This is a genomic window from Aeromonas sp. S15(2024) (genome assembly GCF_041402265.1).
Classification (GTDB): Bacteria; Pseudomonadota; Gammaproteobacteria; order Enterobacterales; family Aeromonadaceae; genus Aeromonas; species Aeromonas dhakensis.
Window position 1 is genome coordinate 223,038 of sequence record NZ_JBGLQY010000004.1, and the last position, 54,722, is coordinate 277,759.

Here is a 54,722-nt window from a genome sequence, read left to right on the forward strand (position 1 = left end):
GCCCACGCCTGCGTGGAACTGCTGGACAACCCCAATGCCGGCCTGGATGCGCTGATGGCCCATGTGCAGGGGCCGGACTACCCGACCAATGCCGAGATCATCACGCCGCGCGACGACATCCGCAAAATCTACGAGACCGGCAAGGGCTCCATCAAGCAGCGGGCGGTGTGGAGCGAAGAGGATGGCGACATCGTCATCACGGCGCTGCCCCATCAGGCCTCAGGCGCCAAGATCATGGAGCAGATTGCCGCTCAGATGGTGGCCAAGAAGCTGCCCATGGTCACCGATCTGCGCGATGAATCTGACCACGAGAACCCGACCCGTCTGGTGATAGTGCCGCGCTCCAACCGGGTGGACGTGGAGGGGCTGATGGCCCACCTGTTCGCCACCACGGATCTGGAGAAGAACTACCGGGTCAACCTCAACATCCTAGGTCTGGACAACCGTCCCCAGGTGAAAGATCTCAAGACCATCCTCACCGAGTGGCTGAGTTTCCGCCGCGAGACGGTGCGCCGCCGCCTGCAGTATCGCCTCGACAAGGTGCTGGCCCGCCTGCACATCCTCGAAGGTTTGCTCATTGCCTATCTCAACATCGACGAGGTGATCGAGATCATCCGCACCGAGGAAGAGCCGGGCCGGGTGATGATGGAGCGTTTCAACATCACCGAGACCCAGGCGGAGGCGATCCTCGAGCTCAAACTGCGCCACCTGGCCAAGCTCGAAGAGTTCAAGCTGCGCGCCGAACAGAACGAACTGGCGGAAGAGCGCGACAAGCTGGAACTGATCCTGGGTTCCGAGCGCCGTCTCAGCACCCTTCTGAAAAAAGAGATCCTGGCGGATGCCGAGAAGTACGGCGACGATCGCCGCACCCCGCTGGTGGAGCGCGCCACCGCCGTGGCCCTGACCGAGAAGGAGCTCACCCCGAGCGAGCCGGTCACCGTGATCCTCTCTGACAAGGGCTGGGTGCGCGCCGCCAAGGGCCACGACGTGGATGTGGAAGGCCTCTCCTACAAGGCGGGGGACAACTATCTCGCCCACGCCCATGGCCGCAGCAACCAGCAGGCGGTGTTCCTCTCCACCCTGGGGAGAACCTACTCGCTGGAGGCCCATACCCTGCCGTCGGCCCGCAGTCAGGGCGAGCCGCTCACCGGCCGCTTCGCGCTGGGCGCTGGCGAAGAGGTGCGTCATCTGGTGATGGGCAACGAGGGCGAACCGTATCTGATCTGTTCCGACGCCGGTTACGGCTTCGTCTGCAAATACGACGACCTCATTGGCAAGAACAAGAACGGCAAGGCGCTGCTCACCGTGCCGGAAGGGGGCATCGTCATGGCGCCCCAGAGGATAGGCGCGCCGGAGACCGATCTCTGCATGGCCATCTCCAACGAAGGGCGCATGTTGCTGTTCCCGCTGAGCACATTGCCGGTGCTCGGCAAGGGCAAGGGCAACAAGCTGATAAGTATTCCCTCGGCGCGTGTGAAGGCGCGGGAGGAGTTTGTGGTGATGGCCGCCGTTATCCCGCAGGGCCAGTCGGTGACCCTGTTTGCCGGCAAGCGCAAGCTGACCCTCAAGCCCTCTGATCTTGACTACTACCGCGGCGAGCGCGGTCGCCGCGGCGCCAAGCTGCCCCGCGGCTTGCAGCGAGTCGATCGCATCGAGATTGAAACTGTCGCCGGCGCCGAACCGGCTGCCGGGGAAAATCAGGAAGGGTAGTCAACGGATCTATACAAGATGGGAGCGAATTATTCGCTCCCATTTTTTTGTGAAAAATGACTCCTCATGGGGATAGTGGTAGCGTGTCGTCCCTGTGTCGATTGGATCAGAAAGGATATCTGATGAGGCTTCTTTTTCGTTATTTTTTACTTTGTGCAATATGTACGTGTAGTGCCTTGCCATCCTTCGTCGCATCGGCTGAATATACAGGGTTTAAGCGTCTTATAGTGACTGATCCTGTAGGTAGAAAGCCTATGGATGCCGTATATTTCTATCCCGGTGTGGCCGCAGAAAAGACACCAAGTACGATAGGCCCTTATCAAATAGCGGCACAAAAGGCGCTGAATATAATACCAGGGCGCTATCCAGTCATAGTGATCTCACATGGTAACGCCGGTAGTTTATGGAGTCATCATGACCTTGCCACGACTCTGGCTCGGCAGGGAAATATTGTTATCACCCTCACACACCCTGGTGACAACTACAAGGATCAGACTGGGGCTGGGGCCATTAGCTCCTGGTATGGTCGTCCATTACAAATATCTGCCGTCATTACTGCTGCGACCAATGATGTTGAACTAGCCAAATATATTGATAAAGATAAAATAGCGTTTATTGGTTTCTCTGCCGGTGGAGCAACAGGATTGTTGTTGAGAGGAGGGGATATTGATGCAGGGCGCTATGAGAGTTATTGTCGTAAATATGACACGAACGCCATATGTTCAAGCAAAGGGGTGATAATAAATGATCATCCTGGTCTAGTTGTGCACCCCGATTCTAGGATAAAGGCATGGGTTTTCATGGCTCCGGTGAGTATGGCATTCGCTCCCGGCTCACTCAGAAGAGTGATTGCCCCTACCCTTATTTTTACTGGTGATCAGGATGAAGAGCTTTCTTGGAAAGAAAATGCCAGGGAGCTAGCCACCACGTTGGCTGCAGAAAAAGAATTTCAGGTAATACACAATGCCGGTCATTTTGTTTTTCTCTCTCCATGCTCTGCTCAATTAAATAAACTGGCACAAGCTATTTGTAATGATGCACCAGGAGTAAACAGAGACGATATACACACGGTAATTAACGGTAGAATTTCTGAATTTCTCAGCAGAGCGTGGCTTAAAGTGAAAGAGCCGCGGGTCTGATGGCGAAGAGTCATCAGACGAACGCGAAAACAGGTTGCCGCTATTCAGTTGGTTCTCCAGCCGGTCTCTTCTCTATGTCCATAGCTACTGAGATTGCGGTGCGGACGATTACGCTTCGCTAATCGACCCTACGCGCTCCTGCTTGATTTAACGCTCTACTAGTTGTCGATGGCTTGCTCCCCCTCATCCCCGACCCTTCTCCCGCAAGGGGAGAAGGGAGCCCAGACCGCAGCATTTTTGGAATGCGTGACATCTATGGCTACAGGTTGGCAGGCGCTGGTTCCCTCTCCCTTTGGGAGAGGGTCAGGGTGAGGGGCGCAGGTTGGATTAGTGAAGCATGCTTGAGTGATAGAATCTGGTTGGTTCACCATTTTGGTGTCTCGAAAAGTCAGCCTGGTGAGACGTTACCGATTTTAGCTACTGATAACTCATGATGTTTTGCCGTATAAAATCAATAAATACGCGCGTCTTAGCCGGTAGATATTGGCGGTTTGCATAAACAGCAAACAACTGCAATGGGGCGGCGGGTAACTCAAGTTCAATTTCGACCAAGCTGCCATCATCAATAAATGCTTGGCAAGAGACCTTGGCCAGAATGGCAAACCCGACCCCGGCTATTGCTGCCTTTAGCGCCAGTTCACCACTATTGACCCGATAGTGTTCATTGACCTGAACGGTGGAAAATTCAGCGTCGGGACGAGCGAACTGCCAAGGCATGCCTTTCAGGGCGCTCACCGTGGTGATGCAGGGGAGATCCTTTAGCTGGGCCGTGTGGTTGGGAAGCCCGCATCGCTGAATAAGAGCAGGGGAACCAACCACGGTACAGGGAATGGTGGTCAGATGGCTGGCGATATAATCGCTGTCATCCAGCTTTCCTCTGTGAATGATGACGGCTATATCCAGATCTTCCCTTAATGTCTCAAATCCTGACAGGTTGGTAATACAGCTGATCTTTATTTCTGGATGCTGGCAGGCAAAGTCCGCTATCGCAGTACCAAGCAGTCTGGGGCCGGCTTCATTGGGAATGCACAGGCGCAGTGGCCCTTTCAGCTGGATCTGCTGTGATGTCAATTCAGCCTCGGTTTGCTCCAGTGATTCCAGCAAGGGTTTTACTCGGGAATAGAGCAGCTGGCCCGCCTGGGTGAGTTTCATATGCCGAGTACTGCGTTCAATAAGCTGGAGTGACAGTCTCTCTTCTAGCTGAGCAATACTCCTGCTGATGTTTGAGGTAGGTATTTCAAGGGTCTTGGATGCGCCGACAAAACTGCCCTGTTCAACCACGGCAATAAATATCCTTGATGAGGTAAAGTCCAGGCCGGTGCGCATTTATTGTCCCTGATATGATAACAGTCTGTGCCATTCTAAAGGATAAAAATAGAGGATGGTAGGGGGTATGCTGTCTGCCTCCAAATATTGAGCGCGAACACTATGACATCAGAAAAAAACAAATCAGGTAATAAACCTCATTCTAACGGTGCAGTTATGGATATGGGGTGTGTCTGGCTGGCCGCCTTTATCCAATTGGTGAGTGCTTTGGACTTTATGATGATTATGCCACTTGGGCCTGATTTATCTTGTGCGCTAGATATCAGCCCAACCTATATAGGATATTTGGGGGGAGGGTATGCACTGGCCGCCGCATTATCATCCTTATTATGTGCCAGATATATTGATCGATTTGATAGAAAACAGGTGGCATTGCTCTCATTGCTGGGGGTCACCCTGTCCACCTGGGCATGCGCGCTGGCGTGGAATATGGAAAGCCTGTTCTTTACCCGTTTGCTGGCCGGCATATTTGCCGGTCCGGCAACGTCGATAGCGATGGCGATCGTCGTGGATGCGACGCCAGTACCACAACGTGGTCGAGCGATGGCGATAGTGATGGGGGCTTTCTCGTTGTCTGCCATTGCCGGTGTCCCCCTGGGGCTGGAGCTGGCCATGTTGAAAGGGTGGAGCGCCCCTTTTTATGCCGTTGGCGGATTGGGCTTGTGCGCCAGCGTGCTGGTATTTATGCGGCTGCCGAATATGACTGCTCACCTGGGGCGAGAGCAGAAGGTCTTTTCAATCACGGGGATGTTGAAACGCGCCGTGGTGTGGCATGCATTCATGGCAATCGGGTTGGCCATTTTCAGTACCTTCCTGATTGCCCCGAACATGGCCACCTATTTCCAGTTCAACCTCGGTGTGCCTCGCGGCGACATGAGTCAGTACTATGTCATGGGCGGCGTGGTCAGCGTACTTGCGATGCAGTTGGGGGGCTATTGGATGGACCGGGTTGGCCCAATGCACGTCACCATGTGGCTGGGAGGATTGATTATCGCCATTGTCTGGGATGGTTTCCTGGGTTCCCCCTTGTTGCCGACCATTGTTGTTTTTACCTTGTTCATGGTGGTGACGTCGACACGGACGATTACCGCTGCGGCGGTGACTAGCCAGGTTGCAGAGCCCGGGGAACGAGCAGGGTTCATGTCATTGCAGAATGTCTTCCAGCATATATTCAGCGGTTCGGCCGCCGTCGTCTCTTCGATGCTGTTGACCGATGTCGATGGTCACCTGGGCAATATGGCTACCCTGGCCTGGCTGGTGATAGCGCTGACGCTGGTGCAGCCCATATTTCTCCATCGGCTGCTGAAACGGGTATGTGTGGTGACCGATTAGCGTCATGTTTTATTCATGACGAGGCAGTAGGCCGCCGGTTTGATTGGCGAGGTATGAAGATTTCCAGTGAGTGCAATGCGTCGCGCTTGCTGCCCCTTTCGGTAATATAAGACGGCCATAAAAGGTGGCGGACTGTCCGCCACCTTTGAGGGTTGTTAGCGCAGGCTCAGCAGCTCGTAGATGACGGGATTATCGGCGCACTGTCCTGCGCCGCACTCCAGTACGGTAGAGATCAGGTTTGCCGCAATCAGCAAGACAAACAGCAGGGAGGCCATACGCCCCCAGCGCGCCAGATCCAGCTTGGGCAGTGCAATAGCGAGCCCGTCCCGCACCATCAATATCAGGGCGACGGCCAATATGATCAGCAGAGCGCTGATCAGCGACCAGCTATAAAAGTGCAGCCCGAGAAAGGTGGAACCATAGCCGGGATCGCCGGGCAGAATATGCAGCAGCACCTGCCGGGCGCCGATCATGGCGGTGGTCAGCGCGCCGACAATCACTATGCCGTAGTGGGCCCCTTTTGCGCCAAATTGCAGGTTGAACATAAAGCCGAAACCGGCGACCACAAGGCCGACCCGCTGCAATAAACACAAGGGGCAGGGCAGTTCGGCCAGATAGAGCTGGTAATAGAAGGCCACGATCAGGGTCAGGCAGATGCCGGCCAGCCCCAACGTATCGAGCAGTTGTGGCAGGTCACTCTTCGCGGCTGTTGAGGAGGTCGAAAGGCTCATGGCGGGCTCCTAGAACGAGAGGGTGAGCGGGTCGGTCACATGGTGCATAAAGGAGAGCAAGGTCACTACCAGCAACAGGGCCCAGAGCAGATAGGAGGCACCGCGCTTGTTCATCAAGATGCTGATCCCCGTTATCAGTGCCAGCAAAAAGGGCAAAAACATATACATCTCATATCTCCTTATCGTGGTGAGCCGGGCTCACAAAGCCTTGAGTATATAGTGAGCTGACAGTTTCCAGATAGCGCCCACCTCCCTGTTCGCTAGACTTGAAGGGAGCAGCACAATGCCGGGAGGCCAATCATGGAAACAGAGAAAGCCATCGGGCTGATCGAGGCCCACGGAGTCTTTCACGGGGATCACTACAGCTTCAACAGCGGCGAGTTCGTGCAGTGGTGCCAGGAAGATGCCCACCAGACCCTCAGCCTGGAGCAGGCCAATCACGAGTTGGCGCCCTTCTGCATCCGGGTCGGTTTCGCCGAGCCGGTCCGGTCGTGGCGTTACTATCTCACCTGAACTACCTCACCTGAGATGTGACGCAGAGGGAGGGACGAGCCGCGCGATGCGGGGAGTCAGTGAAAAAGGAGCCGGTAAGGCTCCTTTCTTGTGATGGGCTGGGCGCCGGGCGAAGGCGGAGAGTAGCCCTAGTTGTCGAAGTTCCAGGCAATGGGCAGCTCAAGATCGAAGATCAGCTGATCCCCGTCGAGGGTAAAAGCCACGCTGGTCTGGTGCTGGTCATATTCATCGATAAGGCGGCAGCTCTCGGCGAAGTTGGACTCGTAGTTGAGGCGCGCACTGCCGCCGGTGTTAGCCCCGTCGAGTTCCACCCCCAGTACCCGCAGCGGGTCCTTCTGACTGAGCTTGACCCGGCTGTCCCCCACATCCACCAGCCGCTCCAGCAGGGGGAAGAAGTCCTGCTTGTTCGCCTCGATGGCCCGGGTGATGGCCTGCTCCAGCTCGGCGCGGCTGGCAAGGGGGCCATTTAGCGTATAGCGGGTCTGTATCCTCTCCTGGGTCATGCTCTGTACCTCTCAGATGTTGCCAGCGGGGGTCTTAGTCCTAGCTGCGATGGGGCGCTCAGGCGGGGATGCGGCCATTGCGCACCAGGGCCCGGCGGATGTTCTTGCACAGCTTGCCGAAGCTGTAGAGCTCGTCGAAGGTGGGCGGGATGCCGCGATCGATCTGATATTGCCAGTAGCAGAGGTCCGTATCCACCAGCTCCATCAGCTTCTTGGGGCAGCCGATGCAGGTATTGTCCGGCCCGCACTTGAAGGTATCCGGTTGATAAAGCGGAAATTCCGCCTTCACGGCATCGATGATCTGCTGCATCGCGGTGATCCTGTCGGGCTTTCTGCTCACGGCCTTGTTCCCCTGCGGCTTGTATGGGGGAGTCATTATATCCCTGTCAAAAATGGGGCCAATGACGCTTACGGGGTAGTTTCGCGTGGACGCTATAAGGAAGGCGGTCTTGCTTGTTTTCAGTCTGCGGTTTTGTAAGGCCAGTATTTGTTGGCTAGGCGAGAGGTTTATTGAGTTGTTTTACAGGGCATCATTGGTGTCAAAATGAACCAACTTCCCGTTGGAAGCAGGCAAAATCATAAGGAGACATGATGATGAGATATACCCCGTTCTTACTTTGTTGGTGGGCTTTGTGTGCTCAGGCTGAGATACCCAAGCCAGTGCAAGAAGGCACACTCGCCAACCCGCAGCTTATTCAGGATGCCATGGCGGGCGTGGCGTCCTGGGTGGCTACCAAGGGTTGTGAGGCACCGGAGCGTTTTGTGCCCGTGGTGTTGCAGTTGACTAGGGGAGAGCCAGGTAGCCGCTACTGGCAGGAGCGCTGGACCGTGATGGGGTGTGGCAAAGAATATCCCGTGACCATCGACTTTCGGGAAACGGGTATGGAAAGTGCCATGTGGAGCATTGTGAATTGAATTGCTGGTCAGCATGAATAAGTCGAGCAGTAGCTACCTATATCGATATTGTCTCGCCTGTTAGGCAAGATGTAGTTGATGACGTATTACAGCTATGTAAGCCCTACAGGATAGCTACCGCTCTGTTATGACCACTTTTTCTCAGACTTCACCATTTGAATTGCATCAGTTGAGTTAATATGTGTCGGAAGATAAATGGCTATTGATATATGTGTTACAGGGTGGGCTAATATTTTATTATTTGGGGTGGCACGGCAATTGATGTATTAAATTGGACTTGCTGACCATCGTAGTTGTAGAAACTGCTTGAAGATATATTTGAGTGTGAGGGTAAATCAAGAACGATAGCGATCTCATTTAATAGGTGTGGATTTTTGTCTTTATCAAGCTCATATATCCTCAATCGATATAGGCCCTGCTCAGTAGTCATAAGTTGATAGCCTTGTAATTTATTGTTTTCGTTGCGCCACGTTAACCCAGCAGTATCGGTGAATGGTTCATCATAGTACACCGGTATACTATCGGAAAAAATAATCAGCAATGTTAAAAGAATGGCACCAGTAAATGCATAACAATGATACAGTGACTTAATCAAGAATTTGATTTTTTTCATAAGCTATAACTTCTATGGAGAGAAAAACTCGTAGTCAGGTGTAATGATGGTATTTCCTCGATACGTTACATAAACGATAGTGCCCTCATCATCCACTATGGCATATGGCCATTTTTCATTGGCTTTATACATGGCTGCATAAAGTGGATGGAAGTAGTCTTGAGTTTTTCCAGTTGGGTCATATGGCAATCGGACATGATATATTGGATATTTTTTATCGTTACACAACTCGACTTTTTTTAATATGACACCTCGTTCCAGCAGTACCTGTTTGGTTGGGTGCCGCCAGTTCTCCAAATCTGCACTTATGCAATTGTATGTAACTTCTTTATAAAGGCGGGTATCCAATAGTAGTGGCGCATCAGTGCTGAGTAGCATGATAAGTGGAAGCAACATATAAAACGGCCTATAACAGTGAGCTTGCCCAGCCCTAGAGTCAGGCGAGTATAGCGATATATGGGGTTTGAATGAACCCAATTTACCTCCTTTATTCCTCGACTGTTAAGTGAGGTGGCAAGAGGATTGCTGATATAGCAACGCCCGGCAAGCCGGGCGTTGTGGGAGGAGAGGCAAGAGCCGTCCTGCAAGGGGGCCATGGCCCCTTAGAAGTCGTGATAAAGCGGCCAGCCGAGCAGCGGGTGTTTGAGCCCGGCGCGCATCTCCATGTTGTCGAGCTTCTCCGGGGAGGCGTCCTCTTTTTGCAACTGCTGGTACTGGCGCACGAAGCCGAGGGTGTGCAGCAGGTTGGGCACAAAGCCCGGGCTCAGCTCTTGGCGCAGGGCGGCGGCCATGTCCGCGGGCAGCGCGCTCAGCAGCAGGGTGAGCTGGGTCGCCAGATAGTCGGTGTCATACCAGCCCTCGTCGAGGACAATCTCCCGCGCAAGTCGGCGCTTGAGATCCTGCTTCACCTTGAGCGGGGCGGCGCCACTGCCCTTGCCGCAGAGGATGCGGTAGAGCAGCGCTTCGGCCAACTTGTCCTCCATGGTGGGGTGGTCGCTCTCACAGGCGAAGAAGTGCTGGTCGATGAGCACCATCAGGCGGCTCTTGTTGTGCTCGGTCAGCGCTTTCTCGTACTCCTGCCACCCTTGCCACTCCTCCACATCGGGCGGGCTCGAGATCTTGTCCAGCAGGCGGGCATCCACGTCACCGTAGAGGCTGTTGCCAGCCTGCTTGGGGCTGACGGTGATGAGCATTGACCAGCCCTTCTGGAACGGTTTGATGGGGCCTTCCGGCGCCTGCAGCAGCGCCAGCGCCTTGGCCGGATCCCGCGCCGAGAGCTCCTGCAGGCCGAGGCTTATCACGCCGATGACGTCGTGGGCGGCCTGCTCCAGCAGGTGCATCTTGTACTTGTTGTAGTACTTGTCGGCGAATTTGAGGCTCATCAGCACCGCCTTGCCCTTGATGGCGGCCAGCTGTTGCTCGCTCAGGCGTTCATTGTCGCGGCCAAAGCGCAGCACCTGGGTCAAAAAGGGGCCCTGGTTGGCATCGCGAATGACTAACTGCATGAATGGGCTCCTTAATCCAGAAAGCTGAACATGTCGTCGACGTCGCCGTACTCGTCTTCCTCGACCTTGTTCTTCTCCTTGGCCTGCATCACCAGTTCGGCGGCAAACTTGTTGATGATGCCGTCCCAGGTCGAGTGTTCGCTCCGCAGCAGCGCCTTGATGGCTTTCTCCACCTCGGGGGCCAGCTCGCGGATCAGCATCAAGAGGCTGCGCGGGTCGTCCAGCGCGTAGTCGTGCACATCCTCGCTCTGCTGGCGCTCGCTGTAGCGCAGGGACTCTTCGAGATCTTCCTCTTCGGCGTGCAGCACGTCGCGATAGCCTTCGTCCTCTTCATATCGATCGCCGCGATAGAACTCGATAAAGGGGATGGCGAGGTAGAAGAGACCGGCCGGATCCTCAGCCACACACTCGAGGATCTCGCGCTGCTTGGCTTCGCTATCCTGGGTGCGGATCAGGTAGTTGAGGAAGTCGAAGGTGTGCTGCTGCAGCTCGTCGGCGTTGTTCTTGATCGCCTCTTCCCAGTAGAGCGGTTGCTGGCAGACGATGTCGCGGATCCGCTCCGGGGTCATCAGCTCGGAGATGATGGAGGGGAAGGAGATGTCGTGCTGGCCGTTGATCTGGGTCAGGGTAACGATATCAATGTTTTCAATCACTTCTGCCAGCTGGTCGTCAGACATGGTCTTGGCGATCAGCTCGAACTTCTCGCTGGCCTGCTTCGGCTCGATGACGGCCAGCTCTTTGATCTCGATGGCGGTAATTTCTATCAGACTGTTGCTCATGCCTTGCCCCAATTAGAAACGGACTTCGTCGTACATATCCTGCTCGCCCTGGTCGTCGCCATAGCGGTCGCTGCCGCCATGATAATCGGCGTCGGCATCTTCCCCGTCTTCCTCTTCTTCGTCGCGCAGCTCATAGTCGTCATCGCCGCGGTGGCTGCCGCGTGGCAACGGGTTGTCGAGCAGAAACAGCACGGCGCAGGCTTCCATCAGCTGATCTTCGCTCTGGGCCCGCACTGCCTTGACCAGCGGCAGGGCGGCGTTGTTGAAGCCGACGCTCACCTTGAACTCGTCCCAGCTCGGCTGCTCGCCGCTGGTGAGCCACTTGTTCCACTGCCCCTTGGCCTTTGCCGGGAACTGCACCCGGCCATAGAGGGCCAGCGGCAGGTATTCGGGCATGAACTCCAGCATGCTCATGTCGGCCAGCAGCAGGGCCTTCATCTGGTCGGTGAACTGCTCGAGCCCCTTGGGGTCGTCCTGATCCCGGTAGGATTCGATATTCTCGCTGGCATCGCTTTGCAGGGCCTTGAGCCGTGCCTGGTCCCATTTTTTTTGCATAGTCGCTCTTCTTGCCTGGTGGCTCAGGGGTAGAACTGGTCCCACATCTCCTGCATGGCAGCAGCGGGATCGGTCACGATGACGTTGTTGAAATCCTTGATGAAGGCGGCCCGCTGTTTCGGATCGGACAGCACTTCATAAGCCTGCTTTACCTGGTGCAGCTTGAGGGCTGCCTGCTCTTTCTCTTCTTCGCTCGCCCCGTGCAGTTTGTCGGGGTGGTACTGGTTCGACAGCCGACGATAGGCTTTTTTGATGTCGTTTTCACTGGCGTTGGACTTGACGCCCAACACCCGGAAGTAGTTGTTCATGACGGATCCTGCCTCACTGGCATCGTGGAATTGACCCTGCGCTGGCCTGGCGGCGGAGATCTTGGCAAACCAGGCTCGGCAAAAACCCGACATTTTAACGCAAACAGGCGACCATCGCCATGAATAGGAAGAAAAGTAACCAGGGGGAGGTGCGGTCGGTACACCTTGCGATCTGCCTCCCGGTAGGGAGTAGCACCGGGGCTACACTACAGGAGGCGCCGGGCGTTGCCCTGGCGATCTTCAGCAGGCCTCGGCCGGGCCGAGACCCTTACTAAGGAATGGACAGCCATGCTCAAATTTTATCTTCTGCCAATGGTACTGCTGGGCGGCCTTGCCATCGCCGCCGATGAGAGCATCGACGAGCCCTTGATGTTCATCAAGGGGGACATCACCAAGGCCCAGTTCATGGAAAGAGCCGAGCAGCGTTTTGCCCGGCAGGACACCGACAAGGATGGCACCCTGTCGGTGGCCGAGAGAGAGGCTGCCATGGCCAAGATGCACGAGGCGATGCAGCAGTCCGGCCAGGCCATGCCGGGCAAGATGGGAAACATGGGCAACATGAGGGCTATGCAAGACACGACCAAGGCGCAGTTCATGGCACGCCATGAGGCCCTCTTCACCCGGATGGACAAGAACGGGGACGGGGTACTCGACGAGGCCGAGCGGGCCAGCGCCAGGGGGCGGCTCGGTCAGGGCGCCATGGCGCCCACGAAATAGGCTTGTCAGCCTTCAGATGAAAAAGAGCCCGGTCGTGATACCGGGCTCTTTGCATACATTCATTGCTGGGCGGGCGGGATTACCAGCCAGCCCACAACAGGCGGGCCTTGAGCCCGAGCCACGAGCTCCAGCCGGTGGTGCTGCTCACCAGCGTCCCATCCTTGATGACGAGGAAGGTGGGGGTGACCCCCACCTGCCAGCGGGCGGCCAGAACTCCCCGCTCATCGTTGTGGGTGGGAAAGGCGAGCCCCTTCTTCGCCATCCCGGCGCGTAACTGCTCATCGCTGCCGGAGCGCAGCGCCACCGTCAGCACGTTCTCTCCCTCCTGCCACAGGCTCTCCACGGTCGGTGTGGTGAAGCGGCACACCCCGCACCAGCTGGCCCAGTAGTAGACCAGCAGCGGCTTGCCGCGGCTCTGCTCGGCCAGGTTGGTGGTGGTGCCATCCTGCAGGGTGAAGGGGGCTTCCATGGCCCCCGCCGGCAGGCTGGGGCTGCGCCACAGATCCAGCAGGGTGGAGATGACCAGCGCCATCAGCAGCAGCCAGAGCGCCTCCTTGCCCCAGCGGCGCCAGCGGGGTGGTTTTACGACTGCATCCTCCGCCATGGCTTAGCTCCGCTTGGCCAGCTCGGCCTTCACCAGCTGCTCCAGCTCGTCATAGGGGAGGGCGCCCGGCACCAGCTGGTTGCCGATGAGCGTCGCCGGGGTGCCCTGCACGCCAAGAAGAGTGCCGATACGAAGGCTGTTGCGCAGCTCCTCGGTGGCCTTGGCATCGGGCTTGAGGGCCGTGTTGCCGGTGGCCGCCAACGCCTTGTTGATGTCCGCCTCGGTCAGCATCCCCTGCTTGCTCATCAGCTTGTCGTGCAGGGCGAGGAAGCGGGCCGGATCCTGTTGCCAGAGGGTGAGGCTGTACTGGGCCGCCTTGGCCGAGCTCTGCCCCTTGAACGGCAGCAGCTTGACCACCAGCCCCAGATCGTCGGGATAGGCCTTGAGCAGCTTGGTCAGCTGGGGATCGAACTGCTTGCAATAGGGGCAGTTGTAGTCGGTGAACAGCACCAGGGTCAGCTTGGGATTCTTGGCGCCGAGCCGCGGGCTGGTGGCACTGTTGAACAGCACATCCTGATTGCCCTTGATGAAGTTGCCGAGCTGGGCCTCCTGGGCCGCGGCGTTCTGTTTCTCCCAGGATTCGGCCGCCTCGTCGAGGATGGTCGGGTTCTGGACCAGGGTCTCGCGAATGAGCTCCTTGATGCGCGCCTCCTGCTCCGGGGTGAAGGGGGCCGCCTGCAACAAGGGGGCACTCAGGGTGCCGGCAAGCAGGGTGGTGCAGAGGGTCAGGGTGCGCAGTTTCAGAGTACGCAGGGTCATGGGATTCTCCTTAAAAATGGGTGACATCGGCCCGGACGAGGCCGGCCTGGTGCAACACGTCGAGCAAGTCGGCCTTGTCCAGCAGGGGGGAGAGGATCTCTCCCTCTGGCAGGCCGGGCCCGTAGATCTGGTTGAAGGGCACGGCGGCCGCGCCGCGCTGGCGCAGGAAGGCGGAGATGGCATCGCTCGGCCGGCTCCAGTCACCGCGCAGGGCCACCACGTCCGGGGCCGACAGGGCGCTCTGCACCTCGTCACGCAGCAGCACGTTGTACTTGTTGGCCTTGCAGGTGACGCACCAGTCGGCGGTGACGTCAACGAAGACCCGCTTGCGCTGGGCCAGCGCATCGACGATGGCCTGCTCGGAGAGCGGCTGCCAGGCGATGCGATCGACGCTGCCTGACCCCTGCGCCGTGAGGGCGCCCCCCAGCAGCAGGGCGCCGCCGATAAGGGCCGAGAGGGAGAGGGCCAGCGTGAAACCGCGCATGCCATAACGCCAGAGGATGCCGATCAGCAGCGCCAGCAGCATGGCGGCCATCAGCCAGCCGGTGGCCGTGCTGCCCAGATGGTTGCCAAGCAGGCTCGCCAGCCAGAGGCTGGAGCCCAGCATCATCAGCCCGAGCAGGATGCGCAGCCGCCCCATCCAGCGGCCCGGTTTGGGCAGCCAGAGGGCGAGGCGCGGCAGAGCCGCCACCAGCAGCCAGGGCAGGCTCATGCCAAGGCCGAGCGCCGTGAAGATGAGCCAGAGCTGGCCGAGCGGTGCCGCCAGCGCAAAGGCCACCGCGGTGCCGAGGAAGGGGGCCGAGCAGGGGGTGGCCAGCAGGGTGGCGAAGCTCCCCTGCAGGAAATGCCCGCCCAATCCGTTACCGCCGCGGGTGGCGAGACGGGTACTGAGACTGCTCGGCAGCCTTATCTCGAACAGCCCCAGCAGGTTGGCGCAAAACAGCAGGGTCACCGCCACCATGAAGCCGATGAAGCCGGCGCTCTGGAACTGGATCCCCCAGCCGACCGCGCCACTCATTCCAAAACTGGGGGCGCGCAGCAGGCTGCTCATGGCTGCCAGCACCCAGAAGGAGGCGATGATGCCGGCGCTGGCGGCGAGGAACTGCTTGCGCACCTGTCGCTGTTCGCTCTCCTGCTGCTGCAGCACGGTACCCAGTTTCAGGGCCAGCACCGGCAGTACGCAAGGCATCAGGTTGAGGATGAGGCCGCCGAGCAGCGCCGCCCCCAGCAGCCAGATGAGAGGCTGGCCTGGGGCCGGCAGGGCGAGAGGCCCGGCGATGGTGGCGCTGGTCTGCCAGGCTTCATCGCCGCTGCCGAGCAGCAGGCCGAGGGATTGGCCACGCAAGTCAGGGGCATCCCCCTGCCAGCCGTCGCTGACTGGCACCCGGGCAATCAGGGTGTTGCCGCTCACCTCGAGCGCCGGCTTGCCGAACTCGGCCCCCTCCAGCGCATCGATGAAGAGCGCAGGCGCCTGCCAACCCTCTGCCCGCTCGGCGCGCAGCTGCAGCTGGTTGTGCTGGTAGCCGAGCTCGACCCGGGTATCGGCGGGCAGCGTTTGCGGCAAGGTACTCATGGCCTGGGCCCAGGCGAAGTCGAAACCGGCCGGCGCCTGCCCATCCACCGCCAGGGTGAAGGGGTAGTCGGTCAGGATGCAGACGTTGCTGCAGGTGGAGAGGCGCAAGGTGCCCTTGAGCGGCTGCCCGGCGGGGGAGTCCAGGCTCAGGGGGAAGCGTACCTGTTGCTGATAGCCCTGGGTGCTGAGCCCGGCCACCTCGAAGGGGCGCGGTGTGGGCCAGTGCCACTGGAAGTTGCCGACCGGCTGCTCCCACAGGATCTGGGGCGCTATGCCCCCTTCACCCGGGCTGCGCCAGTAGGTTTTCCAGCCGGATTCGAGGGCCACCTCGAGCAGGATGCGGGTCTGGTCAGGGGCGCTGCGGTCGGCTTGCAGCCTGACCTTGGCGTGATCGTTCTGGGGGCTGGTGAGCCAGCCCGTATCGCTGGCCAATCCAGTGGATTGCCACAGCAGGCAGCCCAGCAGCAGGCTCGCCTTGAAGAGAGTTGACATAGATGTTGTCTCGCAAAAAATGAATGACAGCAGGCTGAAAAAGCGCGGCTGAACTCATTCCCGCCAGACACAGAGGGTGAGGTGAAGTCGTCGTTCGGGGGGCGACACGGCCCGTGGTGGCGGCAGTGGCGGCGTGTAGCGCCAGAGCGGGGTCAGCAGGGCGATGAGCAGGGCCACCGCAAAGAACAGCTGCTCAAGGCAGAGCAGGGTGGTGGCGCTCAGCCACTTGCCGTTGAGCTGGCAACTGTTGGGCTGCGGGCTGGCGGGCGTGCCCTTGTCGGCCTGGTCGTCGGCTGCGGCGAACTGGGGCAGGGCCTGACAGCTGATGGCGTGATCGAGCAGGGCTAGCCGGGCCAGCGGCTGGGCAGCGCAATTGAGCACCAGCAGGCAGACCAGCAGCAGGAGTCGTTTCGCCACGCGTTGTTGGTGAATCATGCTCGCCCCGTTCATCAAGATGGCCACATCCTAACGGCCAATGCCGGGTGGGGCAAGCCGCCATCCGTTTTATGGCTCAGGGGCGAGTGGCGAAGGGTGGTCGGTTCTGTCTGGCGAACGCTTGTTCGCTAAAAGGGGGACCAGTATACTGCGCCGAGTCAAAATCCGAGGTGTTCGATGCTCAAAATTGCCCGTGTGCTGCTGCTTGGTCTGCTGCTCATCTTCTGGTTCCTGTTCGGTCTGCTGCTGTGCCTGGTGCGTCCGCGCCATCCCAACAACGTCTATGTCTTTGCCCGCATGTATCACGCCGTCTGTCCGCTCATCGGCCTCAAGGTCCGGGTGACGGTGGCCGACGAGGTGAAGTCGGTGGGACCGGCCGTCTACGTCTGCAACCACCAGAGCAACTACGACATCTTCACCGTGACCGGCGCGGTGCAGCCCGGCGTGGTGGCGGTGGGCAAGAAGAGCCTGCTGTGGCTGCCCTTCTTCGGCCTCATCTTCTGGCTCTCCGGCAACGTGCTGATCGACCGCTCCAACCGCTCACGTGCCATCGGCACCATAGGCCAGGTGGTGGATCGCATCAAGGCACGTGGCACCTCCATCTGGATGTTCCCGGAGGGGACCCGTTCCAAGGGGCGCGGCCTGCTGCCATTCAAGGCGGGTGCCTTCCATACTGCGGTGCAGGCTGAGGTGCCAGTGGTGCCTATCGTCTGCTCCAGCTACTTCGGCCAGATCGATCTCAACCGCTGGGACAACGGCGAGGTGCTGCTGGAAGTGATGGCCCCTGTCTGCAGCAAGGAGCATGGCGCCGCCGGCATCCGCGAGCTGTCCGAGATCTGCCGCAGCCGGATGGAGGCCAAGCTGGTCGAACTGGACCGCAAGCTCGGTCATACCCGCGCCGCCTGAGCCTGTCACTGATTGCATGAGGGAGCCGTTGGCTCCCTTTTTTATTGGTGAAAATCGCCACCAGATCGGTATTTTTCGCCACTAAGACGGTGTTGAAAATATCTGATAAAACCTCATCTATATGTAAGTAAAGGAAAAATTATCTTGGCATGGCTCTTGTAATGTTATGGGAAGAGATTGTCATCCCATCAACAAGGAGCCAGACCATGAGCGTATTTAGCCGCCTGACCGACGTGATCAATGCCAACCTGCACAGCCTGCTCGACAAGAGCGAAGAGCCGGAGAAGATGCTGCGGCTGATGATTGAGGAGATGGAGCAGGTCCAGGTCGAGATGAGAACCCAGGCCGCCCGCGTCATCGCCGAACAGAAGCAGCTGGAGCGTCATCAGCAGACGTTGCAACACCAGATCCTGGAGTGGTTGGCCAAGGCCGAGCTCGCCATCCAGAAGGGGCGCGAGGATCTGGCCCGGGCCGCGCTCACCGAGAAGCTGGCCGAGGTCAAGAAATGCGAACAGCTGGAGCAGGACAAGGCGCGGGTCGCCGAGGTGCTGGCCCAGCTCACCGCCGACAGCGAGCGGCTGGCCGCCAAGCTGACCGAGGCGCGTGAGAAGCAGAAGATGCTGACCCTGCGCGAGCAGACCGCCCACAGCCGGCTGCGGGCCCGTGCCCAGGTGGACAACCAGCGCATGCACGAGCTGATGGCCCGTTTTGACGGCTTTCAGGGGCGGGTCGATCAGCTGGAAGCTCAGCTGGAGGCGGCAACCCTGGGGCAGAACCCCTCGCTGGAGGCCCAGTTCCGCGAGCTGGAGCTGAACGACGAGATTGAACGGGAACTGGCCCGCCTCAAGGGTCAAAAGGTGGAGGCATAACCATGACGCCCTGGCCGAAGGATCTTGCCCATCGCAAGCTGACCGGAGTCTGTGCCGGCATCGCCAATGGGCTGGGGCTCTCCAGGGTGACGGTGCGGGTCGCGGCCCTGATGGCGCTGATCCTGATGCCGCCCCTGGTCCTGGCCATCTATCTGCTGGCGGTGCTCGTCATGCCGCCCCGTCGTGAATTGAAGCGCTGGCTGGATTGACCCCGGGTCATCTGGCCGCATCAACCCAGTGAGGAGCACAACATGCTGGAATTTATCGTCTTGATGCTGGTCTTGGTCGGCATGGCGCTGGCCGGATTCACCGTGCTGGCCATGTTGCTGGTGAGCGGCGTCTTCGTGCTGTTTGGCGCGTTGGCCGGCATGTTTGCCCTCATCATCAAGCTGGCGCCCTGGTTGCTGGTGCTGCTGGTGGTGTGCTGGTTCATCAGCAGTAGGCGCAAGCAAGCCAATACCTACCGTTGACACTCCCTGTTATCGGATCCTTCCTTGGTCGCTGCATGCAGCGGCCTTTTTTGCGTTTGCTGGGGTGTGCTGCTTCATCAGCTGCCGGCGCAAGCAGGTTAATGCCTACCGTTGACACTCCCTGTTATCGGCTCCTTCCCTGGTCGCTGCATGCAGCGGCCTTTTTTGTGGCCGGGCGGCGGCCAGCCATGATTCGCTGCAGGCGAGCCAGCGCTCCGGCTGGGTGATCAGCTGCTCCTTGAAGGCCTTGCTCTGCTGCTTGAGTCGGTATTCGAGGCGCAGCGCCATGCCTTTCTCACCGACGGCCTGCTGCCACGCCAGGGTCAGTGGCCCCTTGCCGCGCAGGGCGCGGGCTCCCTTGCCACTCTGGTGCTGGCGCAGGCGGCGAACCGGATCCGTGCTAATCCCGGTATAGAGCAGGCCGCTGGCGGTGCGCACCATGTAGATGAACCAGTGGCAGGTGGGCGGGCTGGCAGCTGGTTTGGCGCCGCTAGGGGGTTTTCTCATTCGATCTCTCTGTGCCACACTCAAGAGCAGCCCAAGGAGGTGCGATGCGAGCATGGTGGTGGTTGTGGTGTCTGCTGTCGATATCGGCTCATGGCGAGACGCTGCGTCTCTACGACTATCATCAGCATCCCCCCTTCATGACCGGGGAGCAGAGCGGTCTGAGCCGGGATCTGGTCAAGTATCTCAATGAAAAGCTTGGCGGAGAACCCAAGCTGGAACTTTGGCTGGTGAATCGGGCCAGACTGGCGCTGGAGATGTCGGATCCCGGCTTCGACGGTCTGGTGGCCTGGGTCAATCCCGCCTGGGTGGGGGATCCCCAGCGCGAGCGCTACCTCTGGACCTTTCCCATCATGCGCGATACCAACGAGCTCATCTCAAGTGCCGACAGACCGGTCACCTATCGCGGGCCGGATTCGCTCAAGGGGATGACCTTCGGCGGCATCGAGGGGTACCACTATCAGGGGATCGACGAGGCGTCGGCCAGAGGCGATCTGGTGCGGGTGGATGCCAAGAAGGTCAAGACCAACTTCAGCCTGCTGGTGCGCGGCCGCATCGACGTGACCCTGGTGCCGGGCTCGGCGCTCACCTTCTTCACCCACGACCCCGCTTTCGAGGGCAAGCTGTTTGTCTCGCCCTTCGCCCAGTCCAGTTATACCCGCCACATACTGCTGCCAAAATCCCGCAGCGATCTGCATGACAGGCTGAACGACATCGCCGAGCAGATGGACCGGGATCCCAAGTGGCACGCCATCCTGGAGTCCTACCGCGGCAGACCCTGAGCGTCGGCGTTGCGGCGCAGATGGCGCCCGAGCCTGTGCAGCGGCAGCAGGCTCACCAGCAGGCCGGCCCAGACGAAGGCAAATCCCACCGATTTCACCGGATCCGGCGTCTCGCCAAACCAGAAGATGGCGAGCAGGAAGGCGAGGCTGGGCTCGATATATTGCAGCAGACCCACCGTGCTCATGCGGGTGCGCATCATGCCATAGCAGAACAGCCCCACCGGCAGCAGGGTGGCGGGGGCACTGCCCATCAGCAGCAGTCGCTCGGTCCAGTCACCGGCCATAAATTGGCTGGCGCCGCTCACCGCCAGAGCGCCGATGATCAGCAGGGCGACGGGCAGCTGCACCAGCGCCTCGAGGTAGAGGCTGACGCCGGCGTCATAGTGCACCTTCTTCTTGAGCAGGCCATAGAGGGCGAAGTTGGCCCCCATGACCAGGGAGAACCAGGGCAGCTGGCCGTAAGAAAAGAGCATGTAGGCCAGCCCCGCCAGGGCCAGCGCCACCGCCAGGTGTTTTTGCGGGGTGAGCTTCTCTTTGAGGAACAACACGGCGAAGACGATGTTGAACAGTGGCGTCATGAAGAAGGCGAGGCTGGTGGCCAGCACCTGACCGGTGGTGAGGCACCAGGTGAACATGCACCAGCTGATGGACATGACGGGGCCGGCCAGCAGGATGAGGCCGAGCTGGCGCGGTTCGCTGCGCAGCCGCGCCCAGGGCACCCGGTAGCCGACGACGAGGAACAGGATCCCCAGCAGCACCGCCGACCAGAGTACCCGGTGGGAGAGCAGCTCCCACATGTTGACCGCGGGCATGAACTGGTAATAGAGGGGCAGCATGCCCCACAGCACGAATGAGAGGGCCGCGCTGCCGGTGCCCATCCAGTTCTTCATCTCGCTCCGTTTATTAAATTAAACAAATGTGGCTGCATGATAAGTATCTGCTGAATCTTTCACAAGCAGGATCCGGCGGAAAACTCTGCTACTATCGGGCCCATGAACCGACTCGACAGTTTGTTTGCACAGATCCATGCCTGCCGCCTGTGCGAGGCACACTTGCCGCTCGGGCCCAGACCAGTGATCCGTGGCAGCGAGCACGCTCGCCTGCTGATCATCGGCCAGGCGCCCGGCACCCGGGTGCATGCCAGCGGCATCCCCTGGGACGACCCCTCCGGCGATCGCCTGCGCCAGTGGCTCGGAGTGGACAAGGCCACCTTCTACGATGAATCCCGCATCGCCATCATGCCGATGGGGCTCTGTTACCCCGGCAAGGGCAAGTCGGGGGATCTGCCGCCGCGCCCCGAATGTGCCCCCATCTGGCACGACAAGGTATTGATGCTGCTGCCCAACATCGAGCTGACCCTGCTCATCGGCCAGTATGCGCAAGGCCACTACCTGCGGGATGCGGCGAAGGGGTCGCTGACCGAGACGGTGCGCAGCTGGGCGAACTACGGTCCGGCCTGGTTGCCGCTGCCGCACCCGTCCCCGCGCAACACCTTCTGGCTCAAGAAGAACCCCTGGTTCGAGCAGGATGTGATCCCCCATCTGCAGCAAAGGGTCGCCCCGCTGCTGGGGTGACCCTCGTTGGCTAGAGCGCCGGCTCGGCCTGTGGTTTGGGCTTGCTGCGGGCCATGGCGATGAGCGGCAGTATGATGCACAGGCACCCCAGCAGCAGCGGCAGGCCCGGCTGCTCATCGAACAGCCACACCCCGATGGCGACCGCCATCAGCAGGCCGGTGTACTCCGCGGAGGCTATTTTGCTCGCCTCCGCCTTGCGATAGGCCACCACGCACAACCCCGCATAGACCATGATCAGCGCCGAAGAACCGAAGGCGGGCCACCACATCTGCCACTGCCAGTCGCCTCCTTCCCACCAGGCCAGCGCCAGGATGAAGGGCATGCTCAGCACGTTGGTAAAGAACAGGGTCTGGGCGATGGGCTGCTGGAGCGGGATCCGCTTGATCAGCAGATTGTTGAGCGCCATGGAGAGCGCTACCCCGAGTGCCGCCAGCGCCGCCCAGTTCACCTCGGTGGGGCGCAGCACGATCAGCACCCCGACAAAGCCGATGAAGGCGGTCAGCACCTTCTGGCGCGAGATGGCTTCCCCCGCCAGCCACACCGCCAGCGGCACCATCATCAGCGGCGCCGCATAGAAGAGGGCGTTGGCGGTGGCCAGCGGCAGCCGGGTGAGGGCGATCACCATCAGGCAGACGCCGATGGCCCAGATATGGGCGCGCAGCAGGTGCCACTTGAGCGCCACCGGCGGGTTGCGACGCCATGACCAGAGCAGCCAGGGAGTCAGCAGGATGGCGGCGGAGAGCTGGCGGAAGAAGACAAACTGAAATACCGGCTGATCCGGCTCCAGCACCTTGACCAGCGCGTCGGAAAAGACCGCCACCATATTGCCCAGCACCAGATAAAGGATGCCGATCCCCACTGCGTTCATGCTACCTCCTGTGTCAGATGAGGGAAGGGTAGCCCGCGCTTCGTTATCCAGTAAAATGATAAAAAGTCACCATGCATGAGAATTTTGGATAATGAAGCTGCCTCCCCTGCGCGCCGTTCAATACTTCGAAGTGGTTGCCCGCCTGCTCAGCTTTTCCCGCGCGGCCCTTGAGCTGAACGTCAGCCAGAGCGCGGTCAGCCATCAGATCCGCCTGCTGGAGGATTTTCTGGGGGAACGGCTGCTGCTGCGTCAGGGGCGGCTGCTGTCGCTGACGGCGCAGGGGGAGGTCTATTTCGAGGGGATCTCCGCCGGGCTAGGCCAGATTGCCCAGAGCAGCGAGCAACTGCGCGGCGGCGGCGAGATGCGGCTGCGGCTCGCGGTCTACAGCTCGTTTGCGGTGAAGTGGCTGATCCCGCGCCTGGCGGGGTTGCGCCAGCTCTACCCCGAGCTGGATCTCAGCCTGGAGATGGTGGCGGAGGATCCCGAACTCTCCGATCGGGTGGCGGACTGCTTCATCACCGTCTCGCCCCATGGTCGGGGCTATTGTCATGATCTCATCTACCGGGAGCGGCTCTTCCCGGTCTGCAGTCGCCGCTTGCTGCAGCAGGTGGAGGGGGAGTGGCCGGACGCAATCTGGCAACTGCCGTTGCTGTCGGTGCAGTCCATCTACAAGGCGCGGGGAGAGGATTGGCAGCGTTGGGCCAAGGCCGGGGGATTGGTGATACCGGCGGAGGCGCGGATGCACCACTTCAGCCATGTGTTGCTGGCGATGGAGGCTGCGGCCTGGGATCAGGGGGTGGCATTCGTGAACGACTACATGCTGCGACCGGATGATCCCCAGCTGGTGGCCTTGCCGGTACACCAGTTGGAGACGGGGGATGCTTTCTACTTTACCTGCAAGCGCTCGCGGGCCCATGAGCCTGCCATCGGCCGGCTGCGCCAATGGCTGATGATGGAGACACGCCAGAGCATGCCTCTCTAGGCTCAGGCTTTCTTGAACTGGCTCAGCACAAACAGGCTGGTGGCGCAGACCACCACCGACGGGCTGGGATGTGGAGTGACCTGATTACAAGGATCAGGCCACTTTAGGCTCAGGCTTTCTTGAACTGGCTCAGCACAAACAGGCTGGTGGCACAGACCACGACAGACGGGCCTGCCGGCGTGTCCTGATACCAGGAGAGCAACAGCCCGCCGAGTACGGCAAGGCAGCCGATGAGGGCGGCGAAGCCGGCCATCTGCTCCGGTGTCCGGCTGAAGCGGCGGGCGGTTGCCGCAGGGATGATCAGCAAGGAGGTGATGATCAGCGCCCCGACGAACTTCATCGCCACCGCGATCACCAATCCGATCAGCAGCATCAGCACGCAGCGCAGCACATCGACCCTGACTCCTTCCACCCGGGCCAGCTCTTCCGAGATGGTCATGGAGAGCAGGGGATCCCACAGCCGCCACAGGGTGAGCAGCACCAGGGCGCCGCCGCCGTAGATCCAGATCAAGTCCATCGGTTGCACCGAGAGCAGGTCGCCAAACAGGTAGGCCATCAGATCTACCCGCACGTTGTCCATGAAGCTCAGGGTGACCAGACCGAGCGACAGGGCGCTGTGGGCCAGGATGCCGAGCAGGGTATCGGTGGCCACCTGCTGGTTGCGGCTCATGATCACCAGCAGCATGGCCATGGCGAGACAGCAGACCACCACCGCCAGGGTGAGATCCACCTGCAGCAGGATGCCGAGCGCGATGCCGAACAGGCAGGCGTGGGAGAGGGTGTCGCCAAAATAGGCCATCTTGCGCCACACCACGAAACTGCCGAGGGGGCCGGCCAGCAGGGCGATGCCGAGGCCGGCCGCGAGGGCGTATAACAGAAAGCTGTCCACTTGATGATCCTGTCGGGTACGTTATTGATTGCGGGAGGGCAGGCGAATGACGGGGGCCTGCGGTTCATGATGATGGTGTTCGCCGTCGCAGTGATGATGGTGGGTGTAGACCGCCAGCACCTCCTGCTCCGGTCGGCCGAACAGACGGGCAAACTCGGGGTGGCGGGCCACGCTCTCCGGTTCGCCGTGACAGCAGACGTGGCGATTGAGGCAGATCACCTCGTGGGTGCTGGCCATCACCAGATGCAGGTCGTGGGAGACCATCAGCACGGCGCAGTTGAACTCGGCGGCCAGCTGGCTGATGAGGGCGTAGAGCTCGATCTGGCCGTTGATGTCCACCCCTTGCACCGGTTCGTCCAGCACCAGCAGCTCGGGCTTGACCAGCAGGGCACGGGCCAGCAGCACCCGCTGCATTTCGCCGCCGGAGAGCTTCTGCATCCGGTTGTCCAGTAGATCTTCCGCGCCGACCCGGCCCAGTGCCTCCGCGATGGAGAGGCGACCATTCTTGCCAAGCTGCAGGAAACGACGCACCGTCAGCGGCAGGGTGGGATCCAGATAGAGGCGCTGGGGCACATAGCCAACCCGCAGGTCGCGGCTGCGGGTGATTTGGCCCGAATCCGGCGTGAGCAGGCCCAATACCAGCTTGCTCAGGGTACTCTTGCCCGCCCCGTTGGGGCCGACCAGGGTAGTGATTTTGCCTTTGTTCAGGGTAAAGGAGACCTTGTCGAGCACGAGTCGTCCATCAAATGAAAGACAGACCTCTTTCAGCTCCACCAGTTGGGTCATGACAGCTCCGGGGTTTACAGCCTGTGAGAGTTATAATATAACAATAACGTTGGTTTGTTATATTATCACACACACACTTCCTGACGAGATCTCTATGCGAATTCTTGCCCTGATCACTGCCCTGCTGGCGGTGAGTCTGCCTGTCCGTGCCCTCGAGGTGCTGACCACCATCAAGCCGCTGGGTTTCATCGCGGCAGCCATCACCGACGGCGTGAGTGAGCCCAAGGTGCTGCTGCCGACCGGCGCCTCGCCCCATGATTTCTCCCTGCGCCCCTCCGACATTCGCAGCATCAATGAGGCCGATCTGGTGGTGTGGGTCGGCCCCGAGCTGGAAGGTTTCATGGCCAAGCCGCTGGCCAAACATCCCCATGTGCTGACCCTGACCCGGGTGGAAGGGATGCCGCTGTTTGATTACAGCAAGCAGGCCGGTCATGAAGAGCACGCCGACGAGGCGCATGAAGGCCATGACCACGACGGTCATGAGGGGCACCACCACGAGGGCGTCGACCCCCACATCTGGCTGGGTCCGACCCAGGCGCTGGTCATCGCCAATGCCCTGAGCGAAACCCTGAGCGCTCAGGATCCTGCCAACGCCGAGCGTTATCGCGCCAACCTGCTCACTTTCAAGGCCAAGGTGGAGGCCAAGGACAAGGTGATCGCCGAGCAGATGAAGGCGGTGAACCAGAAGGGCTACTTCGTGTTTCATGAAGCCTATGGCTACTGGGAGCGCCACTATGGCATGAGCTCCAAGGGCCACTTCACCGTGAGCCCGGAGCGACGCCCTGGTGCCAAGACTCTGGTGGAGATCCGCAAGGCGCTGGAAGAGAAAAAAGCGAGCTGCATCTATGCCGAGCCGCAGTTCTCGCCGGCGGTGATCGAGTCGGTCGCCCGCAATACTGGCGCCAAGGTGCTGCTGCTGGATGAAGTGGGTGAACAGGTGCCGCTCGGCCCGGATGGCTATCCCCGCTTCATGCAGCAGCTGGCCGACGCCTTCGCCGAGTGCCGTTGACCACGTCGCAGCGCCGCGTGCCCGCCGCTGGGGCCGCCAGAGGCAACTATACTGACCTCCAGCATCTTGCAGGGAGTGTCTTGTATGAAATGGCTGCTCGTTCCCACCTGCACGCTGGCGCTCTGTTGCACCGGCGTGCAGGCTTCCCGCCTCTCCGAATACATGGCCAGCCCTGCACTGCAGGCAAAATTGCAGGAGGTCTATGGCGGTCGAGCCCTCCAGCGGGCAGAAGCCTTCTCACGTCTGCTGACGCCAAGGGCCGGCACCACGGATCAGCAGAAGATCGAGCTGGTCAACAACTACTTCAACAACCTGACCTACAGCGAGGATCCCAAGTTATGGGGGATGGAAGATTACTGGGCCAACCCGCTGGAGTTTATCGGTGCCCGTGGTGGCGACTGCGAGGATTACAGCATCTCCAAGTACTACACATTGATGGAGCTTGGGGTGGACGAGAAGAAGCTGCGGCTGGCTTACGTCAAGGCAGTCAAGTACAACCAGTTCCACATGGTGACGCTCTACTTCGCGACCCCCAAGTCGGATCCGCTGGTGCTCGACAACATCAACAACCGGATCCTGCCCGGCAGCAAGCGGACCGATCTTATCCCCGTCTACAGTTTTGATGCCAAGAGCATCTGGATCATGAAGTCCCGCCGCGAAGGAACCCTGGCAGGCAGTGCCGACAGGCTGGCGCAGTGGACTTCGATGAAGACCCGCTTCTCCAGCGAGCAGTTGCGCTCCCCCCGCCGTCAGCTATAGCTTGCCCGCCGCTTTCAGCTCCTCGAAATATTTTGCCGCGCCCGGATGCTGTTCGATGCTCAGCACCGGGCCGGTTTTATTGCGCGCCTGGTGAAACAGGTTGGCGTAACCGTAGGTTTGCTCATTGAACCTGGTTTGCTGGGCCAGCATGGCCCGGGTCAGGCGGTAAACGTCGGCCTGTGGCGTGCTGGCGGTGGTGACCAGGGTGGCGGCGATGGCAAAGGTCGGCGTCGCCTTGAGGTTGCCCGGATAGATACGCGCAGGGATCTGGCTGCGTTGGTAATACTTGACCCCCTTGAGCAGCTGATCCCGGGTAGCCCCCTCGATCGGCAGGAAACGCACGGGGCAGCGTTTGGCTGTATCCAGCACGATGCGGTTGGGGTGACCCATCACCAGGCCATAGGCGTCGATCTGTTTGCTGCACAGGGACTCGGCCAGATTGGCCACGCTCTTGAGATCGAGATCCTGCTCCTTGGCACCCAGCACGTTGAACAGGGCGAGCGCCGTCTGGCGGGTGCCGGAACTCTTGAGTCCCATGTCGATGGGGGCCAGCTTGAGTTGCTCCAGGCTGGTGATGTCGCCGTCGGCCCTCACCACTATGGTAAAGGGCTCGGCGTGAGTGGCGAAGATGGCCCTGAGCTCTGGTTGCGGCTGACTGGCATATGGACCCAGGCCGTTACTGGCCTGGTAGAGCCAGTCCGACTGCACCAGCGCATAGCTTGTTTCGCCGCTTTTCAGTTGGCGCAGATTTTCGATGGAGCCCGAGGTCGCCTGCGGCTTGCACTGCAGTCCGGCATCGCTCTTGTTGGCCAGCCGGCAGAACTCTTTGGCGATCTGGTGATAGATCCCCTGTTCACCGCCGGTGGCTATGGTGGTGGGGTTGGCCAGCAGCGGCAGTGGCCACAGCAGGGCGAGCAACAATCCGGTCCTGTTCATCATGCCTCCTTGCCGGCGTAGCCATCGATGCCCCAGTTGCGCAGGGTGTCGATATCCTGAATGTCGCCGGCCTCCGCCAGCAGGGTGTAGCCCGCACTGTGCAGGCACTGGGCCACCAAGTTCCAGTAGAGCGGGGCCTGGGTCGGCTGGCAGCTGATAAAAACGGGATTGATGGGGTCGAGCTGATTGAAGGTCTCGTTGGTCATCGGGATGGCGCTGAAGGCCATCTCCACCCCTTGTTCCTGCAAGGCGGCCAGCCGCTCCTGGGCAAGGGGTGGCACATGTTCCTGATCCCAGCGCCAGTCGAGGGTCTTGCCTCTGCCCTTGGCCAGCAGAGGTGCGAATTGTGCCCAGTCGGGGTGGCCGAGCAGGCTGAGCGGCAGCTGCAATCCCTCGACTGCATGGTGCAGCCAGAGATCGAGCAGGTGCCGGAGCTCGTCCGGTGAACTGTTCAGTGACGGGGTGACTTCCGGAATGAGGCGGCTGTAGAGACGAATGCTGCCCTGGGTCGAGAAGAAGTGTTGTTGCAACAGCCCCTCTCCTGCGCAGGTCAGAGTTTGCAGCTGCTCATTGACCATGGGGATCTGTTTGCCGAGATGGCTTATCTTGAGCCGTTGCTGCAGCAGATCCCGCTTGCGTTCAGACACCAGCTGGTTGACCGAGCCGGCCAGCTCCTTGAGATCCTGTAGCCAGGGAGCGTCCAGGGTGCCACTGAACTGGCGCTTGCGGATCTTCACCAGTTGCAGATTGATCTGCTCGAGCGGGCGCAGCAGCCGTTTGCAGACCCAGGAGATCACCAGGGTGAACACCAGCAGACCTGCCACCAGGGCCGTGCCGGTACGGCTGATCGCATTCCACAGATGCTGGTAGGCATAGCCCGTGTGCCCTTCCAGAGTGAGGGTGCCCAGCATGCGCCAGCCATCGGTCAGTTCCTGCTCAATTTTTACCGGCGGCATGTCGATAACAGAAGGGAGCCAGGTCGGCACGTTCTGTTGCGCGGTGTGGAAGATCTTCTGAAACAGCACCTGGCCATCCGGATCCAGCAGGGTGACCGCGCTGACGAAGCCTCCATCGAACATGGCGTTGACTATGGTCTCGGCCAGTACCTTGTCATCGTTGAGCAGGGTGCCTTGCAGCACCAGCCCGAGGGCGGTGATGGCGGTTTCCAGGTTGGCGGACATCTGATCGAGGATGGATTGCCGTACCGTGGTGACTTCCAGCATGAACAGCAGGACGGCGCCAATCAGGAACAAAATCAGGATGATTTGATTTAACAGTTTCGCTAACGACATATCCACTCCATGGAAAAGTTACCGCAACATGTTGAAACCTGGGGTCGGACGTGAGCTGACCCGGCTCTTAAAAATAGGAAAAAATGGTTAAAAAAGACGATCATTTCTGCCCATGAAGGAATGTTATGCATAAAATGTGAGGTTCATGCAGATTGCTATGAACTAATTGTGAGTATTTAGGTCAAACAATCAGTTTTATACGGTTTCATAACAAACAGACTGACCACTAACACCCTTGGATCTAATGACAGGATAGCGGATGAAACGTCTCCGTCCCTTGGTAGCGCAGGCCGCCAATTGGGAACCCCCGGTTCCCCGCAAACACTTTTACGCCATGCTACTGCTGACGGCCATGACGCTGTCGGCGGTAGCCATATTGCCAGCCCCGGGTGACATCCTGGAGCGGCCGCTGCGACTGGAGTTGCCGATCGCCACCAATGGCACCGCAACCAACGAAGACAATACGGACTTCAACGACATCCCGGATCACGAGCTGGTAGAAGCCGCGACGCCGGAAGATGATATCCCGGCCGACGCCACCCCCCAGTGGCAGGATTACCGGGTGCGCAATGGCGAGAATCTGACCACCATCTTCAACAACCTGGGTCTCTCCACCACCACCCTCTACAAGGTGCTGGATGCCGACACCAAGAACAATCTGGCACGGCTCAAGCCGGGCCAGACCATCGAGCTGCTGATCGATCAGGACAACATACTGCAGCAGATGAAGATCCGCCTGAACATCAAGCAGACCCTGGTGCTGGAGCGTACCGACGACACCTACAGCGCAAACATGCTCAATGAAGAGGTGGAGTGGCAGAAGAAGAGCTATGACGGCGTCATCAATGGCAGCTTCTATGTGAGTGCCCGCAATGCGGGGGTCCCGGCCAACCATATCCAGAAAATTGCCAACCTGTTCCAGTGGCGGCTCAACTTCGCCAAAGATCTGAAAAAGGGCGACAAGTTCAAGGTGCTGGTGCGCCAGGAGACGGTCGAAGGCAAGAGCACAGGCAACACCCAGCTGCTCGGGGTGGAAGTGTTCAGTCAGGGTCAGAATGTCTCCGCCTGGCTGTCCGAAGATGGCAATTACTACGATGGGCAGGGCAACAGCCTGGAGCGCGGTTTCCGCCGTTACCCGACCCACAGCCGCTACCGGGTCAGCTCCAGCTTCAACCCGAATCGCCGTCACCCGATCACCGGCCAGGTGCGGCCTCACGAGGGCACCGACTTTGCCCTGCCGGTCGGCACCCCCGTGATGGCGACCGGTGACGGTGTCGTGCTAAAGGCGACCAGCCACCCGCTGGCCGGCACCTATGTGGTGATCAAACACGGTCGCACCCTGATGACCCGTTACCTGCACCTGAGCAAGCTGTTGGTCAAACCTGGCCAGAAGGTGAAGATGGGTGACAAGATTGCCCTCTCCGGCAACACGGGTCGCTCCACCGGCGCTCACCTGCACTACGAAGTGCGGATCAACAACCGCCCGGTGGATGCCATGAAGGTCAAGCTGCCGATGGCGGAGCCGCTCTCCGGCAAGGAGAAACGCCAGTTCCTCGCCAAGGTGAAGAGCTATCGCAAGGAGATGGAGGCCGGTTGATGCCTCTCTCGCCGACATAAAAAGGCCCCGCCACGCTGGCGGGGCCTTTTTGTTGGCTGGCGGCCATCAATAGCCCTTATCGAAGTCGATCTTGCCGTCCAGCGGTTGGCCATCGATGAAGCGGATGTAGTTGCGCACGAAGATCTGGGCCACGTCCTCGGGGAAGCTGTAAGCGCTGTTGTGCGGCGTGACGATGAGGTTGGGCTGGCCCCAGAGCGGGCTGTCGGCGGGCAGCGGCTCCTGCGCGAATACGTCCAGCACCGCCATCCCCAGCTTGCCGGTGCGCAGTGCCGTGAGCAGATCCCCTTCGTGGATGGCGTTGCCGCGCCCCACGTTGAACAAGATGGCTCCCGGCTTGCAGTGCTCGAAACGGGCGGCGGTGAAGAGGTGATGGGTCTCGCGGGTGGCGGGCAGCACGCTGACGATGACGTCGGCCTGCGCCAGCATCTTGTTGAGGGCGGGCAGCTGATATACCTGGTCGAAACCAGCCCGTTCGCGACCACCGCGGCTGACGCCGAGCACCTTCATGCCGAAGTGCTTGCCGGTGTGGGCGATGTGCTGGCCTATGCTGCCGGTGCCCAGGATCAGCAAGGTGCGTCCCTTGAGACCGTGATAGGGGTGGCTCTGCCACAGCCGCTGCTTCTGCTGTTCCCGGTAGAGGGGGATCTGGCGCATCAGGCTGAGCAGATGACCGAACACGTACTCGCTCATCAGCGGGCCGAAGATGCCGCGCACATTGGTGAGCTGGTAGTCACGGCGGCAGCTGGCATCCAGCAGCACGTCGACCCCGGCGTAGGTGGATTGCAGCCAGCTGAGTTTGCTGGCCTTGGCCAGCAGCGGTTTGGCGCGCGCCGGTTCGGCCATCAGGATGTGGGCCTCGCCGATCACTTTTTCGGCGTCGCTCTGGTTGTCGGCTCTCAGAATGCGCAGATGAGGGAGGTGGGCCGCCTTGAGCAGGCGCTCGTAGTGAGCATTGTCCTGGCTGAGCAAAAGAAGGGTACGTTGACTCATACTCTTGTTCCTTATCAGATTTGCGGCGCGGGAGAGAGGCCGCTCTGCCTTCATCTTACCCGAGTTGACCGGCCAACATAGCCGACCAGGCCGCTTTTTCGTTTTCGCGCGGCCCCTCGTGGGCTACAATCTGCCCCACATTTTGCAAAGGATCCGACTCCAGTGTTTGGTGACAAGTTTTATAAGCGACTGGCCGAGCTACAGCCTTGGCAACAGACGGTCTACACCCTGGCGCTGGCAGAGCGCATGTACCCCAACTATGCGCTGTTTTCCCAGGCCTCCGGTTTCGGGGATGCGAAGGCATTTCGTCACGCCCTGGATCAGATGTGGAACTACCTGACGGTGAAAGGATCCCGGGTCAATCTGGGGGCGATTCTGGAAGCGTTCGAAGTCTACATTCCGGAACCCAGCAAGTTCGAATCCTACGGCGCCTATCCGGCGCTGGATGCCTGTGTCGCCTTGGGCTGCGCCTACAACTCGGTGATCTGCCGGGTGGGGGAAGAGGCCAACGACGCCAGCCATGCCTCGGTAGGTACGGTCGCCGGTTTCATCGAGATGCTGGAAGAGCGCGAACTCACCGACGAGGAGCTCTACGAGCACGAATACATGGAGGCCGAGCTGGAGTTCCAGGTCGAGCTGCTCAAGCGGGTGGCCCACGAGCGTGACAGCGACCGCATCCTGGCCGTGCGTGCCTTCGCCGCCCAGGACGGTGTCTCCAATATCGGCATCAGCCTGGAAGAGTGATCCCGCTCGCCTCGGCCCATAAAAAAAGCTCCCGTTCGGGAGCTTTTTTTATGCCCGCTCTTCGGTGAGGGGCCGGACGCTCAGCACCGGGGCCGCATCTATCTCGTCGGCATTCATCATGGTGGAGATACGCTGCAAAGAGGAGAGCAGCAGGGTCTGCTCCCAAGTCTCAAGTGCTTGAAAACGCTGAATGAAGCGCTCCTGCAGCGGGGTCGGCGCCTGGGCCAGCAGGGCACGACCTGCGTCAGTCAGTGTCGCATGCACCTTGCGCTTGTCGGTTTCGCTGCGGATGCGTTGCACCAGCTGGCGGCTCTCGAGGCGGTCCATGATGGTGGTGGCGGTGGCCTGGCTCATGTTGGTGTGATCCGCCAGCTGACGCATGGAGATCTGACCCAGCTCGTCGATCCCCTTGAGCAGCAAGAGCTGGGGCGAGGTCAGGCCTGCCTCCTTGATCAAGCGCTTGGAGTGCATGTCGATGGCACGAATGATCTGGCGCAGGGCGACCAGCACTTCATCATGTTTTTCCATGGGGTATGAAATCGTCGAGGGGTGATTGGGAGGCGCAAAATTCTCCGCCTAATTCGTCACAAGGTCAATATGGTTTTTACTGTAATCTTTTCTGCTCTAATTATTTTGTGTTAGGGTAATGAGCTTTCCCCCTATTTTTCCCTGCTGTTTTGAGGAGCAAGATGATGAGTGACGAACTGGACATCAAAGCGCTGGTGGCCGACCTTCGAGTGGTCAGAGTCCGCTATGAGCTGCCTGATACCTCGGCTTTCGTGCGTTACCAGCCCGCCTATGACGAAGATCCCAACAACCTCAAGGTGCATCACTACGACGGTGAGTTGCCGCTCTCCTGCAGTGAGACTGGTTCTTTCAACCTAAAGGAGTTGGTGAACGAATTGCGCTATGCCTATGTGCTGGTGCACCTCTTTCCGGACGAGAGCGCGATGAACTTCTATCTGACCGGGCTTGATACCGGTCTGGCCCAGCTGGAGTTCATCGGCGGCTCCTACGACTTCAACCGGCTCTGGATCACCAGCGGCATCTCCAACCTGGGCGTGCCCATGGCCATCTTCCTCGGCAAGCGCCACGCGGTGAACGGTCAGCCGTCCGTCAGCCTGGTGGATCATCGGGTGCAGACGGCCGGCAAGCTGGTCTACCGCGCCATCGGCGGCGCCGGTGATCACGTGGGTGAAGACTTTTTCAACAACGACTAAGGAGGCCAGATGAGAGCAAACAAAGGGCTGTTCAAAGGCCTCAACCCGACCATGGCCATGACGGCGCTCACCGTCATCACCCTGTTCCTGCTGTTCGGGATGTTCGTCCCCGAAACCGCCGCCACCTGGTTCGTGGGGGCCAAGGACAAGATCATCGCCGGGTTCAAGTGGTACTACATCTTGGTGGTCGCCCTGTTCCTGTTCTTCGCCATCTATCTGATGTTCAGCCGCTTCGGCAGCATCCGGCTGGGTGACGACGACCAGGTACCGGAGTTTGGCTACTTCGCCTGGTTCGCCATGCTGTTCAGCGCCGGCATGGGGATAGGGCTGGTGTTCTGGAGCATCGCCGAGCCCATGAACCACCTGCAGGGCAACCCCTTCGTCACCGAGGGGATGACCCCGGAGGCGGCCCAGATCGCCATGCGTCTCACCTTCTTCCACTGGGGCCTGCACCCCTGGGCCATCTACGTGATCGTCGGCCTGTCGCTCGCCTTCTTCAGCTACCGGCGCAAGCTGCCGCTGGCCATCCGCTCCGTGCTCTATCCGCTGCTCGGCGATCGCATCTACGGCTTCTGGGGTCATGCCGCTGACGTGCTGGCGGTGTTTGGTACCGTGTTCGGGGTGGCGACCTCCCTTGGCCTGGGGGTCTCCCAGATGAATACCGGCCTCAACCAGATGTTCGGCATGGAAGTATCGCAGGCGAACCAGCTCTGGCTCATCGGCGGCATCAGCCTGATCGCCACCCTGTCGGCGGTCTCCGGTGTCGGACGCGGGGTGAAGATCCTCTCCGAGCTCAACATCTGGCTGAGCGTGTTCGTGCTGGGCCTCTTCCTGGTACTGGGGCCGACCACCTACATCCTCAACGCCTATGTGCAGAACATAGGTGACTACCTGCAGAACATCGTCAAGCTGAGCTTCTGGACCAACACCGAGGCCAACGGCACCTCGGCCTGGCAGTCGAGCTGGACCGCGTTTTACTGGGGCTGGTGGATTGCGTGGGCGCCCTTTGTCGGCATGTTCATCGCACGCATATCCAAGGGGCGTACCATCCGCGAGTTCGTGCTCGGTGTCTTGCTGGTGCCCTCCCTGCTCGGCATGTTCTGGCTCACCGTGTTCGGCGGTACTGCCATGAATCTGGAGCTGTTCGGCAGTGGCGGTGTGGTGGCCGCGGTCAATCAGGATGTCACCCTGGCGCTCTACAAGACGGTGGAGCTGCTGCACTGGGAGACCTTCGGCTGGATCGCCAAGGGGGTGCTGACCCTGCTCATCTGCACCTACTTCATCACCTCCAGCGACTCGGGCACCCTGGTCATTACGACTCTGCTCTCCATCGGGGATCAGGATCCCCCCGTGCTGCACCGCGCCGTCTGGGGGCTGGGTCAGGGGCTGGTGGCCGCCATTCTGCTGGTATCCGGCGGACTGGCCGCCCTGCAGGCCGCCAGCATCATAGCCGCGTTGCCCTTCTCGGTGATCATGCTGGCCATGTGCTACTCCCTGATGCTGGGCCTCAAGCAGGAGAGTCAGCACCAGTTCGAGTATCGTCAGAAGCTCAAGCGCCACGAGGGCTCCAGCCACATGAGCCTGATGGACAGGATAGGGCCTGCCTGACGACAGGCCGAACCATGAAAACGAAAAGGGGAACCTCACGGTTCCCCTTTTTATTGCTGTGTTGGTGACGGTTTAAAGCATCTGCTTGAGGCGATAGAGCAGATCCAGCGCCTGGCGCGGGGTCAGCTCGTCCGGGCGCACCGCTTCCAGCTCATCAACTACAGGATGGCTCTGTGGCGGCAGGGCGACCGGGGCCGGGCGCACTTCGCCGGCGGCCACCGGGGTGGCGCTCTCCAGCTCGTGCAGCTTGTGACGGGCCTGCTGGATCACCGATTTCGGCACCCCCGCCAGCGCCGCTACCTGCAGGCCGTAGGAGCGACTGGCCGCCCCCTCCTGCACCGCGTGCATGAAGGCGATGGTGTCACCGTGCTCTACCGCATCGAGGTGGACGTTGGCGAGCCCGCTCATCAGCTCCGGCAGCCGGGTCAGCTCGAAGTAGTGGGTGGCAAACAGGGTGTAGGCGCCAATCTTGCTCGCCAGCTGTTCGGCGCAGGCCCACGCCAGCGAGAGGCCGTCGTAGGTGCTGGTGCCGCGGCCAATCTCGTCCATCAGCACCAGGCTGCGGGCGGTGGCGTTGTTGAGGATGTTGGCGGTTTCGGTCATCTCCACCATAAAGGTGGAGCGGCCGGAGGCGAGATCGTCCGACGCCCCGATGCGGGTAAAGATACGGTCGATGGGGCCGATACGGGCGCTGTCGGCCGGTACGAAGGCGCCGATATGGGCCAACAGCACGATGAGCGCAGTCTGGCGCATGTAGGTGGATTTACCGCCCATGTTGGGGCCGGTGATGATCAGCATGCGGCGATCACGGTCGAGGTGGATCGGGTTGGCGATAAAGGGGTCGGTCATCACCTGCTCCACCACCGGATGGCGGCCCGCCTCGATCAGGATCTGATCCTCCTCGATGAGGGTAGGGCAACGGTAGTCGAGGGTCTCGGCCCGCTCGGCCAGGTTGGCCAACACGTCCAGCTCCGCCAGCGCGGCAGCGGATTCCTGCAGATCGCCGAGGTGCGGCAGCAGGGCATCGAGCAGCTCCTCGTAGAGGCGTTTCTCCAGCGCCAGCGCCTGAGCCTGAGCGGTGAGTACCTTGTCCTCGTACTTTTTCAGCTCGTCGATGATGTAGCGCTCGTTGTTTTTCAGCGTCTGGCGACGGATGTAGTGGGCCGGCACCAGATGGCTGTTGGCACGGCTCACCTCGATATAGAAGCCGTGCACCTTGTTGTAACCCACCTTGAGGGTATTGATGCCGGTCAGCAGCCGTTCGCGCTCCTCGATGCGGGCCAGGCTGGCGGTGGCGCCGTTGGCCAGATCCCGCAGCTCGTCCAGCTCGGTGTTGAATCCTTCGCGGATGACGCCGCCATCGCGAATGAGCACCGGCGGTACCTCCATCACGGCGCGCTCCAGCAGGTCGAACAGCTCGGGGAAGGTGCTGGCCCGCTCGCGCAGCTGCTGCACCGCCTCGTGCTCGCTGCCTGCAAGCAGGCGCTGCAGTTCCGGCAGCTGGGCGAAGGCCTGGCGCAGCCGGGTGAGGTCACGCGGACGGGCAGAGCGCAGGGCCAGGCGTGCCAGCACCCGCTCCACGTCGCCGACCTGGCGCAGCAATCCACCCAGCTCGTCGTAAAGGTTCTGCTCGATGAGCTCCTTGATGGTGCTCTGACGGCCTTTGAGGATCACCCGGTCGCGGATCGGCTGGTGGATCCAGCGCTTGAGCAGCCGGCTGCCCATCGGGGTGGCGGTGCAGTCCAGCACGGCGGAGAGAGTGTTGTCATGGCCGCCGGCCAGATTCTGGGTCAGCTCCAGATTGCGGCGGGTGGCGGCATCCATGATGACCGCATGATCGGGCTGCTCGAGGCGCACGCTGCGAATGTGGGGCAGGGCGGTGCGCTGGGTGTCTTTCACGTACTGCATCAGGCAGCCGGCGGCGCACAGGGCGGTCTCGCTCTGCTCGACCCCGAAGCCCACCAGATCCTGGGTGCCGAACTGCTGGCACAAGAGCTTGCGGGCGGTGCCGAGCTCGAATTCCCACTCCGGGCGGCGGCGCAGACCGCGGCGACCCTCGACGTGGTGCAGGAAGGCGAAGGATTCGGGGTAGAGCAGCTCGGCCGGGTTGGTGCGCTGCAGCTCCGCCAGCAGGGTCTCTTCTTTCTCGAACTGGTTGATGAAGAAGCGGCCGGAGCCTATGTCCATGGTGCCATAGCCGAAGCGGCGGCCATCGTGATAGACGGCGGCGATCAGGTTGTCCTGCCGCTCGCTGAGCAGCGCCTCGTCGGAAACGGTGCCTGGCGTGATGATGCGAATGACCTTGCGCTCCACCGGCCCCTTGCTGGTAGCGGGATCCCCCACCTGTTCACAGATGGCGGCCGATTCGCCGAGTTGCACCAGCTTGGCCAGATACCCTTCGATGGCGTGATAGGGCACACCCGCCATGGGGATGGGGCTGCCGGCCGACTGGCCACGCTTGGTCAGGGAGATGTCGAGCAGCTGGGAGGCCTTGCGGGCATCGTCGTAGAACAGTTCGTAGAAGTCGCCCATCCGGTAGAACAGCAGGATCTCCGGGTTCTCGGCCTTGAGGGTTAGATACTGCTGCATCATGGGCGTGTGGGCGCTGAGGTTGGCGCCGGTGGCTTGGTGTTGTGCGGTCATGTGCTATTCCAGAAGGGGCCTCTGCGGGCCTGTGTCTGCGGTGATGAGCCTTGAGCTTGATGGCGCCATTCTACACATAAGCGGCGTGGCGGGGGAGGTCGGGGATCACGACCCTCCGTGTAGGCAGAGGCATCAGCCTGGTGAGCGGCGTTCAGTTGCGGCAGGCGGCGGCGGGATCGCATAATGTGCCTCTTGCACGCATCAGAGGGAGTCGCGATGAAACTGGACGCAGAGATAGAGCACCTCGCCATCAAGCTGGGGCGGGCCCTTGGCCAGCGAGGCTGGCTGGTGGCCACCGCCGAATCCTGTACCGGCGGCGGAGTGGCCACGGCTATCACCGACATCGCGGGCAGCTCAGGCTGGTTCGATCGTGGCTTTGTCACCTACACCAACGAGGCCAAGCAGCAGATGCTGGGGGTGAGCGACGAAAGCCTGGAGCAGCACGGCGCGGTGAGCGAGGCGGTGGTGCTGGAGATGGCCCGCGGCGCGCTGGCCCACTCGTCGGCTTCCATCAGTGTCGCCATCAGCGGCATCGCCGGCCCCGGCGGCGCCACCGAGGGCAAACCGGTGGGCACCGTCTGGTTTGCCTGGGCAGATTGCAACGGCCGCCACCACTCCCTGCTGGCCCGTTTCGACGGGGATCGCCGGCAGGTGCGTCAGCAGGCGGTGAGACAGGCCTTGTCGGGTCTGTTGGCCCTGCTCAGATAAATTGGGCTTGATACTGTATGAATAGACAGTATACTTAGCCCAACTTCATTTTTACTCACGATTTCCAGCGGAGATTGGCATGGATCAGAACAAACAGAAGGCACTGGCGGCTGCGCTGGGTCAGATTGAAAAGCAGTTCGGCAAAGGTTCCATCATGCGTCTGGGCGACAGCAAGACCATGGATATCGAAGCCATCTCCACCGGCTCCCTCTCTCTGGACGTTGCGTTGGGGATCGGTGGTCTGCCGTGCGGTCGTATCGTCGAGATCTACGGCCCGGAATCTTCCGGTAAAACCACGCTGACCCTGCAGGTAATCGCCGAAGCCCAGAAGAAGGGCAAGACCTGTGCCTTCGTCGATGCGGAGCACGCACTCGACCCCATCTATGCTGCCAAGCTGGGTGTCAACGTCGACGACCTGCTCATCTCCCAGCCGGACACCGGTGAACAGGCGTTGGAGATCTGCGACATGCTGGTGCGCTCCAATGCAGTTGACGTCATCATCGTCGACTCCGTGGCGGCCCTGACCCCGAAAGCGGAAATCGAAGGCGAAATGGGTGACTCCCACGTCGGCCTGCAGGCTCGTCTGATGTCTCAGGCGCTGCGCAAGCTGACCGCCAACATCAAGAACGCCAACTGCCTGTGCATCTTCATCAACCAGATCCGGATGAAGATCGGCGTCATGTTCGGCAGCCCGGAGACCACTACCGGTGGTAACGCGCTCAAGTTCTACGCCTCCGTGCGTCTGGATATCCGTCGTACCGGCGCCATCAAGGAAGGTGACGAAGTGGTCGGTAACGAGACCCGCGTCAAGGTAGTGAAGAACAAGGTGGCCCCTCCCTTCAAGCAGGCCGAATTCCAGATCTTCTACGGTGCTGGCATCTCCAAAGAGGGCGAGCTGGTGGATCTCGGCGTCAAGCACAAGCTGATCGACAAGGCCGGTGCCTGGTACAGCTACAACGGCGAGAAGATCGGTCAGGGCAAGGCCAACGTGATGAAGCTCTTCTCCGAAAACAAGGCGCTGGCTGGCGAAGTGGAAGCCAAACTGCGCGAGCTGCTGCTCTCCGGCGCCGCGCCGGTGGAGGAGAAGCCCTCCGCTGCCGAGTACGACGAGTTTGAAGCCGAAAACGAACAAGAGTTCGAATAAGAGCGAAAGGAAGGCCGGGTTGATACCCGGCCTTGTCATTTATGGTCGATGAATCTGTTACCGAACCGGTTGAGCCCGCCGAACCGAGCTTTGCAGAGCAGCTGGCGGCCGCCCGTGCCTACGCCATGCGCAGTCTGGCCCGTCGCGAGAGTGCCGAGTCGGAGCTGGCCAGACGCCTGCGCCAGCAGGGCTATCAGGAAGAGGTGATTGAGGCGGTGCTCGACTACTGCCGCGGTTACAACTGGGTCAATGACGAGCGCTATGGTGCCATGGCGGTGCGGGCGGGCGCCGCCAAGGGGCATGGCCCGCTCAAGATCCGTTTCGAGCTGCGCCGCAAGGGGCTGGACGATGGCCAGATCGATGCCGCCTTCGAGCAACCCGAGCTGGACTGGTTCGAACTCGCCTTTGCGCTGCTGGAACGACGGGCCAACCTAGCCGACCTGGCCGACTTCAAGCTGCGGATGAAGTGGCTCAAGTATCTGCTGGGGCGTGGCTTTAGCCAGGATCAGGCCCGTTACGCCATCTCTGCCCTGCAGGAGCGGGAGAAGTAGAACGGCGATGTTTGTGCTGGGATCTTGAGATGATTCGAGAGACGAGAGCCCCATCGCCGTACACCCGCTCTCTTCATTTCCGGTTTGCCGGCGCCTGGTCGCCGGTTTCCATCTGCCGACCAGGCCATTATGACGCCTGTGCAAGATTTTCCCTGCCTGTTCATAGGCTTGTCAGTGCAGATTGATGAAAGCCAGGTTCTCCCTGTCTTGACCCTCTTTTCATGCCGCTTTTTCTCCTGTTGATGGTGAAAAAAGCCGCGGTTGGCAGCGGGGCGCTTTTCCGGCCCGTTTATGTGCGCTTTTTCGCCCGTGGCGGCCCTGTCCGTTTTACTTTACCCCGCAGAAAACTTACATTAATGCGGTTAAAAGTCCGTATTCGAATCAAGCAGGATTTTCCATGTATATGTCCACGTCTGAGATACGCGCTGCGTTTCTCGAGTATTTCCGTTCCCAGGGGCACCAGGTTGTCTCCTCCAGCTCGCTGGTACCGCATAACGACCCGACCCTGTTGTTTACCAACGCGGGTATGAACCAGTTCAAGGACGTGTTCCTTGGCGCAGACAAGCGTGCCTACAATCGCGCGACGACCTCCCAGCGTTGCGTGCGTGCCGGTGGTAAGCACAACGATCTGGAAAACGTCGGCTATACCGCTCGTCACCACACCTTCTTCGAGATGCTGGGCAACTTCAGCTTCGGCGACTACTTCAAGCAGGATGCCATCAAGTTTGCATGGGGCTTCCTGACCGAGGTGCTGCAACTGCCGAAAGAGCGCCTGCTGGTGACCGTCTACGCGACTGACGATGAAGCCTTCGAGATCTGGGAAAGAGAGGTCGGTGTGCCGGCCGATCGCATCGTGCGCATCGGTGACAACAAGGGCGCCCCGTACGCCTCCGATAACTTCTGGGCCATGGGCGATACCGGCCCGTGCGGTCCCTGCACCGAGATCTTCTATGACCACGGCGATCACATCTGGGGCGGCCGTCCTGGCTCACCGGAAGAGGATGGCGACCGTTTCATCGAGATCTGGAACGTGGTGTTCATGCAGTTCAACCGTCAGGCTGACGGCACCATGGAGCCGCTGCCGCGCCCGTCCGTGGACACCGGCATGGGTCTGGAGCGTATCTCCGCCATCATGCAGGGGGTTCACTCCAACTACGAGATCGACATCTTCCAGGCGCTGATCAAGAAAGCGGCCGAGATCGTCGGCACCACCGATCTGAGCAACCAGTCCCTGCGCGTCATCGCGGACCACATCCGCTCCTGCGCCTTCCTGGTGGCTGATGGCGTCATGCCCTCCAACGAAGGTCGCGGCTACGTGCTGCGCCGCATCATCCGCCGCGCCGTGCGTCACGGTCGCAAGCTGGGCGCTACCGATGTCTTCTTCTACAAACTGGCTGCCGAGCTGGCAGTGCAGATGAAGGATGTCGCTGCCGAGCTGATCGCCCAGCTGCCGCTGGTCGAGCGCGTGCTGCGCATCGAAGAGGAGCAGTTCGTCCGCACCCTGGACCGAGGTCTGCTGCTGCTGGAAGACGCTCTGGCCAATCTCGGCGATGCCAAGGTCATTCCGGGCGAAGTGGTGTTCAAGCTGTATGACACCTATGGCTTCCCGGCCGACCTGACTGCCGACGTGGTGCGCGAGCGCGAGATCGGCATCGACGAAGAGGGCTTCAAGGCCGAGATGGAGAAGCAGCGTGCTCGTGCCAAGGAAGCATCCAGCTTCGGCGTGAACTACAACGAGATGCTCAAGCTCGACTTCGAGACCCCCTTCACCGGTTACAAGACCCTGACCGAGCGCACCCGTGTGGTCGGCATCTACAAGGGCGTGGACGAGGTGAGCGGTCTCATCGCCGGTGACGAAGCTGTCATCGTGCTGGAGCAGACCCCCTTCTACGCCGAGTCCGGCGGCCAGATCGGCGACAGCGGCACCCTGAAAGTGGACGACGGCATCTTTGCCGTGACCGATACCGTCAAAGCGGGCAAGGCGATCATCCACAAGGGCTACATGGAGCTGGGCACCCTGGAGAAAGGGGCCGAGGTCGAGGCCGTGGTCGATGGCGACCGTCGTCAGGCCATCGCCCTGAACCACTCGGTGACTCACCTGCTGCACGCGGCCCTGCGTCAGGCGCTGGGCGAGCACGTGACCCAGAAAGGCTCTCTGGTGGGGGCCGAGCGCATGCGCTTTGACTTCTCCCACTTCGAGGGGATGACCATGGCGACCATTCGCCGGGTCGAGGAGCTGGTCAACAACCAGATCCGTGCCAACCACGAAATCATCACCCAGCTGATGGGCCTGGAAGAGGCCAAGTCGGCCGGCGCCATGGCGCTGTTCGGTGAAAAATACGAAGACGACGTGCGTGTAGTGCGCATGGGCGACTACTCCACCGAGCTGTGCGGCGGTACCCACGCCAAGCGCACCGGTGACATCGGCTTCTTCAAGATCATCGCCGAGAGCGGCATCGCCGCCGGCGTGCGCCGCATCGAAGCGGTGACCGGCAAGGCCGCCATCGACTTCATGCATCAGGTCGGTGAGCAGATCGAAGAGGCTGCCGCGCTGGTGAAGGGCGATCAGTTCAGCATCGCTGACAAGGTTCGCCAGGTGCTGGACAAGGCCAAGATGATGGAACGCGAGCTGGAGCAGCTCAAGGCCAAGCTGGCCGCCCAGGCCGGTAACGACCTGCTGGGTCAGGTCATCGAGATCAAGGGCCAGAAGGTGCTGGTTGCAGCGCTGGAAGGGGCCGATCCGAAATCCCTGCGCGGCATGCTGGACGAACTGAAGAACCAGATGAAGTCCGGTGTGGTGCTGCTGGCCACCACCGGCGAGGGCAAGGTCAACCTCATCGCGGGTGTCACCAACGACCTGACCGGCAAGGTCAAGGCCGGTGAGCTGGTCAATCTGGTGGCCCAGCAGGTGGGTGGCAAGGGCGGTGGTCGTCCCGACATGGCCCAGGCGGGTGGTACCCAGCCTGAGGCAGTGCCGGCGGCCCTGCAATCCGTACACTCCTGGCTGGAAGAGCGCCTGTAATCGGGCGAGGTGATCTGTGGCACTCTATGTACAGAAGTACGGCGGCACCTCGGTCGGCACGCTGGAGCGGATCGAGGCGGTAGCTGAGCGGGTCGAACAGACCCGCGCCCAGGGACATGACGTGGTGGTGGTGGTCTCCGCCATGTCGGGCGAAACCAACCGGTTGCTGGGCATGGCCCAGCAGCTGGATCCTGATGCCAACCGGCGCGAGATGGATGTACTGGTCTCCACCGGTGAACAGGTCACCATAGCACTGCTGGCCATCGCGTTGAACAAGCGCGGTTGTCCCGCGGTCTCGATGACCGGTGATCAGGTTCGCATTCACACCGATTCCGCCTATGGCAAGGCGCGCATCACCCACATCGACACCGACCGGGTTCAGGCTGAACTGGGCGCGGGCAAGGTGGTGGTGATCGCGGGCTTCCAGGGTCGTGACGAGCACAATGCCATCACCACCTTGGGGCGCGGTGGCTCCGACACCACGGCGGTCGCCGTGGCGGCGGCCATCAAGGCCGATGAGTGCCAGATCTTTACCGACGTGGACGGGGTCTATACCACGGATCCGCGCATCGAGCCCAAGGCGCGTCGTCTCGATACCATCACCTTCGAGGAGATGCTGGAGATGGCCAGCCTGGGCGCCAAGGTGCTGCAGATCCGTTCGGTGGAGTTCGCGGGCAAGTACCGCGTGCCGCTGCGGGTGCTGTCGAGCTTTGTCGAGGGAGAGGGAACGTTAATCACATATGGAGGTGAGAGGATGGAAGCTCCCCTGGTATCCGGGATAGCGTTCAATCGCAACGAAGCCAGCCTGACCATTCTGGGTGTGCCGGACCGGCCCACCGTGGCAGCGCAGATCCTGAATCCGATCAGCGACGCCAACATTGATGTCGACATGATAGTGCAGAACACGCTGGGCGATGGCACCGCCGATTTCACCTTCACGGTGAATCGCGATGACTATCGCCGGGCGCGCGCCCTGCTGGAGGAGACCGCCAGCGAGCTGGGGGCCGCCTGCGTGCAGGGCAACGGTGAGATCGCCAAGGTTTCCATCGTCGGAGTCGGGATGTGGAACCATCCTGGCGTCGCCCGCACCATGTTCAAGGTATTGGGCGAGGAGGGGATCAACATGCAGTTGATTTCCACCTCTGAAATCAAGATATCCGTGGTGATTGACGAGAAGTACCTGGAGCTGGCAGTGCGTGCCTTGCACTCCGCTTTTGGGCTGGATCAGGAGCCTCATGAGCAGCCCTTGGGAAACAATCCCTGATTGATTTAGTTTCAACCATTTACCATATCGGTATCTTTGTAAGATAATGTCGCATATCGATATAAATACAAAACAGGATACAGGAGCAAGCGAATGCTTATTTTGACTCGTCGTGTAGGGGAAACCCTGATGATTGGTGACGAAGTGACTGTCACCGTGCTGGGCGTGAAAGGCAACCAGGTTCGTATCGGCGTGAACGCACCGAAAGAAGTTTCCGTGCACCGCGAAGAGATCTATCAGCGCATCCAGGCCGAGAAAGTACCGGGTCAGTCCGGCTTCTAAGCGGCATCAATGGCTGTGACAAGGCGACACCTCATGTGTCGCCTTTTGTTTTTTCGGGGCGCTGAAAATGGCGTTGCAGGGGGCGAAAGAGCGGGATAAGTGTCGATATTGCTTGAATATTCCACGCTTTGGCCAAATGCTGAGCGAACGCACTTTTTTCTCCAAAAAAGTGTTTGACTAAAAATCCCTGTGAAGTATTATCAGCCCCGCAAACGGAGAGGTGGCCGAGAGGCTGAAGGCGCTCCCCTGCTAAGGGAGTATGCGGCTTATACCCGCATCGGGGGTTCGAATCCCCCCTTCTCCGCCATTTGCGCCCGTAGCTCAGCTGGATAGAGTACCTGGCTACGAACCAGGTGGTCAGAGGTTCGAATCCTCTCGGGCGCACCATATTAGACTCACGATGAGTCATGTACTGGCAGTCAGCAAGCCGGTACAACTGAAAAAGGCTTACTGTTGAGTAAGCTTTTTTTATCGCTTTAAATCAGGGCGCCCGTAGCTCAGCTGGATAGAGTACCTGGCTACGAACCAGGTGGTCAGAGGTTCGAATCCTCTCGGGCGCACCATTTAAAGCAAAAGCAAAATCAAAAGTTTATGAGCGCCCGTAGCTCAGCTGGATAGAGTACCTGGCTACGAACCAGGTGGTCAGAGGTTCGAATCCTCTCGGGCGCACCATTTTGAAAGCAGTACCAAAAGTTTGTGAGCGCCCGTAGCTCAGCTGGATAGAGTACCTGGCTACGAACCAGGTGGTCAGAGGTTCGAATCCTCTCGGGCGCACCATTTTGAAAGCAGTACCAAAAGTTGATGAGCGCCCGTAGCTCAGCTGGATAGAGTACCTGGCTACGAACCAGGTGGTCAGAGGTTCGAATCCTCTCGGGCGCACCATACAGACAGCCTCGACTTCGGTCGGGGCTGTTTTTTTATATGGCCGCTCCGGGTATGGGATACGACCCGGGTGGCTTGATGCTCGTCTCTTCGTCTCTTCGTCTCTTCGTCTCTTCACCTCTTCGCTTCTTTGCTTCAACTCTGCAGCTTCGCTGCTGAGATCGCGCTCACCCATCCGGCAACCCGCAGCCCCGTGACACAAGGGCTTCCAAGCCAGCATGACGGGCGATCGGCGTCTCTCCCTGCTTCCTGCGGCCCACTGCGCCGACTTTCGCGTTATCGCGTCCTGTGTGCATCCCTTGGTTCTCGGTCAACCCACGCCCCTTTCCGCTGATAAACCCGCTCAGAGGCGGTTTGCAGGCAATAAAAAAGGATGCCGCGGCATCCTTTTTCATCCCCGCAGTCCGGGTGTCAGCTTTTCAGCCATTTGCGAATGCGGTTGGCATCGCCGATGGGGGTGCGTTTGCCCACCGAGTTGAGCAGCACTATGGCCAGCTCCTGATTGTCCGGCTTGGCCCGCATCAGCAGGCAGCGGCCCGCTTCGTCGGTATAACCGGTCTTGGAGAGGCGCACGTCCCAGTCCGGGTTCTTCACCAGCGGGTTGGTGTTGTTGAACATCAGGCTGTAGGCCGGCGTGCGAAAGCGCATGTCCTTGCTGGTGTCCTGGGTGAACTCGCGGATCAGCGGCTGGCGATAGGCTGCCGCGATGAGCTTGGCCAGATCCTGGGCGGTGGAGACGTTGCGGGTCGACAGGCCGGTGGAGTCGTAGAAGCGACTGTTGCGCATGCCCAGCTGCTTGGCTTTGTTGTTCATGGCTCGGATGAAGGCGGGACGGCCACCCGGGTAGTGGCGGGCAAGCGCCGAGGCCATGCGGTTTTCAGAGGACATCAACGCCAGATGCAGGGCATCGCGGCGGGTCACCTGGGTGCCCATGCGAACCCGCGAATAGGTGTGTTTGATGGCGTCTCTGTCGTTCTGGTCGATGGTCAGGGTCTGGCCGAGATCCTGGCGGGCATCCAGCACCACCAGCGCCGTCATCAGCTTGGTGAGGGAGGCGATGGGACGCACCTGGGTGGGATTCTTCTGGTAGAGGGTCTTGCCCGTTCTGACATCCATCACCAGTGCGCTGCTCGATTGCAGCTGCAGTTTGGCCGGGTTGGGGGCAGCCAATGCTGCTGGCAGTCCCAGCAGTCCAACCAATGCATAAACCAGCGCCATAGCGCTAACCCGACACCGCATACTACCGACTCCATTCACGTCGAAAAAAAGGCGCTAGATTCACTCATTTTTACCCTCGCTTGACAAGAGTGCCAGCGGGTAAATCACCATTATTTCGCTAAAAAAAGGGCCATCTCGCGATGACCCTCTCTCTTTGCCTCAATCCCGTGGCGCACTGGCTTTGCGTTTGCTGAGCCAGCGCCAGATCAGCGCGATCAAACCACCGACCAGCAGCACGATCGGCAGGCAGAGAATGATGCTGAGGAACTGGGACTGGTACTCGGCCGCCAGCTTGGTGTGACTGAGGAAGTAGCCGAAACCCACCAGCGGGCAGATCCACATGATGGAGCTGACCAGATTGACGATGAGAAAGCGCCCCTGGGGCAGTTCGGTGGCACCGACGATATAGGGGTAGGCGGTGCGCACGAAGGCGATGTAGCGGGCGGTGATCAGGGTCACGATGCCGTATTTGTCCAGCAGGTAGTAAACCTTCTGCTGGTGCTTCTCTTCCACATGGGACAGCAGCCGGTGGTAGAGCTGGGTATGGCCCAGAAAACGTCCCTGCATGTAGCCGAGCCAGGTGCCGACGAAGGTGGCCAGGATCAGCAGCGGGATCACCCCGAGGGAGAGCACGTCCTGATAAATGAGCACGCCGGTCAGGATCAGCAGGCTGTCGCCGGGCAGAAAGGCGGTGGGAATGAAGCCGTTCTCCAGCACCAGAAAGGTCAATAACACACCGCAGACCATGAAGGCCATTTTGGGATCGGATAGCGTCACCAGATCCTGATGCATAAAGGCGTGGGCCAGTTGGTAAAACTGTTCCATAGTTGCAAACTCCGCAGGTTAGCTGGGTTGATCAAGCAAGGGCATGGCAAGCACCTTGTCGATGCGCAAACCATCCATGTCAACGATTTCCAGTTGCCACTGTTCCAGGGTGACCAGGTCTCCCGTCTGGGGAACACGACCAAGGAGCAGCATGATAAGCCCTCCGAGGGTGTGATAGTGATGTTTTTCTTCCTCCGGTAGCCGAACCAGTCCCAGACAGTCCTTCAATTCCGGCAGTGGAATGAGGCCGTCGAGCAACCAGCTGCCGTCGGTACGCTGAAAAGCCCAGTTGTCGTCGCCATCTTCCTGCTGGAAGTCGCCGGCCAGGGTCTCCAGCAGATCCTGCTGGGTGACCAGTCCCTGCAACTCGCCATATTCGTCCACCACCAGCACCATGTGCTCGGAGTGGGTGCGGAAGTGGTTGAGCAGCTCGAGGCCGTTGAGGGTTTCAGGCAGCAGGCTGCCATCCTGGGTCAATGCCGCCAGATCGATGGGCTCACCCTTGATATAGGCGTGCAGCACCTTGCTGACGTTGATGATGCCCACCAGTTCCGACAGGTTGCCGTCGCAGACCGGGAAGAAGCTGTGGCGATACTCCACCAGCCGCTGCAGGTTGACCTCCAGCGGCAGGGCGAGGTCGAGATAGCGGATGTCGCTGCGGGGCACCATCAGCGAGGAGAGGCTACGCTCGTCGAGCCGGAACACGTTGCGCAGCATGGTGTGCTCATGATCCTCGATGATCCCGGCTTCCGAACCCTCCACCAGCATGGCGTGGATCTCCTCCTGGGTCACGTTGGCGCTGCCATCCTGGCTGACTCTCAGCAGTCGCAGGCTGGCCTTGGTGGAGGCCGACAGCAGCCATACGAAGGGACGGGTGAGGGCGGCCAGCCACAACATGGGGCGGGCCACCAGGCAGGCGATGCGCTCGGCACTGATCTGGCCGAGCCGCTTGGGCACCAGTTCGCCGATGACGATGGAGAGATAGGTGACCACCACTATGACCAGCACGGTGGCGATGAGGCCGCTGCTCTTGGGGGTCATGCCCCACTCCTGCAGCCAGAGCGCCAGCGGCTGGGCCAGCAGGGATTCGCCGTAGATACCGTTGAGCAGACCGATACTGGTGATGCCGATCTGCACGGCGGAGAGAAAATGGGTGGGATCTTCGCTCAGCTTGAGCGCGATGGCGGCGGAGCGGCTCCCTTCGCTGACCATCTTGCTGAGGCGTGCCTTGCGTGCGGTGACGATGGCGATTTCCGACATGGCGAAAACGCCATTGAGCAAAATCAATCCAAACAGGATCAATATTTCCATACTGCGGCAGCACTCCTAGTAGAAAGATCGCTGGCAGTGTAATGAATTTGGGGGCGCTGCGCTTGTGAAAGCGGGTGATTTGGCTCGCTAATTTTGCATGACAACGCGCGAAATGAGGGGGAATGGTGGCGGGCGGGCAACAAAAAGCCCCCTGCAGGAGGGGGCTTTTGCGAGGCGGATGCCGGCTTACAGCGCGGCGATCTCGGCCTGTTGGGCTTCCAGCTTGGTCAGCTGGAGACGGTAATCTTCCAGCTTCTCGCGCTCCTTGGCGATGACCGCTTCCGGCGCCTTGGCGACGAAGGCTTCGTTGCCAAGCTTGCCTTCGATGCGGCCGCACTCGCCCACCAGACGGGCTACCTCTTTGGCCAGACGGGCCAGTTCGGCATCCTTGTCGATGAGACCAGCCATCGGGATCAGCAGCTCGGTGGCACCGATCAGCTTCTTCACCGACAGCGGCGCGGCTTCACCTTCGCCAAGCACGCGGATGGATTCCAGACGGGCCAGCGACTTGAGGAAGGCCTCGTTGTCGGCTGCACGCTGGGCATCCTTGGCATCGCACTGGAGCAGCACGTTGAGCGGGACGCTCGGCGCTACGTTCATCTCGGCGCGGATGTTGCGGATGCTGACGATGAACTCCTTCACCCACTCCTGATCCGCCATCGCGGCGTCGTCCACCTTGGCGGCGTCGAACTCCGGGAAGGTCTGAATCATGATGGTGTCGGCGTGTACGCCGGCCAGCGGGGCGACCGATTTCCAGATGGTCTCGGTGATGAACGGGATGATCGGGTGTGCCAGACGCAGCAGGGTTTCCAGCACGGTCACGAGGGTGTGGCGGGCAGCGCGCTGCTCGGCCTCGGAACCCTTGGTCAGCACCGGCTTGGTCAGCTCCAGATACCAGTCACAGAACTGGTTCCAGATAAATTCGTACAGCACGCCGGCGGCGATGTCGAAGCGGTAGGTATCGAGGGCGGTACGGAAGTCACGGATGGCCACCTGCAGCTGGGACTGGATCCAGCGATCCGCCAGGCTGAACTGCATCTCGCCACCGTTGAAGCCACAATCCTGATCTTCGGTGTTCATCAGCACGTAGCGGGAGGCGTTCCACAACTTGTTGCAGAAGTTGTTGTAACCATCCAGGCGCTTCATGTCCCAGTTGATGTCACGACCGGTAGAGGCCAGCGCCGCCAGGGTGAAGCGCAGGGCGTCGGTACCGTGGGCCTCGATCCCTTCCGGGAACTGCTTGGCGGTACGCTTGCCGATCTTCTCGGCCATCTGCGGCTGCATCATGTTGCCGGTGCGCTTCTCCAGAAGGTCCTCGAGGCTGATGCCGTCGATCATGTCGAGGGGATCCAGCACGTTGCCCTTGGACTTGGACATCTTCTGGCCCTCTTCGTCACGGATGAGGCCTGTGATGTAGACGGTCTTGAACGGCACTTGCGGCTGGCCGTTTTCGTCCTTGATGAAGTGCATGGTCATCATGATCATCCGGGCGATCCAGAAGAAGATGATGTCGAAGCCGCTCATCAGCACGTCGGTCGGGTGGAAGGTCTTGAGCGCCTCTGTGTTGTTCGGCCAGCCCAGGGTGGAGAAGGTCCACAGGGCGGAGCTGAACCAGGTGTCGAGCACGTCTTCGTCCTGACGCAGCATGGTCACGGACGGGATGCTGTGCTTGGCGCGCACCTCATCTTCGTTGCGGCCCACGTAGACGTTGCCGGCGTCGTCATACCAGGCTGGGATGCGGTGACCCCACCACAGCTGACGGGAGACGCACCAGTCCTGAATGTCGCGCATCCAGGAGAAGTACATGTTTTCGTACTGCTTGGGCACGAACTGGATGCGGCCATCTTCCACCGCCTCGATGGCGGTCTTGGCCATGGGCGCCACGCGCACGTACCACTGGTCGGTCAGCATCGGCTCGATGGGCACGCCGCCGCGATCGCCGTACGGCTGCTGCAGCACGTGATCCTTGATCTCGGCCAGCAGGCCCAGCTCGTCCAGCTTGGCGACGATGGCCTTGCGGGCGGCAAAGCGTTCCATCCCGGCGAACTCGGTCGGCAGGGTGGCGTCATAGGCGGTGCTGGGGTTGCCGTTGGAGTCAACCACTTCGGCCTCGGCGCGCACGTGGGCGTCCAGGGTGAAGATGTTGATCATCGGCAGGTTGTGGCGCTTGCCCACTTCGTTGTCGTTGAAGTCGTGGGCCGGGGTGATCTTCACGCAGCCGGTGCCCTTCTCCATGTCGGCGTGCTCGTCGGCGACGATGGGGATCAGACGGTTCACCAGCGGCAGCAGAATGTGCTGACCGATCAGCGCCTTGTAGCGCGGGTCTTCCGGGTTCACCGCGACGGCGGTATCACCCAGCATGGTTTCCGGACGGGTGGTGGCGACGATCAGGTGATCCTGGCCTTCGGCGGTCTTGGCGCCGTTGGCCAGCGGGTAGCGCAGGTGCCACATGTGGCCCTTGATCTCGCGGTTTTCCACTTCCAGATCAGAGATGGCGGTATTGAGCTTGGGATCCCAGTTCACCAGGCGCTTGCCGCGGTACATCAGGCCATCTTCGTAGAGACGGACGAACACTTCCTGCACGGCGGCGGAGAGGCCTTCATCCATGGTGAAACGCTCGCGCTCCCAATCCACGGAGTCGCCCAGACGGCGCATCTGGCGGGTGATGGTGCCGCCGGACTCTTCCTTCCACTGCCAAATCTTGTCGATGAAGGCTTCCCGGCCGTAATCGTGGCGGGTCTTGCCCTCTTCGGCGGCGATCTTGCGCTCAACCACCATCTGGGTGGCGATACCAGCGTGGTCGGTACCCGCCTGCCACAGGGTGTTCTTGCCCTGCATGCGGTTGTAGCGGATCAGGGTATCCATCAGGGTTTGCTGGAAGGCGTGACCCATGTGCAGGCTGCCGGTGACGTTCGGCGGCGGGATCATGATGCAGAAGGAGTCTTTGCTGGTGTCGCCGTGGGGCTTGAAGTAGCCCTGAGCTTCCCAGTGCTGGTAGAGCGCCTGTTCGATGGCGTTGTGATTAAAAGTCTTTTCCATGGTCTCGCCGTAATCTGGATGGATGGATTCTGGTGTTGATTCGTGGTGGATCACAGGCGGCGCAGTCAGGGCTGCGCCGGATCCGGTGCGGCAAGGACGGGCTGATCCCTCATCTCGAGGGCGTGGCCTGCCTGGCGATAGTGCTTGTAGCGCTCGCGGGCTTGCTGCTTTTGCGTTTCGTCAGTGGGGACAAAATCTACCACTTGAGCGAAGTGTCCTGCAAACAAAGGTGTCTGTTTGGCCAGATTGATGAGGCGGGCGTAGCGCCGTCGTGGCGGCTGGTGGCCGATCTCCACCGGGGCCTGGCCGCTCTCACCCTGCAACTGGTGCGGCACGAAGCGCTCCGGCGGCAGCTGCCACAACAGCTCGTCGAGGCGCAGGGCCTGAGCCTCATCGTCGCAGAACAGATAGAGGTGGCCCGCCCCCCACGACTCGGCCGCAAGGCTGCAGGCGAGTCGCTCGACGGCAGAGGCCTGTTCGTCATCCTGCTCGCTCATCAGGTAAAAGGTCACTTGGCTCATCAGGTTGATCCCGTTTGCGGTGACGGATAATTGACCGCCGGTAAGGACGGGCAGGGGGTATTCCTGCCCACCCTCAATGAAACAAGGAAGAGGCGGGCCTCTTCCTTGTGGTGCAGGGCAACTTCCGCTCGCCCGATGGCATCGCCGGGCGAGGTGCGGAAATTACTCCTTCTCTTCGATGTCCACCCCTGACCGGTTCAGCAGGAACTGGGTCAGCAAGGGCACCGGACGCCCGGTGGAGCCCTTCTCCTTGCCACTCTTCCAGGCAGTCCCGGCGATATCCAGGTGGGCCCAGTTGTACTTCTTGGTGAAGCGTGACAGGAAGGCTGCGGCGGTGATGGTACCGGCCGGACGACCGCCTATGTTGGCCATGTCGGCGAACGGACTCTCCAGCTGTTCTTGATACTCGTCGAACAGCGGCAGACGCCAGGCACGATCACCCGCCTGCTCGGAGGCGTTAAGCAGCTCATGGGCCAGCGGGTTGTGGTTGGCCAAGAGGCCCGTGGTGTGGTGACCCAGGGCGATGATGCAGGCACCGGTCAGGGTGGCCACGTCGATCACGGTTTCCGGATCAAAGCGATCCACGTAGGTCAGCGCATCGCACAGCACCAGGCGGCCTTCCGCATCCGTGTTCAGCACTTCGATGGTCTGGCCGGACATGGAGGTGAGGATGTCACCCGGGCGATAGGCGTTGCCACCCGGCATGTTCTCGCAGCCTGCCAGCACGCCGATGACGTTGATGGGCAGCTGCAGCTGGGCCAGGGCGTGCATGGTACCGAGCACGGAGGCGGCGCCACCCATGTCGTACTTCATCTCGTCCATGCCGTCGGCCGGCTTGATGGAGATGCCGCCGGAGTCGAAGGTCAGTCCCTTGCCGACCAGCACGATGGGCTTGGCATCCGGATGCCCCTTGTACTCGATGATGGCCATCATGGCTTCGTTGTCGGAGCCACGGGCCACCGCTAGGTAGGAGTTCATGCCGAGCTCGGCCATCTCTTGCTCGCCGATCACCTTGGTGGTGATGTTGTCGAAGGCATCGGCCAGACGACGGGCCTGGGAGGCGAGATAGGCCGGATTGCAGACATTGGGCGGCATGTTGGCCACGTCGCGACAGACGCGCACCCCTTTCGCCACGGCCAGGCCGTGGGCGATGGCTTTTTCACCAATGGTCAGTTCCCGACGCGTCGGCACGTTGAATACCAGCTTGCGCAGCGGACGGCGCGGCTCGGCCTTGTTGGTCTTGAACTGGTCGAAACTGTAGAGGCCCGCCTTGGTGGTTTCCACTGCCTGGCGCACCTTCCAATAGGTATCCCGTCCCTTGACGTGCAGCTCGGTCAGGAAGCAGACCGCCTCCATGGAGCCGGTTTCGTTGAGGGTGGTGATGGTCTTGTTGATGATCTGCTTGTACTGGCGCTCGTCGAGTTCCCGCTCCTTGCCGCAACCGACCAGCAGCACGCGCTCGCTGAGCACGCCCGGTACTTGATGCAGCAACAGCATCTGGCCTGGTTTCCCTTCCAGGTCGCCACGGCGCAGCAGCGAACTGATGTAGCCATCGCTGATCTTGTCCAGTTGTTCGGCAACCGGAGAGAGGCGACGCGGCTCGAATACGCCGACCACGACGCAGGCACTGCGTTGCTTCTCAGGACTGCCACTCTTTACACTGAACTCCATGGAATCTCCTACATCCTAAAGACAAAAGGCACCTTTTATTGAATAATGCGGTGCTTGTTGGGGTATCAGAGGCGGAGCGAACAGGCACTGGCTCCGCAGTTCAAACTGGTAAAAATCCAATATACGGCCCTATTTTTCAGGCATTCGACTAAAAACACAAGTTTACTTGGGAATGACTGTGATCGTTTTCCGATATTTGTTCAGGGAAACCCTGAAAACCCAGCTGGCGGTATTATTCGTGCTGCTGCTCATCTTCGTCAGCCAGCAATTCATCCAGATCATCGGCGATGCCGCCGATGGTGAGGTGCCGACGCGCCTGGTCTCCA

Annotated in this window: 57 protein-coding genes and 6 tRNA genes (2 of these 63 cut by a window edge); 32 read left to right on the top strand and 31 right to left on the bottom strand. The window is 60.4% G+C overall.

Annotation, left to right across the window (positions count from 1 at the left end):
• Together parC and ACB033_RS11600 are read left to right on the top strand one after the other, a co-directional pair.
• Positions 1-1,710 carry the 3' portion of a DNA topoisomerase IV subunit A gene (gene parC / locus ACB033_RS11595; RefSeq protein WP_371140526.1) on the top strand. It extends 585 nt beyond the left edge of the window, so the window shows 1,710 of its 2,295 coding nt (coding positions 586-2,295); its start codon lies off the left edge, out of view; its stop codon occupies positions 1,708-1,710.
• Positions 1,711-1,832: 122 nt separating this feature from the next.
• Positions 1,833-2,849 carry a dienelactone hydrolase gene (locus ACB033_RS11600; RefSeq protein WP_241658658.1) on the top strand — a complete coding sequence of 339 codons (1,017 nt, stop codon included), beginning with the start codon at positions 1,833-1,835 and terminating at the stop codon, positions 2,847-2,849.
• A gap of 417 nt (positions 2,850-3,266) precedes the next feature.
• Here the strand turns inward: ACB033_RS11600 and ACB033_RS11605 are convergent, their stop codons facing one another.
• Complete coding sequence (locus ACB033_RS11605) at positions 3,267-4,175, bottom strand: LysR family transcriptional regulator (RefSeq protein WP_268037553.1); 909 nt, start codon at positions 4,173-4,175, stop codon at positions 3,267-3,269.
• A gap of 87 nt (positions 4,176-4,262) precedes the next feature.
• Between ACB033_RS11605 and ACB033_RS11610 the strand changes: the two genes are divergently transcribed.
• The gene (locus tag ACB033_RS11610; RefSeq protein WP_371140527.1) at positions 4,263-5,507 is read left to right on the top strand and encodes an MFS transporter; all 1,245 of its coding nucleotides are present in this window, start codon (positions 4,263-4,265) and stop codon (positions 5,505-5,507) included.
• 155 nt (positions 5,508-5,662) lie between these two features.
• Here ACB033_RS11610 and ACB033_RS11615 read toward each other — a convergent pair whose 3' ends face one another.
• Together ACB033_RS11615 and ACB033_RS11620 are read right to left on the bottom strand one after the other, a co-directional pair.
• Complete coding sequence (locus tag ACB033_RS11615) at positions 5,663-6,238, bottom strand: disulfide bond formation protein B (protein ID WP_216973431.1); 576 nt, start codon at positions 6,236-6,238, stop codon at positions 5,663-5,665.
• A gap of 9 nt (positions 6,239-6,247) precedes the next feature.
• On the bottom strand, positions 6,248-6,406 hold the full coding sequence (locus ACB033_RS11620) for a DUF5993 family protein (protein ID WP_010636050.1): 159 nt from the start codon (positions 6,404-6,406) through the stop codon (positions 6,248-6,250).
• Positions 6,407-6,538: 132 nt separating this feature from the next.
• Between ACB033_RS11620 and ACB033_RS11625 the strand changes: the two genes are divergently transcribed.
• Complete coding sequence (locus tag ACB033_RS11625) at positions 6,539-6,751, top strand: hypothetical protein (RefSeq protein WP_017765356.1); 213 nt, start codon at positions 6,539-6,541, stop codon at positions 6,749-6,751.
• Positions 6,752-6,879: 128 nt separating this feature from the next.
• Here ACB033_RS11625 and ACB033_RS11630 read toward each other — a convergent pair whose 3' ends face one another.
• Together ACB033_RS11630 and ACB033_RS11635 are read right to left on the bottom strand one after the other, a co-directional pair.
• Positions 6,880-7,254, bottom strand: coding sequence for a hypothetical protein (locus ACB033_RS11630; RefSeq protein WP_139724973.1), 375 nt, complete (start codon positions 7,252-7,254; stop codon positions 6,880-6,882).
• Positions 7,255-7,312: 58 nt separating this feature from the next.
• Positions 7,313-7,564, bottom strand: a complete 252-nt coding sequence (locus ACB033_RS11635; RefSeq protein WP_005305289.1) for a hypothetical protein — start codon at positions 7,562-7,564, stop codon at positions 7,313-7,315.
• Positions 7,565-7,845: 281 nt separating this feature from the next.
• On the opposite strand from ACB033_RS11635, the gene ACB033_RS11640 reads away from it, so the two are divergent.
• Positions 7,846-8,169 (top strand): hypothetical protein, encoded by a 324-nt coding sequence (locus tag ACB033_RS11640; protein ID WP_371140528.1) that lies wholly within the window; start codon positions 7,846-7,848, stop codon positions 8,167-8,169.
• A 226-nt stretch (positions 8,170-8,395) separates the two neighbouring features.
• Here the strand turns inward: ACB033_RS11640 and ACB033_RS11645 are convergent, their stop codons facing one another.
• From ACB033_RS11645 to ACB033_RS11670, 6 genes are all read right to left on the bottom strand, one after another.
• On the bottom strand, positions 8,396-8,782 hold the full coding sequence (locus ACB033_RS11645) for a hypothetical protein (protein ID WP_139430658.1): 387 nt from the start codon (positions 8,780-8,782) through the stop codon (positions 8,396-8,398).
• A 12-nt stretch (positions 8,783-8,794) separates the two neighbouring features.
• Positions 8,795-9,178: a hypothetical protein gene (locus ACB033_RS11650; protein ID WP_139724971.1), complete on the bottom strand. Its 384-nt coding sequence runs from the start codon at positions 9,176-9,178 to the stop codon at positions 8,795-8,797.
• Positions 9,179-9,384: 206 nt separating this feature from the next.
• Entirely contained in the window at positions 9,385-10,287 is a 903-nt protein-coding gene (locus ACB033_RS11655) for a hypothetical protein (protein ID WP_139724970.1), read from the bottom strand.
• 11 nt (positions 10,288-10,298) lie between these two features.
• Positions 10,299-11,066 (bottom strand): hypothetical protein, encoded by a 768-nt coding sequence (locus ACB033_RS11660; protein ID WP_024943297.1) that lies wholly within the window; start codon positions 11,064-11,066, stop codon positions 10,299-10,301.
• Between the two features lie 12 nt (positions 11,067-11,078).
• Positions 11,079-11,621 carry a hypothetical protein gene (locus ACB033_RS11665; protein ID WP_371140529.1) on the bottom strand — a complete coding sequence of 181 codons (543 nt, stop codon included), beginning with the start codon at positions 11,619-11,621 and terminating at the stop codon, positions 11,079-11,081.
• A gap of 23 nt (positions 11,622-11,644) precedes the next feature.
• Entirely contained in the window at positions 11,645-11,929 is a 285-nt protein-coding gene (locus ACB033_RS11670; RefSeq protein ID WP_005305278.1) for a DnaJ domain-containing protein, read from the bottom strand.
• 288 nt (positions 11,930-12,217) lie between these two features.
• Here ACB033_RS11670 and ACB033_RS11675 point away from each other — a divergent pair, with 288 nt between their 5' ends.
• Entirely contained in the window at positions 12,218-12,646 is a 429-nt protein-coding gene (locus ACB033_RS11675; RefSeq protein WP_025201126.1) for a hypothetical protein, read from the top strand.
• Positions 12,647-12,725: 79 nt separating this feature from the next.
• Here the strand turns inward: ACB033_RS11675 and ACB033_RS11680 are convergent, their stop codons facing one another.
• From ACB033_RS11680 to ACB033_RS11695, 4 genes are read right to left on the bottom strand one after another with little or no spacing between them, the layout of a single operon-like run.
• Complete coding sequence (locus ACB033_RS11680; protein WP_139724964.1) at positions 12,726-13,250, bottom strand: redoxin domain-containing protein; 525 nt, start codon at positions 13,248-13,250, stop codon at positions 12,726-12,728.
• A gap of 3 nt (positions 13,251-13,253) precedes the next feature.
• Positions 13,254-14,009, bottom strand: a complete 756-nt coding sequence (locus tag ACB033_RS11685; protein WP_139724962.1) for a DsbA family protein — start codon at positions 14,007-14,009, stop codon at positions 13,254-13,256.
• Positions 14,010-14,019: 10 nt separating this feature from the next.
• Positions 14,020-16,074 carry a protein-disulfide reductase DsbD gene (locus tag ACB033_RS11690; RefSeq protein WP_139724960.1) on the bottom strand — a complete coding sequence of 685 codons (2,055 nt, stop codon included), beginning with the start codon at positions 16,072-16,074 and terminating at the stop codon, positions 14,020-14,022.
• A 54-nt stretch (positions 16,075-16,128) separates the two neighbouring features.
• Positions 16,129-16,509 (bottom strand): hypothetical protein, encoded by a 381-nt coding sequence (locus ACB033_RS11695; protein WP_139724958.1) that lies wholly within the window; start codon positions 16,507-16,509, stop codon positions 16,129-16,131.
• 177 nt (positions 16,510-16,686) lie between these two features.
• On the opposite strand from ACB033_RS11695, the gene ACB033_RS11700 reads away from it, so the two are divergent.
• From ACB033_RS11700 to pspG, 4 genes are all read left to right on the top strand, one after another.
• Positions 16,687-17,415 (top strand): 1-acylglycerol-3-phosphate O-acyltransferase, encoded by a 729-nt coding sequence (locus ACB033_RS11700; protein ID WP_010636063.1) that lies wholly within the window; start codon positions 16,687-16,689, stop codon positions 17,413-17,415.
• 206 nt (positions 17,416-17,621) lie between these two features.
• The gene (gene pspA / locus ACB033_RS11705) at positions 17,622-18,284 is read left to right on the top strand and encodes a phage shock protein PspA (RefSeq protein WP_371140530.1); all 663 of its coding nucleotides are present in this window, start codon (positions 17,622-17,624) and stop codon (positions 18,282-18,284) included.
• A gap of 2 nt (positions 18,285-18,286) precedes the next feature.
• Complete coding sequence (locus ACB033_RS11710) at positions 18,287-18,493, top strand: PspC domain-containing protein (RefSeq protein ID WP_139724954.1); 207 nt, start codon at positions 18,287-18,289, stop codon at positions 18,491-18,493.
• Between the two features lie 42 nt (positions 18,494-18,535).
• A complete protein-coding gene (gene pspG, locus ACB033_RS11715; protein WP_010636066.1) occupies positions 18,536-18,754 on the top strand; it encodes an envelope stress response protein PspG in 219 nt (72 codons plus the stop codon).
• 105 nt (positions 18,755-18,859) lie between these two features.
• Here the strand turns inward: pspG and ACB033_RS11720 are convergent, their stop codons facing one another.
• The gene (locus ACB033_RS11720; RefSeq protein ID WP_139724952.1) at positions 18,860-19,261 is read right to left on the bottom strand and encodes a GIY-YIG nuclease family protein; all 402 of its coding nucleotides are present in this window, start codon (positions 19,259-19,261) and stop codon (positions 18,860-18,862) included.
• Positions 19,262-19,305: 44 nt separating this feature from the next.
• Here ACB033_RS11720 and ACB033_RS11725 point away from each other — a divergent pair, with 44 nt between their 5' ends.
• Entirely contained in the window at positions 19,306-20,040 is a 735-nt protein-coding gene (locus tag ACB033_RS11725) for an ABC transporter substrate-binding protein (RefSeq protein WP_005305238.1), read from the top strand.
• Here the strand turns inward: ACB033_RS11725 and rarD are convergent.
• Positions 20,022-20,930 carry an EamA family transporter RarD gene (rarD, locus tag ACB033_RS11730; RefSeq protein ID WP_139430670.1) on the bottom strand — a complete coding sequence of 303 codons (909 nt, stop codon included), beginning with the start codon at positions 20,928-20,930 and terminating at the stop codon, positions 20,022-20,024. The genes ACB033_RS11725 and rarD overlap by 19 nt on opposite strands.
• Before the next feature lie 102 nt (positions 20,931-21,032).
• Between rarD and ACB033_RS11735 the strand changes: the two genes are divergently transcribed.
• Positions 21,033-21,614 (top strand): uracil-DNA glycosylase family protein, encoded by a 582-nt coding sequence (locus ACB033_RS11735; protein ID WP_337077052.1) that lies wholly within the window; start codon positions 21,033-21,035, stop codon positions 21,612-21,614.
• Between the two features lie 10 nt (positions 21,615-21,624).
• Here ACB033_RS11735 and ACB033_RS11740 read toward each other — a convergent pair whose 3' ends face one another.
• The gene (locus ACB033_RS11740) at positions 21,625-22,482 is read right to left on the bottom strand and encodes a DMT family transporter (RefSeq protein WP_005305226.1); all 858 of its coding nucleotides are present in this window, start codon (positions 22,480-22,482) and stop codon (positions 21,625-21,627) included.
• A 91-nt stretch (positions 22,483-22,573) separates the two neighbouring features.
• Here ACB033_RS11740 and ACB033_RS11745 point away from each other — a divergent pair, with 91 nt between their 5' ends.
• The gene (locus ACB033_RS11745; RefSeq protein ID WP_117405547.1) at positions 22,574-23,464 is read left to right on the top strand and encodes a LysR substrate-binding domain-containing protein; all 891 of its coding nucleotides are present in this window, start codon (positions 22,574-22,576) and stop codon (positions 23,462-23,464) included.
• A gap of 109 nt (positions 23,465-23,573) precedes the next feature.
• Here the strand turns inward: ACB033_RS11745 and znuB are convergent, their stop codons facing one another.
• Positions 23,574-24,353, bottom strand: a complete 780-nt coding sequence (gene znuB / locus ACB033_RS11750) for a zinc ABC transporter permease subunit ZnuB (RefSeq protein ID WP_010636072.1) — start codon at positions 24,351-24,353, stop codon at positions 23,574-23,576.
• A gap of 21 nt (positions 24,354-24,374) precedes the next feature.
• Entirely contained in the window at positions 24,375-25,139 is a 765-nt protein-coding gene (gene znuC, locus ACB033_RS11755; protein WP_139724948.1) for a zinc ABC transporter ATP-binding protein ZnuC, read from the bottom strand.
• A gap of 94 nt (positions 25,140-25,233) precedes the next feature.
• Here znuC and znuA point away from each other — a divergent pair, with 94 nt between their 5' ends.
• Together znuA and ACB033_RS11765 are read left to right on the top strand one after the other, a co-directional pair.
• A complete protein-coding gene (znuA, locus tag ACB033_RS11760; protein WP_017778339.1) occupies positions 25,234-26,148 on the top strand; it encodes a zinc ABC transporter substrate-binding protein ZnuA in 915 nt (304 codons plus the stop codon).
• An 84-nt stretch (positions 26,149-26,232) separates the two neighbouring features.
• Complete coding sequence (locus ACB033_RS11765) at positions 26,233-26,907, top strand: transglutaminase-like cysteine peptidase (protein ID WP_139724947.1); 675 nt, start codon at positions 26,233-26,235, stop codon at positions 26,905-26,907.
• On the opposite strand, the gene ACB033_RS11770 is transcribed toward ACB033_RS11765, so the two are convergent.
• Together ACB033_RS11770 and ACB033_RS11775 are read right to left on the bottom strand one after the other, a co-directional pair.
• Positions 26,902-27,843, bottom strand: a complete 942-nt coding sequence (locus tag ACB033_RS11770; RefSeq protein WP_017765337.1) for a TAXI family TRAP transporter solute-binding subunit — start codon at positions 27,841-27,843, stop codon at positions 26,902-26,904. The genes ACB033_RS11765 and ACB033_RS11770 overlap by 6 nt on opposite strands.
• A complete protein-coding gene (locus ACB033_RS11775) occupies positions 27,843-29,135 on the bottom strand; it encodes a LapD/MoxY N-terminal periplasmic domain-containing protein (protein WP_139724944.1) in 1,293 nt (430 codons plus the stop codon). The genes ACB033_RS11770 and ACB033_RS11775 overlap by 1 nt, the downstream gene beginning before the upstream one ends.
• A 259-nt stretch (positions 29,136-29,394) precedes the next feature.
• On the opposite strand from ACB033_RS11775, the gene mepM reads away from it, so the two are divergent.
• Entirely contained in the window at positions 29,395-30,732 is a 1,338-nt protein-coding gene (gene mepM / locus ACB033_RS11780; RefSeq protein ID WP_139724942.1) for a murein DD-endopeptidase MepM, read from the top strand.
• Between the two features lie 66 nt (positions 30,733-30,798).
• Here the strand turns inward: mepM and ACB033_RS11785 are convergent, their stop codons facing one another.
• Entirely contained in the window at positions 30,799-31,743 is a 945-nt protein-coding gene (locus ACB033_RS11785) for a D-2-hydroxyacid dehydrogenase (protein ID WP_371140531.1), read from the bottom strand.
• 162 nt (positions 31,744-31,905) lie between these two features.
• On the opposite strand from ACB033_RS11785, the gene ACB033_RS11790 reads away from it, so the two are divergent.
• Complete coding sequence (locus ACB033_RS11790; RefSeq protein WP_319907005.1) at positions 31,906-32,487, top strand: YjaG family protein; 582 nt, start codon at positions 31,906-31,908, stop codon at positions 32,485-32,487.
• Between the two features lie 48 nt (positions 32,488-32,535).
• Here the strand turns inward: ACB033_RS11790 and ACB033_RS11795 are convergent, their stop codons facing one another.
• Positions 32,536-33,015: a MarR family winged helix-turn-helix transcriptional regulator gene (locus tag ACB033_RS11795; RefSeq protein WP_005305194.1), complete on the bottom strand. Its 480-nt coding sequence runs from the start codon at positions 33,013-33,015 to the stop codon at positions 32,536-32,538.
• Positions 33,016-33,179: 164 nt separating this feature from the next.
• On the opposite strand from ACB033_RS11795, the gene ACB033_RS11800 reads away from it, so the two are divergent.
• Both ACB033_RS11800 and ACB033_RS11805 read left to right on the top strand, forming a co-directional pair.
• On the top strand, positions 33,180-33,707 hold the full coding sequence (locus ACB033_RS11800) for a hypothetical protein (RefSeq protein WP_005305191.1): 528 nt from the start codon (positions 33,180-33,182) through the stop codon (positions 33,705-33,707).
• A gap of 9 nt (positions 33,708-33,716) precedes the next feature.
• Positions 33,717-35,315, top strand: coding sequence for a BCCT family transporter (locus ACB033_RS11805; RefSeq protein ID WP_371140532.1), 1,599 nt, complete (start codon positions 33,717-33,719; stop codon positions 35,313-35,315).
• Positions 35,316-35,387: 72 nt separating this feature from the next.
• Here ACB033_RS11805 and mutS read toward each other — a convergent pair whose 3' ends face one another.
• A complete protein-coding gene (gene mutS / locus ACB033_RS11810; RefSeq protein ID WP_139724937.1) occupies positions 35,388-37,958 on the bottom strand; it encodes a DNA mismatch repair protein MutS in 2,571 nt (856 codons plus the stop codon).
• A gap of 216 nt (positions 37,959-38,174) precedes the next feature.
• Here mutS and pncC point away from each other — a divergent pair, with 216 nt between their 5' ends.
• The 12 genes from pncC (at position 38,175) to ACB033_RS11870 (ending at position 45,811) form a co-directional block, all read left to right on the top strand.
• Complete coding sequence (gene pncC, locus ACB033_RS11815) at positions 38,175-38,666, top strand: nicotinamide-nucleotide amidase (RefSeq protein ID WP_139724935.1); 492 nt, start codon at positions 38,175-38,177, stop codon at positions 38,664-38,666.
• Positions 38,667-38,745: 79 nt separating this feature from the next.
• The gene (recA, locus tag ACB033_RS11820; RefSeq protein WP_010636082.1) at positions 38,746-39,810 is read left to right on the top strand and encodes a recombinase RecA; all 1,065 of its coding nucleotides are present in this window, start codon (positions 38,746-38,748) and stop codon (positions 39,808-39,810) included.
• Between the two features lie 41 nt (positions 39,811-39,851).
• Entirely contained in the window at positions 39,852-40,361 is a 510-nt protein-coding gene (locus tag ACB033_RS11825; protein WP_139724933.1) for a regulatory protein RecX, read from the top strand.
• A 397-nt stretch (positions 40,362-40,758) separates the two neighbouring features.
• Positions 40,759-43,383, top strand: coding sequence for an alanine--tRNA ligase (gene alaS, locus ACB033_RS11830; RefSeq protein ID WP_139724931.1), 2,625 nt, complete (start codon positions 40,759-40,761; stop codon positions 43,381-43,383).
• A 16-nt stretch (positions 43,384-43,399) separates the two neighbouring features.
• On the top strand, positions 43,400-44,647 hold the full coding sequence (locus ACB033_RS11835; RefSeq protein ID WP_005305167.1) for an aspartate kinase: 1,248 nt from the start codon (positions 43,400-43,402) through the stop codon (positions 44,645-44,647).
• A 93-nt stretch (positions 44,648-44,740) separates the two neighbouring features.
• Entirely contained in the window at positions 44,741-44,929 is a 189-nt protein-coding gene (gene csrA, locus ACB033_RS11840; protein WP_005305164.1) for a carbon storage regulator CsrA, read from the top strand.
• 214 nt (positions 44,930-45,143) lie between these two features.
• Positions 45,144-45,236, top strand: a tRNA-Ser gene (locus tag ACB033_RS11845).
• A 3-nt stretch (positions 45,237-45,239) separates the two neighbouring features.
• Positions 45,240-45,316 (top strand) — tRNA-Arg (locus tag ACB033_RS11850).
• A 99-nt stretch (positions 45,317-45,415) separates the two neighbouring features.
• A tRNA-Arg gene (locus ACB033_RS11855) sits at positions 45,416-45,492 on the top strand.
• A 32-nt stretch (positions 45,493-45,524) separates the two neighbouring features.
• Positions 45,525-45,601: transfer RNA gene (locus tag ACB033_RS11860), tRNA-Arg, on the top strand.
• A 28-nt stretch (positions 45,602-45,629) separates the two neighbouring features.
• Positions 45,630-45,706: transfer RNA gene (locus ACB033_RS11865), tRNA-Arg, on the top strand.
• Between the two features lie 28 nt (positions 45,707-45,734).
• Positions 45,735-45,811, top strand: a tRNA-Arg gene (locus ACB033_RS11870).
• Between the two features lie 411 nt (positions 45,812-46,222).
• On the opposite strand, the gene pbpG is transcribed toward ACB033_RS11870, so the two are convergent.
• The 6 genes from pbpG to pepA form a co-directional block, all read right to left on the bottom strand.
• Positions 46,223-47,050 carry a D-alanyl-D-alanine endopeptidase gene (pbpG, locus tag ACB033_RS11875; protein ID WP_005305161.1) on the bottom strand — a complete coding sequence of 276 codons (828 nt, stop codon included), beginning with the start codon at positions 47,048-47,050 and terminating at the stop codon, positions 46,223-46,225.
• A 138-nt stretch (positions 47,051-47,188) separates the two neighbouring features.
• Positions 47,189-47,854, bottom strand: coding sequence for a DedA family protein (locus ACB033_RS11880; protein WP_005305157.1), 666 nt, complete (start codon positions 47,852-47,854; stop codon positions 47,189-47,191).
• 18 nt (positions 47,855-47,872) lie between these two features.
• Positions 47,873-49,165 carry a hemolysin family protein gene (locus tag ACB033_RS11885; RefSeq protein ID WP_005305154.1) on the bottom strand — a complete coding sequence of 431 codons (1,293 nt, stop codon included), beginning with the start codon at positions 49,163-49,165 and terminating at the stop codon, positions 47,873-47,875.
• 186 nt (positions 49,166-49,351) lie between these two features.
• Positions 49,352-52,204: a valine--tRNA ligase gene (locus ACB033_RS11890; protein ID WP_139724929.1), complete on the bottom strand. Its 2,853-nt coding sequence runs from the start codon at positions 52,202-52,204 to the stop codon at positions 49,352-49,354.
• A gap of 65 nt (positions 52,205-52,269) precedes the next feature.
• Positions 52,270-52,725: a DNA polymerase III subunit chi gene (locus ACB033_RS11895; protein WP_139724927.1), complete on the bottom strand. Its 456-nt coding sequence runs from the start codon at positions 52,723-52,725 to the stop codon at positions 52,270-52,272.
• Positions 52,726-52,887: 162 nt separating this feature from the next.
• Entirely contained in the window at positions 52,888-54,396 is a 1,509-nt protein-coding gene (gene pepA, locus ACB033_RS11900; RefSeq protein ID WP_005305141.1) for a leucyl aminopeptidase, read from the bottom strand.
• 172 nt (positions 54,397-54,568) lie between these two features.
• On the opposite strand from pepA, the gene lptF reads away from it, so the two are divergent.
• On the top strand, positions 54,569-54,722 hold the beginning of the coding sequence (lptF, locus tag ACB033_RS11905; RefSeq protein ID WP_162519844.1) for an LPS export ABC transporter permease LptF. 959 nt of this gene lie beyond the right edge of the window; only the first 154 of its 1,113 coding nucleotides appear in the window; it begins with the start codon at positions 54,569-54,571; its stop codon lies off the right edge, out of view.

Bases quoted from the DNA above. Each gene is read 5' to 3' on its own strand.
- ACB033_RS11600 (WP_241658658.1), top strand. From the start codon at position 1,833: ATGAGGCTTCTTTTTCGTTATTTTTTACTTTGTGCAATATGTACGTGT.
- ACB033_RS11605 (WP_268037553.1), bottom strand. From the start codon at position 4,175: ATGCGCACCGGCCTGGACTTTACCTCATCAAGGATATTTATTGCCGTG.
- ACB033_RS11615 (WP_216973431.1), bottom strand. From the start codon at position 6,238: ATGAGCCTTTCGACCTCCTCAACAGCCGCGAAGAGTGACCTGCCACAA.
- ACB033_RS11620 (WP_010636050.1), bottom strand. From the start codon at position 6,406: ATGTATATGTTTTTGCCCTTTTTGCTGGCACTGATAACGGGGATCAGC.
- ACB033_RS11625 (WP_017765356.1), top strand. From the start codon at position 6,539: ATGGAAACAGAGAAAGCCATCGGGCTGATCGAGGCCCACGGAGTCTTT.
- ACB033_RS11630 (WP_139724973.1), bottom strand. From the start codon at position 7,254: ATGACCCAGGAGAGGATACAGACCCGCTATACGCTAAATGGCCCCCTT.
- ACB033_RS11635 (WP_005305289.1), bottom strand. From the start codon at position 7,564: ATGCAGCAGATCATCGATGCCGTGAAGGCGGAATTTCCGCTTTATCAA.
- ACB033_RS11640 (WP_371140528.1), top strand. From the start codon at position 7,846: ATGATGAGATATACCCCGTTCTTACTTTGTTGGTGGGCTTTGTGTGCT.
- ACB033_RS11645 (WP_139430658.1), bottom strand. From the start codon at position 8,782: ATGAAAAAAATCAAATTCTTGATTAAGTCACTGTATCATTGTTATGCA.
- ACB033_RS11650 (WP_139724971.1), bottom strand. From the start codon at position 9,178: ATGTTGCTTCCACTTATCATGCTACTCAGCACTGATGCGCCACTACTA.
- ACB033_RS11655 (WP_139724970.1), bottom strand. From the start codon at position 10,287: ATGCAGTTAGTCATTCGCGATGCCAACCAGGGCCCCTTTTTGACCCAG.
- ACB033_RS11660 (WP_024943297.1), bottom strand. From the start codon at position 11,066: ATGAGCAACAGTCTGATAGAAATTACCGCCATCGAGATCAAAGAGCTG.
- ACB033_RS11665 (WP_371140529.1), bottom strand. From the start codon at position 11,621: ATGCAAAAAAAATGGGACCAGGCACGGCTCAAGGCCCTGCAAAGCGAT.
- ACB033_RS11670 (WP_005305278.1), bottom strand. From the start codon at position 11,929: ATGAACAACTACTTCCGGGTGTTGGGCGTCAAGTCCAACGCCAGTGAA.
- ACB033_RS11675 (WP_025201126.1), top strand. From the start codon at position 12,218: ATGCTCAAATTTTATCTTCTGCCAATGGTACTGCTGGGCGGCCTTGCC.
- ACB033_RS11680 (WP_139724964.1), bottom strand. From the start codon at position 13,250: ATGGCGGAGGATGCAGTCGTAAAACCACCCCGCTGGCGCCGCTGGGGC.
- ACB033_RS11685 (WP_139724962.1), bottom strand. From the start codon at position 14,009: ATGACCCTGCGTACTCTGAAACTGCGCACCCTGACCCTCTGCACCACC.
- ACB033_RS11690 (WP_139724960.1), bottom strand. From the start codon at position 16,074: ATGTCAACTCTCTTCAAGGCGAGCCTGCTGCTGGGCTGCCTGCTGTGG.
- ACB033_RS11695 (WP_139724958.1), bottom strand. From the start codon at position 16,509: ATGATTCACCAACAACGCGTGGCGAAACGACTCCTGCTGCTGGTCTGC.
- ACB033_RS11700 (WP_010636063.1), top strand. From the start codon at position 16,687: ATGCTCAAAATTGCCCGTGTGCTGCTGCTTGGTCTGCTGCTCATCTTC.
- pspA (WP_371140530.1), top strand. From the start codon at position 17,622: ATGAGCGTATTTAGCCGCCTGACCGACGTGATCAATGCCAACCTGCAC.
- ACB033_RS11710 (WP_139724954.1), top strand. From the start codon at position 18,287: ATGACGCCCTGGCCGAAGGATCTTGCCCATCGCAAGCTGACCGGAGTC.
- pspG (WP_010636066.1), top strand. From the start codon at position 18,536: ATGCTGGAATTTATCGTCTTGATGCTGGTCTTGGTCGGCATGGCGCTG.
- ACB033_RS11720 (WP_139724952.1), bottom strand. From the start codon at position 19,261: ATGAGAAAACCCCCTAGCGGCGCCAAACCAGCTGCCAGCCCGCCCACC.
- ACB033_RS11725 (WP_005305238.1), top strand. From the start codon at position 19,306: ATGCGAGCATGGTGGTGGTTGTGGTGTCTGCTGTCGATATCGGCTCAT.
- rarD (WP_139430670.1), bottom strand. From the start codon at position 20,930: ATGAAGAACTGGATGGGCACCGGCAGCGCGGCCCTCTCATTCGTGCTG.
- ACB033_RS11735 (WP_337077052.1), top strand. From the start codon at position 21,033: ATGAACCGACTCGACAGTTTGTTTGCACAGATCCATGCCTGCCGCCTG.
- ACB033_RS11740 (WP_005305226.1), bottom strand. From the start codon at position 22,482: ATGAACGCAGTGGGGATCGGCATCCTTTATCTGGTGCTGGGCAATATG.
- ACB033_RS11745 (WP_117405547.1), top strand. From the start codon at position 22,574: ATGAAGCTGCCTCCCCTGCGCGCCGTTCAATACTTCGAAGTGGTTGCC.
- znuC (WP_139724948.1), bottom strand. From the start codon at position 25,139: ATGACCCAACTGGTGGAGCTGAAAGAGGTCTGTCTTTCATTTGATGGA.
- znuA (WP_017778339.1), top strand. From the start codon at position 25,234: ATGCGAATTCTTGCCCTGATCACTGCCCTGCTGGCGGTGAGTCTGCCT.
- ACB033_RS11765 (WP_139724947.1), top strand. From the start codon at position 26,233: ATGAAATGGCTGCTCGTTCCCACCTGCACGCTGGCGCTCTGTTGCACC.
- ACB033_RS11770 (WP_017765337.1), bottom strand. From the start codon at position 27,843: ATGAACAGGACCGGATTGTTGCTCGCCCTGCTGTGGCCACTGCCGCTG.
- ACB033_RS11775 (WP_139724944.1), bottom strand. From the start codon at position 29,135: ATGTCGTTAGCGAAACTGTTAAATCAAATCATCCTGATTTTGTTCCTG.
- mepM (WP_139724942.1), top strand. From the start codon at position 29,395: ATGAAACGTCTCCGTCCCTTGGTAGCGCAGGCCGCCAATTGGGAACCC.
- ACB033_RS11785 (WP_371140531.1), bottom strand. From the start codon at position 31,743: ATGAGTCAACGTACCCTTCTTTTGCTCAGCCAGGACAATGCTCACTAC.
- ACB033_RS11795 (WP_005305194.1), bottom strand. From the start codon at position 33,015: ATGGAAAAACATGATGAAGTGCTGGTCGCCCTGCGCCAGATCATTCGT.
- ACB033_RS11800 (WP_005305191.1), top strand. From the start codon at position 33,180: ATGAGTGACGAACTGGACATCAAAGCGCTGGTGGCCGACCTTCGAGTG.
- ACB033_RS11805 (WP_371140532.1), top strand. From the start codon at position 33,717: ATGAGAGCAAACAAAGGGCTGTTCAAAGGCCTCAACCCGACCATGGCC.
- mutS (WP_139724937.1), bottom strand. From the start codon at position 37,958: ATGACCGCACAACACCAAGCCACCGGCGCCAACCTCAGCGCCCACACG.
- pncC (WP_139724935.1), top strand. From the start codon at position 38,175: ATGAAACTGGACGCAGAGATAGAGCACCTCGCCATCAAGCTGGGGCGG.
- recA (WP_010636082.1), top strand. From the start codon at position 38,746: ATGGATCAGAACAAACAGAAGGCACTGGCGGCTGCGCTGGGTCAGATT.
- ACB033_RS11825 (WP_139724933.1), top strand. From the start codon at position 39,852: ATGGTCGATGAATCTGTTACCGAACCGGTTGAGCCCGCCGAACCGAGC.
- alaS (WP_139724931.1), top strand. From the start codon at position 40,759: ATGTATATGTCCACGTCTGAGATACGCGCTGCGTTTCTCGAGTATTTC.
- csrA (WP_005305164.1), top strand. From the start codon at position 44,741: ATGCTTATTTTGACTCGTCGTGTAGGGGAAACCCTGATGATTGGTGAC.
- pbpG (WP_005305161.1), bottom strand. From the start codon at position 47,050: ATGCGGTGTCGGGTTAGCGCTATGGCGCTGGTTTATGCATTGGTTGGA.
- ACB033_RS11880 (WP_005305157.1), bottom strand. From the start codon at position 47,854: ATGGAACAGTTTTACCAACTGGCCCACGCCTTTATGCATCAGGATCTG.
- ACB033_RS11885 (WP_005305154.1), bottom strand. From the start codon at position 49,165: ATGGAAATATTGATCCTGTTTGGATTGATTTTGCTCAATGGCGTTTTC.
- ACB033_RS11890 (WP_139724929.1), bottom strand. From the start codon at position 52,204: ATGGAAAAGACTTTTAATCACAACGCCATCGAACAGGCGCTCTACCAG.
- ACB033_RS11895 (WP_139724927.1), bottom strand. From the start codon at position 52,725: ATGAGCCAAGTGACCTTTTACCTGATGAGCGAGCAGGATGACGAACAG.
- pepA (WP_005305141.1), bottom strand. From the start codon at position 54,396: ATGGAGTTCAGTGTAAAGAGTGGCAGTCCTGAGAAGCAACGCAGTGCC.